Source organism: Microlunatus ginsengisoli (assembly GCF_039537205.1).
Classification (GTDB): Bacteria; Actinomycetota; Actinomycetes; order Propionibacteriales; family Propionibacteriaceae; genus Microlunatus; species Microlunatus ginsengisoli.
Window position 1 is genome coordinate 106559 of record NZ_BAABAB010000003.1, and the last position, 57351, is coordinate 163909.

Here is a 57351-nt window from a genome sequence, read left to right on the forward strand (position 1 = left end):
AGAGTGGCTCCTGGCGCACGTCCAAGGCCACCCGGCAGGGAACCGACTCCGCACCCCGTCCAGCAGCCCAGACGCGACTCCGCACCCCGGACATGCACTCCGCACCCGGCATGCAGGGCGCGGAGTCGCCCTCCGGGGTGCGGAGTGCGGCGCGCCGGAGGCTGATCCGGGGCCGGTCACGCGTCGGCCGCCGATGGGTTGTCCATGGTCGCGCGCCGGGTGAGATCGGCGGCCAGCTCGACCCGGTCGAGCTTGCCGGCGCCGGTCAGCGGAAGGGACGGGCGGACGTACCAGCGGCGGGGCCGGCCGGCACCGAGTCCGGCCGTAGCCAGCCGGGCGGCCGGGAGGTCGTTCTCGTCGGTCAGCACGCTCACGACGACGTGGCCGAGCCGTGGATGCGGCAGGCCGACGACGGCGAGTTCGCCGGACACCGCCGGTCGCAGGACCGCCTCGATGTCGGCGACCAGCACCGTCGCGCCTCCCGTGGTGATCCACTCCGGCCGTCCGTCGACCACAAGCCGGTCCCCGATGAGCCGGCCCCGATCGCCGACGGTGGCGTACCCATCGCGATCGAACCGGAGCGGCCCGCCCTCCCCGCCGGCTGTCCGCCCTCCCCCTTCCGGAAGCCCGCCCTCGTCCGGCAGCCGGCCCTCGTCCGGCAGCCGGCCCTCGTCCGGAAGCACGCCCTCGTCCGGAAACTGTGCGGGTGTTGCATCCGCGGTCGGCGTGTCGCTGCGAGAGCTGCACACTTTCCGGGCGAGGGGGGCTGGGGTGGGAGCGCGGAGTGGGAGGTAGCCCTCGGCGAGATAGGGCGAGCGGACCCAGATCTCGCCGTCGCGGAGATCGACCTCGACGCCCGGGAACGGGCTGAGCGACTCACGGTCGGCCCCCCAGGCGACGAAGGACAGTTCCGCGGCGCCGTAGTAGTGCGCGACCCGGGCACCGGCTCGCTCGGCCAGCGTCCGCAACTCCGGGTCGAGCCCGTCACCGGCGACCACGACCGTACGCCCGCGCAGGTCGGCGTCATCGTCCAGCAGGGCGCGCAGCCGGCTCGGGGTGAGGTGCACATGGGTGGCCTCCGCGAGCGAGTCGACCCGGACCGCGCCGACCGAGGCCGCGTGGGCGGCGGCGAACAGGTTCATCGTGGCGGTCAGCGGGCCCGGGATCCAGATCCGCGAAGCGGCGGACGTCTGCGTCAGTGCCGCCACCGCCGGGAAGGAGTCGGTCCAGGATCGCGCGGTCCGCACGACCACCCTGGCGGCGCCGGACGTACCCGAGGTGGCGAGGGCGAGCCGCTCGCCGGCGGCCGCCACCGCGGCGAAGGCCGCGACCGGGTCCGGCGCGGCCAACACCGCCACCGGCTCCGGCCCGCCCACCGGCTCCGGCCCGCCCATTGGGTCCGCTCCGGTCATCGGCTGCCCCGGAAACTGTGCACGTACGACAGTCTCCGCCGGCGTGTCGCTGCAAGACACGCACACTTTCCGCTCAGGGCGGATGGGCCGGTCAGGAACGAGGATGGGGCGGTCAGTGATTCAGGACACCGGGGTCGGCTCGGAGCGCCGGGCCACCGGGAGCAGGCCCGGGTAGGCGGCGTGGACGCCCTTGGCGACCAGCGCGGCGATCACCGCCTTCAGGAGGTCGCCCGGGATGAAGATCAGCACCGGCAGCGGGGAGAGCCGGGTCACGATCATGAACCCGAGCGCGCCGAAGACATACAGCACGCCGACCCCGCCGAGCAGCGCAGCCACGATCCCCCAGCCCAGCCGGTAACGACCGTCGCGGCAGAAGCGCTCGGTGAACCAGCCGACTGCGTAGGCGGCGATCGGGAAGCCGATCACGAAGCCGGCGCTGAACCCGACGAAGACCGCCAGGCCGCCGCGACCGCCCGACAGCAGCGGCAGCCCGAGCGCAACGAGGGCGACGAACAGCAGAAGAGCGAAGAACCCGCGACGCGCGCCGAGAATGAGTCCCGCCAGCATCACGCCGAGGCTCTGGGCCGTGACCGGGATGCCCTGCCCGATCGGCAGGAAGACCGGGGGTATCAACCCGAGCGCGGCGACGATGCCGGCGAAGACGGCGATCTGGGCGAGGTCGCGAACGGAGCTGCGACGTGTGGACCCGCTCATGGGCGTGGCCTTCCGTTGACGGATGGAGCGCTGCGCAGTCTAGGGAAATCGCCGTGACGTCGACGAAACGTGTCCGCTTAGTGGCGGCCGAGCAGCTCCTCGATCCGGGCCAACCGGGCGGCCAGCGCGGCCTCCGACCCGTGGTCGGTCGGGCTGTAGTAGCGCGCGTCGACCAGCTCGTCCGGCAGATACTGCTGGGCGGCGATGCCGTGCGGATGATCGTGCGCGTATTGGTAGCCCTTGCCGTGGCCGTACGCCTTCGCTCCCGGGTAGTGCGCGTCCCGCAGGTGCGGCGGGACGAGCCCGATCTTCCCCGCGTGTACGTCCGCGAGGGCCGCGTCGATCGCCGTCACAACCGAGTTCGACTTGGGCGCGAGGGCAAGCGCGATCACGGCGTGTGCCAGGTTGATCCGGCCCTCCGGCATGCCGATGAAGGCCACCGCGTCGGCAGCGGCGACCGCCGTGGTCAGCGCGGTCGGATCGGCCAGCCCGATGTCCTCACTGGCCAGGATCACCAGCCGGCGAGCGATGAACCTCGGGTCCTCGCCGGCCGCGATCATCCGGGCCAGATAGTGCAGCGCCGCCTGGACGTCGGAGCCGCGGATCGACTTGATGAACGCGCTGATCACGTCGTAGTGCTGGTCGCCGTCGCGGTCGTAGCGGATCGCCGCCTTGTCGACCGCCGCCTCCACGATGTCGGTGGTGATGGCGGTCGCGTCCAGCGCCGCGGCACCGGCCGCCGACTCCTCCAGATAGGTCAGCGCCCGCCGGGCGTCGCCGCCGGCGAGCCGGAGGATCGCTGCCCTTGCCTCCGGCTCGAGCTCACGGGTGCCGCCGAGCCCGCGGTCCGAACCGAGCGCCCGGTCGATCAGCCCGGAGATGTCGTCGTCGGTCAGCGGCTTGAGCGTGAGCAGCAGCGATCGGGACAGCAGCGGCGAGATGACCGAGAAGCTGGGGTTCTCGGTGGTGGCCGCGATCAGGGTGACCAGCCGGTTCTCCACCGCGGGGAGCAGGACGTCCTGCTGGGTCTTGGAGAAGCGGTGCACCTCGTCCACGAACAGCACGGTCTGCCGGCCGGCGCCGAGGTCGCGGCGGGCCTGGTCCAGCACGGCCCGGACCTCCTTGACCCCGGCCGTCACCGCCGAGATCTCGACGAACCGGGAGTCGGTCTGCCGCGAGACCACGGACGCGATGGTGGTCTTGCCGACCCCGGGCGGCCCCCACAGGAACACCGACATCGGCTCACCGGACGCCAGTCGGCGCAGCGGCGAACCCGGCCCGAGCAGGTGCTGCTGGCCGACGATCTCGTCCAGCGTCTGCGGCCGCATCCGCACCGCGAGCGGCAGGTGCCGGCTCGACTCCCCCGGACGTACGGCGTCGGCGAGGCTGCCGCCGACACCCGGTCCCGCGCTCGTGGTGGGCGCGCCCACCAGCCCGCCGAACAGATCCTCACTCATCGCGCGCACAGCCTACGAGCTATCGCCGACACCGGCCCGCGCTGCTCCTCGCGCCCACTCCTCGGATCCCTTGGAACGCCTCGGATCCCTTGCACGNGAGGCGCTGCAGGGGATCCGAGGTGCCATAGGAGATCCGAGGCGCCACAGGAGATCCGAGATGCCACAGGGGATCCGAGATGCTGCAAGGGGATCCGAGGCGCGACGGGCTCACAACCACAGTCCCAGGGCATATCCGCCCGCGGCCGCGGCGACCGCGATCACCAGCATGCCCAACCCGTTGGCCGCAGCGGCCAGCCAGCGGCGGTCCTCGAGCAGGCGGACGGTCTCCAGGCTTGCCGTGCTGAACGTGGTGTAACCGCCCATCAGGCCGGTGCCCAGCACGAGCTGCCAGCCGTGGGTCAGCACCGAGCCGGCGACCAGCCCGGTGATCAGCCCCAGGATGAACGAGCCGCTGACATTGATGATCATGGTCCCGAGTGGGAACGAGCCGGAGCTGTGGTGCCGGACGGTCCCGTCCAGGACGAACCGCAGCGCCGCACCGACCCCACCGGCGAGGCAGAGCAGCACGATCTCCAACCCGGTCACTTCGAGGTCCTCCGCAGCGCGAGCGCCGGCCGGAGCTGGTGGCGGGCCAGCAAGACCCCGGCTACCGAGGCGAGGCCGCCGATCACCACGGTGCCGACGGCGTACGCGGCCGCCCAGACCGGATGGGCCAGGCCCAGGGTGACGGTGTCGGCGGCCAGCGCGCTGTAGGTGGTGTAGCCGCCCATCACCCCGGTGCCGATACCGAGCCGCGCCCGCCGGCTCCAGCCGACGTCCAGGCTGGTGTCGGCCAGGAACTCCAGCAGCAGGCCGAGCAGAAAGGCCCCGGTGATGTTGATCAAGAAAATACCGACCGGCACGCCGGACTGGGCCGGCACGGCCAGGCTCACTGCGTAGCGCAGACCGGTGCCGATCGCCCCGCCGGCAGCGACCAGCACGATGTTGCCGAACGAGTGATGGGCCGGCCGGGCCCGTGCGGCCGCGCTGTCGTCGCGTTCCGCGTCGCTCTCCACCGGCACCGGAGTCTGCTCGCCGGTCGTCTCGTCGCTCACGCAGGCTCCCACGGCAGCGGACCCTCGACGATCGGGTTCAGCGGCACCACCACCAGCGGCCTGGGCTGCCGGTGCGCGAGGTGCACGGCCACCGAGCCGCCGAAGAACTCGTGCATGCTCGACCGCAACCCGCCGCGGCGGCTGCCGACCACGATCAGCTGCGCGTCCAGCACCTGCGCGAGCCGGCCGAGAGCGTGCGCGATGTCACCGGCCAGCTCGCGGAACTCCACCGCGACCGACTCCTCCCGGCTCCACGTCTCGATCCGCTCGGCCAGCGCGGGGTCGAAGACCGCCCCGTCGAAGTCGATCGCGTCCGGGTCGACCGGTCGGGAGTCGATCGAGCCGTCGGTGCGCTCGTCGACGACGTACGCTCCGGGGTCGACGTGCGCGCAGACCAGCGAGGCGTCGAACGCGCGGGCGAACCGAGCGGCCTCGCGGACCACGCGGTCCGGCTGGTGAGGCGTGACGCCGACGACGATGGTGCGCTCACTCATGGCTGGTACCTTCCTCGATCCGTCCCCGGGTACAGCTTCGCCGACCTGGGCGCGCGCTTCCGGCTCGGGTCATCCCACGGCCCGCCGCGGCCAGCTGAGCCACGTGGCGACCAGCGCGGCAAGCATCCAGAACGCGGGCACCTGCGGTGAGAAGGCCGCCCAGCGCAGGTTCCCGAACGTCTGGGACGAGTTCGGTGGGCTCGTCCTGAGGGGTGGGTTTCATGAGCTCACAGTGCGCGCTCCTCGAGACATGGACAGACGTCTCAGGAGTCATCAGCCATCGCGGCGGTTCGAGGAGATCCTCGGGCGGACACCATCGCCGTGATCAACACTAGGCGGCACACGAGACCTCGACCAGCCGGCCGCTCCTGGCGTCGCTGTGACGCTCGTCACCCTGCCGAGCGAGCGTCATCGAATCGCGCCCGAGCTGGTCGACGGGCGAAGAGAGCGGACGGAGCTCAGGCGCAGTCGCGAGCCTCAGCCATGAGGCTCAGGCATCGATCTGCCGAACGAAGCGGTCGATGGTGCGGGTGCTGGCTCGGCGTTGCGGCTCTCGACGGCCGAGCTGGCCCGCCCGCTCAGCACGACCAGCACGGCCTGCTCGGGCGAGCCCGCCCAGGTTCCAGTCAGTCGAAGGTCGAGAGTCTCGGCCCCGGCGACATCGGCGGCAGCGGCGTCGCCGGGCTCGACCAGCCGCCGTACCGCCAGCGTGTAGTCGGGCGTCACGCAGGCGGTGGCTCCGTCCGAGTCGATGACGTCCAGCGAAGCAGGCTCCGCCACACCATCGGCCGCGGCGCCCGAACCCTGCACCGAGCCGCGGGACGGCAGCTCGGTGCCGTCGGACATGAGCAGCTTGGCCTCGCTGCCGCCCGTCAGCACGGCAGACGCGAGCGCGGCGACGTACGCAGGATCGTGCGGGCCGTCGTACACCCAGCGCGTGCCCAGCACGGAGTGCTGCATGGTGGTGATCGGTTCGACCTCCGCCGCATCCGCCCGGTCGTCGAGTGGCCGGCCCCGATAGGTCAGCGGCACCTGCAGCACGGGCCCGTCACCGAAGCGGACCAGGAACGTCTCGATGCCGACCTCGCCCGCCGGGTCGTCGAACCGGTACGAACCGAGGATGCGCACCCGAGCTGCCGCGTCACCGGCGAACCAGGACTGCCGCGGTACCCACTCGGTCAGCAGGTCGGGCTTCGACGGGGTGAGCTCGGCGTCGTAGATGAGGGCCACGTGGCCCACCGTAGTGACCGCTCAGCCGCGCTGTCGCCGGCCGCGGTTGCCAGTCTGCACAGGAAGCGTGCCATCACGGCGCCAGGACGCGGCGGAGCAGGTCGGTCAGCACCCCGATCACGTCCGGCAGGTCGACGTCGGCGGCGTCCTGCGCCAGCAGCCAGCCGTCCATCGCCTGGCCCATCCCGCTGACCACGCCGATCAGCAACGCCGGCGGCAGGTCCGTCCTGATCGCACCCACCCGCTGGCCGGCCGCCAACGTCTGCTGCATCCACGGCAGCACGGCCTGTTCCAGCTCCCCCGCCGCCTGCCGGAGTGCGCTCCCGGACACCGCCCAGCCGCGCAGCAAGGCGGCGAGTCTCGGCGACGCGGCCAGGTTCGTCATCAGCCGGAGGTAGTAGTCGGCGAGCGTGGCCCAGAACCCATCCGGGTCCTCCGCGGTCGGCACCGGGAAGGGGCCGACGTCGGCGAACAGCTGCTCCAGGCCGGCCCGGGCCACCGAGGCGTACAGGTCCTCCTTGCCGTCGAAGTAGTAGTACATCGACCCCTTGGAGATCCCCGCCGCCTCGATCACCCGGTTCAACGAGGCGTCGTGGAAACCGTGCTCGGCGAACTCGTCCAGCGCCGCGTCGAGGATGGCTTGCTGCTGCTCGGCCGGCAGCCGGGCGAAACGCGGTCGAACCACGACAGACCGACCGTCTCAGGCCGCCGCCGGCTCGGGCAGCTCGATGGCGTCCCGGAAGCTGCGGCCCATCACCAGATCGGCGACCTTCGGCAGCCCCATCATCCGCATGGCCGCGTTCCGGACGAACAGCTGGCGCCGGTTCTTCGGGGCGAACGCCGTGCCGAGACTCATCGCAGCATCCTGCTTGGAGCGGATCAGCGGCGCAAGCATCTCGTGATAGCGCGCGAACGCCGCGCGGTGATCGTTCGACCGGCACAGCTCCGCGGCGAGCACGTACGACTCGACCATGGCCAGGGCGGAGCCCTGCCCGGCCAGGAACGATGGACAGGCCGCCGCGTCGCCGACGAGTCCGACCCGGCCCCGAGACCAGGACGGCAGCCGGATCTGGCTGGCCGCGTCGAAGTAGAAGGTGTCCGCCCGCGACATCTCCGCCAGCATGGCGGGCACCTCCCAGCCGGCACCGGCGAGCCGGTCCCGGAGCAGCGCCTGCTGGGCGGCCGGGTCGTCAGGCGGCAGCGGACCGTCGTGCCGGACGCTGAGCACGAACATCGTCCTGTCCTCGCGGAGCGAGACCCGCACTGCCTGGAACCCGACCTCGGCGTACATCAGTGCGACCAGATCGTCGCGGAAACCATAGCCTCGGCTCTCGTAGGCCGCTATGACGATGCCGAGGTACTTCTCGGCCCCGGCGTCCGGGCCGAAGGCCAGCCGACGCACGCGAGAGTGCAGCCCGTCGGCACCGATCACGAGATCGAACGTCCGCTCGCCGCCGCTCGCGAACACGACCCGCACCTCGTGCTCGTCCTGCTCCAGCCTCGCCACCGTGTCGTCCAGCAACAGGTCGACCCGGTCCTGCAGCGCCGTATAGATCACGGCTGCGAGATCGGTCCGGGCGATGCTGACGTACTTCTCGACCGCGCCCATGATCGCGGACGTCTTCACCGACCCGATCCGGCGTCCGTCCGGACCGACGGCACGGCCCTCGGTGAATGCGTAACCCCGCCGCCGCAGCTCCGGCACGATGCCCATCCGCTCGGCGACATCGAAGCCGGCGCCCCAGAAGTCGACCAGGTAGCCGCCGCGGCGCAGTTCCGGCGCTCGCTCGACCAGGGTCGGCTCGTGCCCGGCCTGCAGCAGCCAGTAGGCCAAGGTCGGCCCCGCGATTCCGGCACCGACGATCAGGATTCGCATGACGCCTCCCGTCCAACTCATCAGACCGATGGTTAGACCATCAGTCTAACCATCGGTCTAGCAATCCGGAAGGGGCGATCTGGTGCGGGCCCGGGGTCGCTGTCGGTGTTTTCGGGCGAGTGTCCTGAAACAGCGGCGACACGCCAGGATCACGTCACCAGATCCGCCCGAGTGTCCGAAAACGTCGGGAGGCGCCGGCGGCGAGACGCGAAGCGGGAGACCCGCTGGCTCAGGCCGGAGCGGGCTTCGCGTCGACGCCGGCCTCCTTGCGCTGCTGCGCGGTGATCGGGGCCGGCGCGTCCGTCAGCGGGTCGACCCCGCCGCCCGACTTCGGGAACGCGATCACCTCACGGATCGAGTCGCTGTCCGAGAGCAGCGCGCAGATCCGGTCCCAGCCGAACGCGATCCCACCGTGCGGCGGGGCGCCGAAGGCGAACGCGTCCAGCAGGAAGCCGAACTTCTCGCCGGCCTCCTCCTTGGACAGCCCCATCACCGCGAACACCCGTTCCTGGATGTCGCGGCGATGGATACGGATCGAGCCGCCGCCGATCTCGTTGCCGTTGCAGACGATGTCGTACGCGTACGCCAGCGCGCTGCCCGGGTCGGAGTCGAACGTGTCCAACGACTCCGGCTTCGGCGAGGTGAACGCGTGGTGCACCGCGGTCCAGGCACCCGAGCCGACCGCCACGTCACCGGCGGCCACGGCGGCCGAGGCCGGCTCGAACAGCGGGGCGTCGACCACCCAGACGAACGACCAGGCGGACTCAGCCTGTCCTGAGCCTGTCGAAGGGATCAGGCCGACCCGACGGCCGATCTCCAGCCGGGTGGCACCGAGCAGCGCCTGGGCGCCGCGCCGCTCGCCGGCGGCGAAGAAGATGCAGTCCCCCGGCTTCGCCCCGACCTGGGCGGCGATCCCCGAACGCTCCAGATCGGAGATGTTCTTGGCCACCGGACCGCCGAGCTCGCCGTCCTCGCCGACCGTCACGTACGCCAGCCCGCGGTGGCCGCGCTGCTTGGCGAACTCCTGCCACGCGTCGAAGGTCCGGCGCGGCTGGGAGCCGCCGCCGGGCATCACCACGGCACCGACGTACGGCGCCTGGAAGACCCGGAACGGGGTGTCGGCGAAGAACGCGGTGACGTCGGTCAGCTCGAGCGCGAAGCGCAGGTCCGGCTTGTCCGTCCCGTAGCGATCCATCGCCTCGGCGTAGGTGATCCGCTGGATCGGCGTCGGCACCTCGACGTCGATCAGCGACCAGATCGCCTCCAGCAGCCGCTCGGTCAGCTCGATGATGTCGTCCTGGTCGACGAAGCTCATCTCGATGTCGAGCTGGGTGAACTCCGGCTGCCGGTCGGCCCGGAAGTCCTCGTCCCGGTAGCAGCGGGCGATCTGGAAGTAGCGCTCCATCCCGGCCACCATCAGCAGCTGCTTGAACAGCTGCGGGCTCTGCGGCAGGGCGTACCAGGATCCGGGCCGCAGCCGGGCCGGCACCAGGAAGTCGCGCGCCCCCTCCGGCGTCGCCCGGGTCATCGTCGGGGTCTCGATCTCGACGAAGTCGCGGCCCAGCAGCACCTCGCGGGCCGCCTGGTTGACCCGGCTGCGCAGCCGGAGCGCGGCGGCCGGGGCGGGCCGGCGCAGGTCCAGGTAGCGGTACTTCAGCCGGACCTCCTCGCCGACCTCGACCCGCTCGTCGATCTGGAACGGCAACGGGGCCGACGGGTTCAGCACGACGATCTCGCTCACCACGACCTCGACCTCGCCGGTCGGCAGTTCGAGGTTCGCGTTGCCCTCCGGGCGCAGCTCGACGGCCCCGGTGACGGCGATGCAGTACTCGTTCCGCAGCCCGTGCGCCCCCGAGGCGGCGAGGATCTCGTCCCGGACGACCGCCTGGACCACGCCGGAGGCGTCGCGCACGTCCAGGAAGGCCACCCCGCCGTGATCGCGCCGGCGGGCGACCCAGCCGGCCAGTGTGACGGTTGTTCCTGCGTGCTCGGCGCGCAACGTTCCGGCGCCGTGGGTGCGGATCACGAGATTCCCTTCGTACGTCTGCTGTCGGCCCACGATCCTAGGCGGCGCCGTGCGGGCAGCGGAAACCGTTTGGCCCGGGAGCCTCTTCACACGACTCGGGTCGGCGGGTGAGGATGGGCCGTGGCTCGGATGCTGGGACGGATCGCGCTGGTCGCGATCGCGGTCGCGCTGGCCTGCGCGGCGGTGCTGATCGAACCGACCCCGGCCTGGGCATGTTCCTGCGCACCGACCACCACCCAGCAGGCAGTCGACCGCGCCGACGCCGTTTTCAAGGGCCGGGTCACCGAGCGAGACCGGACCGGCCACGGCTCCGACGCCCGGATCGAGCTCCGGTTCGAGGTGTCCCGGGTGTTCAAGGGACGCGTGTTCTCCGACCAGGTCGTGCTCAGCCCGCGGGACAGCGCCGGCTGCGGAATCGACGCCGAGGTCGACAGCACCTGGGTGATCTTCGCGACCTCCGGCGTGGAAGGCACCGGCGATCACGCCGTGACCCGGCTGACCACCACCCTGTGCAGCGGCAACCTGCCGGGCGCCACCGCCGCACCGGCCCTGCTCGGCCGCGGCCAGTTCCCCCGCCCGGGCTCCTCCGACACCCAGGAGAAGACCGTCCGCGCCGACGCCCGGGTCGACCGCGCCCTCGCGATCGCCGGCTTCACCGCCCTGGGCCTGATCGTGCTGGGCGGCGTCGCCCTCGTCCTGCTCTGGCGCCCCGGCCGCCCGACCTGACCTCACTCCCCCAGCTCGCGCGACCCGACCCGACCCGGCCCCTGCGACGTTTGCGGACACTCGCGCCCATCTGGCGTGCCGCTGTCGGCGTGTCGTCGACATTTCGGGACACTCGCGCCCATATGTGCCCCGGGTCCCCAGCGGAGCCGGCGCAACTCAAAAAGGCGGGTGGGGGGTGCTGGGGGTGCTGGGGGTGCTGGCGGAAGCGAAGCAGGCGCAACACAGCAAGGTGGGTGGGGGTGCTGGGGGTACGTCAGGGCGTGGTCGGGCGTTCCGAGCGGAGCGGAGCCTGCGGAGCGGAGCGAGGTGGGCGGGACGTACCCCCAGCACCCCCACTCACCGACCCCAGGACCTCCGGACCAAGCGCCCACACGAGTCCGACGGCCTCAGGGAGGCGCACGTCAGGAGGGCCGGAAGGCCGAGCCCTTCGCCATCAGCTCCTCGTCGACCGGAAGCACCCCGCGCTTGACCGCCCGGACCAGCAGGGCGTGGTCGGCCTCGGTCTGGTCGGCGTACAACCGGGCGAAGGTCGCCATCGCCTCGTCGAGCTTCTCCGACGAGCCGACGTACCCCGCGATCATCGACGCCCCGCTGGTCCGGGCGTGACCCTTCGCCAGCAGATGCCCCACGATCCCCGCGTAGTCGGTCAGCGCGGCGGCGTCCATCGAGTCCAGCGGGATGGTGCCCTTCATGTTCCGGAACTGCCGGACGTAGTACTGCCGGTCGTCGAACGTGGTCCAGCCCAGCAGCGGATCGCTCACGGTCTGCAGCGCCTGCTGGTACTCCACCACCCGCTTTCCCTGGTGCGCGTGCCAGGCGGCGTCACCGTGCACGTACTTCGCCAGCACCGAGCGCCGCGCCTGCTTGAGCTGGAGGAAGACGACATCGTCCTCGCTGCTGCCCTCCAGCAGCGCGACGTACGCCCGCAGCCCCACGCTGCCGACTCCGACGACCTTGTGGGCGACGTCGAGCAACGTGTAGCCGCCCAGGGCACGGCGCCAGTGCGGGGCGAGGGTGCTCAGGTAGCTGTCCAGCGCTCGGCCGACGTCGTCGATCTCCGCCTCGGACAGCCGGGTGATCAGCGGCGGCTCCTCCACGATCCGCCGGCTGCCGTCCTCGCTCTCGGTGGTGAACCGCGGCAGCGCGCGGTCGCTCGTCCGGTTGCGGGCCCGCTTGGCGGAGCGTTCGATCTCCTCCCGCAGGCTCTTCTCCGTAGCGGTCTCGTGCAGCCGACCGACGTCGAGCCGGTTGTACGACCGCATCAGCAGGGGCTGCTCGGCCAGGAAGCGCACCTCGGCCCGATAGGCCGCGACGCAGGCGCGGACCGAGTCGGCACACTCGTCCTCGGCCGACCCGTTCTCCCGGCCGGCGACCCAGATGCTGGCTGCCAGCCGGCGCAGGTCCCACTCCCAGCCGCCCGGGTGGGCCTCGTCGAAGTCGTTCAGGTCGATCACGAGCTCACCCTCGGGCGAGGCGTAGAAGCCGAAGTTGCCCAGATGTGCGTCGCCGCAGATGACCGGCATGATCCCGGTCGCCGGCAGGTGAGCGACGTCCTCGGCCATCACGATCGCGGTGCCGCGGAGGAAGCCGTACGGGCTGGTCACCATCCGCGCCACCCGGATCGGGATCAGCGCGGGCACCCGGCCCTCGTGCGAGTCGAGGATGAGCTGGATCGGGTCCGGCCGGCCGATCGGCACCTTCCACTCCGCCAGCGCGGACCGCGGCACCTCGTTGCGGAGCGCCTTGCCCATCGCCTTGCGTTCCTTGCGGGACGTGGGGCGGCGGCGCAGCGACGCGAACGCCTCGCTGTCGGCGCTGGCGAGCACGGTGTGCCCGGCGCGCGCACCGCTGGTCACCGTGGACCCGCTCATGACGATCACCTCCCGACCGGTCGATACCCTAACGTTCCCGCGTCACCGCGCGCGAAAACCCCGCAGCTGTGGTGGACGGAGCTCACCCTGAGAATGTCCCCCCAGTGACTCGGAGCCCCCCGATTTCCGGCTCCACGCGGGCACTCCGGGGACGAAATCAGGGCTGAAGGGCGACGACCGGCCTGAGGTCCTCCTCCGCCGGAGCCCACCGACGCGGGTCGGCGGGCAGCTGCTCGCCGGTCCGGATGTCCTTCACCTCGCCGCTCTCGCCGGAGCCCGGGAACCAGACGTACGGGATCCGGCGCCGGTCGGCGAACCGGATCTGCTTGCCGTACTTGTCCGCCTTCGGCGCCACCTCGCAGGAGATGCCGCGGGCGCGGAGCAGCTCGGCCACCTCGATCGAGTCGGGCCGGGCGTCCTCGGAGTCCACCGCCACCAGGACCACCGTCGGCACCGGCCGGGACGCGCCGATCAGGCCGCGGGACAGCAGCGGGACCAGCAGCCGGGTCACCCCGATCGACAGCCCGACCCCGGGATACGTCGTCCGCCCGTCCGAGGCGAGCGACTCATAGCGCCCGCCCGAGGACACCGAGCCCCAGCCCTCGTACCCCACCAGCTCGGTCTCGTAGACGGTCCCGGTGTAGTAGTCCAGTCCGCGGGCGATCTTGAGGTCGGCGACCAGCCGGCCGGGGACGTACCGCTGCGCGGTGCGGACCACGTCGGCGAGCAGCTCGATCCCCGCGTCCAGCTCCTCCGAGCGCACCCCCAGGGCCCGGACCGCGTCGACGAACGACTCGTCGGCGCTGGCGATCCCGGCCAGTGCGACACAGGCGTCGGCCTGGGCGCGGGACAGCCCGACCTGCTCGACCAGGGTCTGCACGACCCGGTCCGGACCGATCTTGTCGATCTTGTCGACCTGGCGCAGCACCTCCGCCGGGTCGTCGATGTCGAGCCCGCGATAGAACCCCTGGGCGAGCCGGCGGTTGTTCACCCGCATCAGCACCGGCGGGATGCCGAGGTCGACGTGCAGCCGCTCGAGCGCGCCGAGGGTGACCAGCGGCAGCTCCACGTCGTGGTGCGCGGCCAGGGTTCCGGTGTCGACGATGTCGATGTCGGCCTGGGTGAACTCGCGGTACCGGCCCTCCTGGGGTCGCTCGCCCCGCCACACCTTCTGGATCTGGTAGCGGCGGAACGGGAACGCCAGCGCGTGCGCGTTCTCCAGCACATAGCGGGCGAACGGCACGGTCAGGTCGAAGTGCAGGCCCAGCTCGTCGGCGGACCGCTCGTCGGCGTGCAGCCGGCGGACGACGTACACCTCCTTGTCGATCTCGCCCTGCTTGGCCAGCCGGTCCAGCGGCTCGACCGCGCGGGTCTCGATCGAGGCGAACCCATGCAGCTCGAACGTCTCCCGCAAGCGGTCGAGCACGTGCTGCTCGACGATCCGCTGCTCCGGCGTAAACTCCGGGAAACCCGAGAGCGGGCGGGGGCGACTCACAGACTGCTCCTGTCGAGATGCTGCAGATAGGGGTTGGTGGCCAGCTCGCGCGCCATCGTGGTCTGCGGGCCGTGGCCGGGCAGCACGACCGCCGAGGCGGGCAGCGTCGCCACCTTGGCCCGCAGACTGTCCAGCATGTCCGCCGTGCTGCCACCGGGCAAATCGGTTCTGCCGATCGATCCGGCGAACAAGACGTCGCCGGAAAAGACGACCTCCTCGACGTCGTCGTCCAGCGGGTAGTCGGTGCGAAACAGCACCGAGCCCTTGGTGTGCCCCGGGGCATGGTCGACCCGGAACTCCAGACCCGCGATCGGCACCGTGGCGCCGTCGGTCAGCTCGTGCACGTCGTCCGGCTCGGTCATCCGCTCCGGCAGCCCGAGCCGGGCCAGCAGCTGGCGGGTGTCCTCGCTCATCGCCTTCAGCGGATCGACCAGCAGCTCACGGTCGAGGGAGTGGATCCAGGCGCTCGAGGCGTACTCCGCACAGAGCGGCGTGACGCTGAAGGTGTGGTCCAGGTGACCATGGGTGAGCAGCACGGCGACCGGTTTCAGACCGTGCTCGACGATCACCTCGGCCACCGTCGGGGCCGCGTCCATTCCGGGGTCGACGATCACGCACTCCTCGCCGGCGGCGGTCGCCACGAGGTAGCAGTTCGTCTGCCAGGGACCGGCCGGGAACGAGGCTATGAACACGCGGGTGAGCGTATCGGGCAGGATGGGGGGCATGGTTGAGGCCGCAGGGCCGGCAGCGTTCGGTCGGGTGGACAGCGACGGCACCGTCTTCGTGCGTACGCCCGACGGCGAGCGTGCGGTCGGTCAGGTGCCGGACGTACCGCCGGAGGAGGCGCTGGCCTTCTTCGTCAAGCGGTACGAGGCACTCGAGCTCGAAGTGTCGCTGCTGGAGCGCCGGATCGCGTCCGGCGCGCTGTCCCCCGACGACGCCTTGTCGTCGGTCACCAAGGTGCGCGAGTCTCTGGTCGACGCGCACGCGGTGGGCGACCTGACCGGGCTGTCGGCGCGGCTGGACGCGCTCGGTCCGGTGATCGCCAACCAGCGGGCCAACCGGAAGGCCGAACGAGCCAAGCAGAACGAGGAGACGAAGGCGCGCAAGGAGCAGTTCGTCGTCGAAGCGGAGAAGCTCGCCCAGAGCAACGACTGGCGCGGCGGGGTCAACCGGTTCCGTTCGCTGCTGGACGAGTGGAAGGCGCTGCCCCGGCTGGACCGGACGACCGACGACGAGCTGTGGCACCGGTTCTCCAGCGCGCGGACGACGTACACCCGGCGGCGCAAGGCCCACTTCGCCCAGCAGGCCGAGCAGCGCGACGCCGCGCAGAAGGTGAAGGAGAAGCTGGTGGTCGAGGCCGAGGCGCTGGCCGGCTCGACCGACTGGGCGGCGGGTGCAGCGGCCTACCGGGACCTGATGACCCGTTGGAAGGCGGCCGGCTCGGCCCCACGAGACATCGACGAGGCGCTGTGGCGTCGGTTCCGGGCCGCTCAGGACACGTTCTTCGGCGCCCGGCAGGCGGTCCAGGACGAGCAGGACAGCGAGTTCAAGGCCAACCAGGTCGCCAAGGAGGCGCTGCTGGACGAGGCCGAGGGCGCCATCCTGCCGGTCCGCGATCTGGCGGCGGCGCGGGCCGCCTATCGGGACCTGCTGGACCGGTACGGCGCGATCGGCAAGGTGCCCCGGGACGCGATCCGGCCGCTGGACAACCGGCTCCGGGCGATCGAGACCGCGATCCGGGAGGCCGAGGACGAGAAGTGGCGCCGCTCCAACCCCGAGGCGCGAGCCCGCGCCGAGGAGACCGCCGCCAAGCTGCAGGCCCAGATCGACGCCCTGGAGGAGAAGGCGGCCAAGGCCGAAGCCCGCGGCGACGCCAAGGCGGCCCAGCAGGCCCGAGACAGCGCGGCGACCTACCAGGAGTGGCTCACCCAGGCGCAACAGGCGGCCTCCGACTTCAGCTGAGCTGATTGCTCCGCTCGGGCAAGCCCTCGCTCCGCGCTCCGCTGCGCTCCAGGCCGGCTCGTTCGTCGCGTTCGGTGAGACAAAAGCGCGTCTCACCGAACCCTCCTGCACTCCCCGGCGCGCAGCGTCGGCGCCACCCGCGTTAGTGCCCTGAGCCTGTCGAAGGGCCGCATCGAGTACATGCCCTGTTCCGGCCGAGCTCAGCTATTGATGCGGTAGGCGTCGAAGACGCTGGGGACTTGGCGTACGGCGCGGAGCACGTGGTCGAGGTGGGTCGGGTCGGCGGTCTCGAACATGAACCGGGCCTTGCAGATCCGGTCCCGCGACGTGGTCAGCGCGGCCGACAGGATGTTCACGTGCTGGTCGGACAGGGTGCGGGTGATATCGGACAGCAGCCGGTTGCGGTCCAGCGCCTCGACCTGGACGTGCACCAGGAACGAGCTGGCCGCCGTCGGCGCCCAGGACACGTCGACCAGCCGCTCGGGCGACTGGCGCAGGTTGGCGGCGTTCACGCAGTCCACCCGGTGCACCGAGACCCCGGTCGTCCGGGTGACGAAGCCCAGGATCTCGTCGCCGGGCACCGGCGTGCAGCACTTGGCGAGCTTCACGTGGACGTCGGACATGCCCTCGACCTCGATGCCCGCCCCGTTGCCGACCGGTGAGACCCGGCGCCGGCCGGTAACGACCCGGTCCTCGCTGGTCTCGTCGGCGGTCGCGTCCTCGCCGCCCTCGACCGAGACGATCCGGTTCACCACGGCCTGCGCGCCGACGGTGCCCTCGCCGATCGCGGCATACAGCGCGGAGACGTCGGTCAGATTCAAGAAGCCGGCGACCGCGGTCAGGTGCTCGAGGGTGAGCAGCCGCTGCATCGGCAGCCCCGACTTGCGGAGCTGCTTGGCCAGCTGTTCCTTGCCCGCCTCGATCGACTCCTCGCGGCGCTCCCGGGTGAAGTGGTGCCGGATCTTGTTCCGGGCCCGCGGGCTCTTGACGAACGACAACCAGTCCCGGCTCGGGCCGGCGCCGTCGGACTTGGAGGTGAGGATCTCCACCACGTCGCCGTTGACCAGCTCCGACTCCAGCGGCACCAGCCGGCCGTTGACCCGGGCGCCGATGGTCCGGTTGCCGACCTCGGTATGGATCGCGTACGCGAAGTCCACCGGCGTCGCACTCTGCGGCAACGTCATCACGTCGCCCTTGGGGGTGAAGGCGTACACCTCGGTGGAGTTGATCTCGAAGCGCAGCCCGTCGAGGAACTCCCCCGGATCCGCGGTCTCCCGCTGCCAGTCGCGGAGCTGCCGCAGCCAAACCAGGTCGTGCGCCTCGTTGTCCGGCTCGGCGCCGTTGCTCTCCTTGTATTTCCAGTGCGCCGCGACGCCGTACTCCGCCTTGCGGTGCATCTCCACAGTGCGGATCTGCAGCTCGACCGGCTTGCCCTCCGGGCCGAGCACGGTGGTGTGCAAGGACTGGTACATGTTGAACTTCGGCATCGCGATGTAGTCCTTGAACCGGCCCGGGAGCGGGTTCCAGTGGACGTGCACCACGCCGAGCGCGGCATAGCAGTCGCGATCGGTCTCGACCAGGACGCGCAGCCCGACCAGATCGTAGATGTCGGAGAACTCGCGGCCGCGGACCACCATCTTCTGATAGATCGAGTAGTAGTGCTTCGGCCGGCCGGTCACCGTGGCCTTGATCTTGGCCGCCTTGAGGTCGGCCTGGACCTCCTCGATCACCCCGGCCAGGAAGTCGTTCCGGCTGGGCGCCGCCTCGGCCACCAGCCGGACGATCTCGTCGTAGATCTTCGGGTGGATGGTGGCGAAGGACAGGTCCTCCAGCTCCCACTTGATGGTGTTCATGCCGAGCCGGTGAGCCAGCGGGGCGAAGATCTCCAGCGTCTCGTTCGCGATCCGAGACTGCTTGTCAGGCCGCAGGTAGTGCAGCGTCCGCATGTTGTGCAGCCGGTCGGCGAGCTTGATCACCAGCACCCGGATGTCGCGGCTCATCGCGATCACCATCTTGCGGATGGTCTCGGACTTGGCGGTGTCGCCGTACTTGACCTTGTCCAGCTTGGTCACGCCGTCGACCAGCTGGGCGATCTCCTCGCCGAAGTCCTTGCTGAGCTGGGTGAGGGTGTACGAGGTGTCCTCGACCGTGTCGTGCAGCAGCGCCGCGCACAGCGTCGACTCGGTCATGCCCAGCTCGGCCAGGATCGTCGCGACGGCGAGCGGATGGGTGATGTACGCGTCCCCGCTGGCCCGCATCTGGCCGCGGTGGTGCCGTTCGGCGATCTTGTACGCCTTCTCGATCAGCGCGACGTCGGCCTTGGGGTGGTTCGCCCGCAGCACCCGGAACAACGGGTCCAGCACCGGCGTCTGCGGCCGGCTGGTCCCGAGCCGGGCGATCCGGTGACGCATCCCGCGGGGCTGATCCGGCACGACACTGGCCGCGCCGGTACCGGTTCGCGCCGGGCCGTCCGGTGCGGAACCGGTTCGCCCGGGGCCGGTCGAGGCGGTGCCGGTGTGCGCGGACCTGGTCGAGGCGGGACTGGTCGAGGCGGCACTGGTCGAGGCGGGGCCGGCCGCCGGCGGGCTGACCGGCGACGGGCTCGGAGACGGTGTCGGCGGCGGGGCCGAGGCCGCCATCGGGCGGACCACCGCGACCCGGGCACCGGCGGCGGCACGTGCGGCCGCGTTGGCGTGCGCACTGGGCGAGGGACGAGGTTCGGTGGGGGTCGAGGCGGGCTTCGCGGACCGCTCGCCGGGCGTGGCCGAGTCCGCGTCCAACGCGGCACCCGACTCGCTCATGCTCGCCTCCTCGACGCCTCCTCGACGGAAGACACCCTCAGGTCGAGTTCAGTCTAGTGTCGGACGGCGCTCCGGCCGAACCGGCGGGCTCAGCCCTCTTCCGCGGCGTGCCGGACGACGACGACCTGGTCGCCGGTCTCCAGGGTGGCGACGGTCGGGTCGTAGAACCGGCGCAACGTCTTGTTCCGCACCACCGCGACGACGCGCTCCCCGCGTACCTCGTCGGAGGACTTGCCGACCTCGTCCCGGGTGACCTGGCGTTCGCCGACCTCCAGGCCCTCCTTGGACGACAGCAGATCCTCGATCACCACGCCGAGGTTGGGGCTGACCGCCGACAGGCCGAGCAGCCGGCCGACGGCCTCCGAGGAGGTGATCACCGCGTTGGCGCCCGACTGCCGCAGCAGCGGCGCGTTGTCGTCCTCGCGCACGGCCACCACAACGTGTGCGCTCGGGTTGAGCTGGCGCACGGTCAGGGTGACCAGGATCGCCGAGTCGTCCCGGTCGAGGGTGATGACCACCTCGCGGGCCTTGATGATCTCGGCCCGGCGCAGGATCTCCCGCCGGGTGCCGTCACCCTCGATCGCGGCATAGCCCTTGATGTTGGCCTCGGTGATCGATGCCGGCCGGTTGTCGATGATGACGACCTGGGCCGGGTTCGCCCCGTTGTCGACCAGCGTGCCGACCGCGGACCGGCCCTTGGTGCCGTAACCGATGACGACGACGTGGTTCCGCATGTGCTTCCTCCAGCGGTTGTCGCGAAAGATCCGCCGGCCCTCGTTGGCCAGCACCTGCAGGGTCGTGCCGACCAACAAGACCAGGAAGATGACCCGCAGCGGGGCGACGATGATCGAGTTGATCAACCGGGCGTGCGGCGTGACCGGGGTGATGTCGCCGTAGCCGGTGGTCGTGATCGTCACCGTGGAGTAGTAGATGGAGTCCACGAACGAGACCACTCCGTCGGAGCTGTCGGTGTAGGAGTCGCGGTCGATGAACACGATGGCGACCGTGATCGCCAAGATGCCGAGCGCGATCAGGATTCGCTTGCCCAGCTCGCGGGCGGGCGTCGATCGGCGGTCGGGCAGGCTGACCAGAGCCTGGGTGACCCAGCTGCCGCCGCGCGACCCGCCCGAGCGGCGGTGGAACAACCCCTGCGGTTCGCTCACGGCATTTCCTGTTCGCTCGCGCCCGGCGCTGCGAGGCCGATCGTCCGCGCCCCCAGCGCGGAAGACCCACTCGCCCCGCGAAGACCCTGGCTCGCCTCGATCGTGCCTTCCGCTCCGTGACCACGGAAGACCGGCGCGCCTACCCGACGCTCGCTCACGGTCTGACCTGTTCGCTCGCGCCCGGCGCTGGGAAGCCGATCGTCCGCGGCGCACTCACGAGACGTCCTGTTCGTCCGCGGGCGCGGAGGCGGTCAGCAGCGCTCGGACGTCGGTCAGCCCGGCGGCGTGCAGGGTCGCCCGGCCGTCGAGATAGCCCAGTTCCATCAGCACGACCACGGCGACCACCTCGCCGCCCAGTCCGGCGACCAGGTCGGCGGTCGCCCGCGCGGTGCCGCCGGTGGCCAGCACGTCGTCGACCACCAGCACCCGCTGGCCGGGCCGGACGGCGTCGGCGTGCATGGTCAGCGTCTCGGAGCGGTACTCCAGGGTGTAGCTCGCCGCCACCGTCGTGCGGGGCAGCTTGCCCGGCTTGCGGACCGGGGCGAAGCCGACGCCCAGCCGGAGCGCGACCGGCGCGGCGAACAGGAAGCCGCGCGCCTCCATCCCGACGACCAGGTCGATCCCCGCCGGCGCCAGAGCGACCAGACCCTCGATTGCGCCCGCGTAGCCGGCCGGGTCGGCCAGCAGCGGGGTGATGTCCTTGAACGCGATGCCGGGCTTCGGGAAGTCCGGCACGTCCACGATCAGCGCGTCAAGCGCACCCGACCCGGCCGTACCGGTCGGCTGGCGGAGTCCGGCCTGCATGGCACTACTTCTTCCGCTGGCTGCGCGGCTTGTGCTGGGGCTGCGGCCGCCGGGCCGCGCCGTCGCCGGTCGGCCGGGTGACGGTGATCGGCGGCGGGTCGGTCGCCTTCTGCACCGATACCTTCACCGACGGCTCGCCGACTCCCTCCGGCTCGCCGAACCTGTCCGGCTCGCTGCGGTCCTCGTCCTCGTCGGATTCGTCGTCGGGGTCGAGGGTCGCGACCGAGGTCGCGGCCGTCGAGGTGGTCGCCGCCCGCTTGGTCCCCTTGCGGGTGCCCTCGGCGCCACCGGTGCCGATCTTGGACGCCTCCCGGGCCCGGCGGTTCGCCACCCGGTGGGACAGCTTCTGCATGTCGGGCTCGCGCTCCTTCATCTGCACCAGCAGCGGGGTGGCGATGAAGATCGAGGAGTACGCGCCGGAAATCATGCCGACGAACAGCGCCAGCGCCAGGTCCTTCAGCGGCCCCTCGCCGAGGATGAACGCGCCCGCGAACAGCAGCGCCGCCACCGGCAGGACGCCGATGATGGTCGTGTTGATCGAGCGGACCAGCACCTGGTTGACGGCGAGGTTCGCCGCCTCCCCGTACGTCCGGGTCGTGGAGGACTTGATGTCGCGGGTGTTCTCCCGGACCTTGTCGAACACGACCACGGTGTCGTACAGCGAGTAGCCCAGGATGGTCAGCACGCCGATCAGGGTCGCCGGGGTGACGGTGAAGCCGACCAGCGCATAGATGCCGACGGTCAGCACCAGGTCATGGCCCAGCGCGATCAGCGCGGCGGCGGACATCTTGCCGTTGCGGAAGTACGCCCAGATCACCAGCGTGACCAGCACCAGGAAGACGCCGAGCGCGATCAGTGCCTTCTGCGTGATCTGCCCGCCCCAGGAGGCGCCGATCAGGCTGTACGCGACGTTCTCGCTGGTGGTACCCGCCTCCTCGGCGATGGCCGAGCGGACCTTGGGCACCTCCTGGGTCGGATCCAGCGTTCGGGTCTGCACCCGGACCGCGTTGTTGCCGATCGTGTTGATGGTGGAGTCCTGCAGGTTCGGGACGCCGGAGTTCTCGATCGCGGTGCGGAAGTCGTCCACCGTGGTGCTGGTGACCGTGGTGCTGACCTGGAAGTCTGCGCCGCCGGAGAACTCGATCCCCCACTTGAGGCCGAAGATCGCCACCGCGGCGATGGAGATGACCATCAGCGCCGCCGAGACCGTGTACCAGATCCGGCGGTGCCCGATGAAGTCGTAGGAGACCTCGCCGACGTAGAGCCGATGACCGATACCGGACAGCTTGGACATCAGGCCTCCTCTCCGACCGTGGTGCCGGGTCGTGCCGAGGGTCGCGCCAGGCGGGACGCGCCGACGGTGTGGGCGCCACCGGTGCGGGCCGTCTGGACGCCGCCCCGGCGGGTGGCGCGCGAGCCGGGCAGCGCCTTGACCCCGAGGTGGGCCGGGTCCAGCCCGGACCACTTGTGCCCGCCGCCGTAGAACTTGGTCCGGGCGAGCAACGACATCAGCGGCTTGGTGAACATGAAGCAGACCAGCACGTCGATGACGGTGGTCAGGCCGAGGGTGAACGCGAAGCCCTTGACCGAGCCGATGGCCAGGATGAACAAGATGACCGCGGACAGCATCGACACCGCGTCGGCGATCAGCACGGTCTGCCGGGCCCGTCGCCAGCCGGTCTCGACCGCGGTGCGCAGGCTGCGCCCCTCGCGTACCTCGTCGCGGATCCGCTCGAAGTAGATGACGAAGCTGTCCGCGGTGATGCCGATGGCCACGATCGCGCCCGCGATGCCGGGCAGGTTGAGCGCGAAGCCGACCGAGCCGCCGAGCAGCACCATCGCCGCGTAGGTGATGGCGGCCGCGACCGCCAGCGACGCGACGACCACGACGCCCAGACCGCGGTAGTACAAGAAGCAGTAGATGACGACCAGGGCCAGGCCGACGATGCCGGCGATGATGCCGGCCCGCAACTGCTCACCACCGAGCGTCGCGGACACGTTGGAGACCTCGGACACGTCGAAGGCCAGCGGCAGCGCGCCGTACTTCAGCACGTTCGCCAGCTGGGTCGCCGACTGCTGGTTGAAGTTGCCGGAGATCTCGGCCCGGCCACCGGGGATCGCAGAGCTCACCGACGGGGCCGAGATGACCTCGCCGTCGAGCACGATGGCGAATCGGTTCTGCGGGTCGGAACGGCTGGCCAGCTCGCCGGTGGCCTGCTCGAACGCGGCCGCGCCGCCGGAGTTGAACTCCAGGTTCACCACCCAGGCGAGGTTGTTCTGCGGCACGCCGGCCTGGGCCGTGGTCAGCTGGTTGCCTTCGATGATGGTCGGGCCGAGCAGGTACTTCTCGGTCTTCTCCTGGTTGCAGGCGAACAGTGGCTGGTCGGGGACGTCCGGCATCTTGTCGGCCTCGTCGCAGGTGAACGCGGCGAAGTCGCTGGTGTCCTGCTCGCTCGGCTGCCAGCTCATCGCCTTGTCCGGGGGCGTGCCCGAGCCCTGGGTGCTCGGCCGGGCCGGCTGCGGCGTGCCGGGCGCGGTCGGCAGTGCCGGCGCCGGGCGGCCGTTGCCGGTGGCCGTCGCGCTGGGCTCGGCGGCCGCCGACTGGCTCGCGCTGGGCTTGGTGCCCGCGCTCGCGCTGCCGGTCGGCTCGCTGCTGGGGGCGCTCGTCGCCTCCCCGCTGGGCGACGGGTTCGCGCTCGCCGGCGGCGTGACCGGCTGGACGTCGTACACCGCGCGGAACCGCAGCTGCGCGGTCTGGCCGACCAGTCGAACCAGCTCGTCCTGCTGGACGTTGGGCACGCTGACCACGATCTGGTTGTTGCCCGACGTGGTCACCTCGGACTCGCCGACGCCGAGGCTGTCGACCCGGCTCTGGATGATGGTCTTGGCCAGCTGCAGGCTGGTCGGATCGACCTGGCCGGTGCCGCTGGTGTTCTTGGCGGTGAGCGTGATGGTCGTGCCGCCCTGCAGGTCGAGACCCAGCTTCGGCGTCCAGTTGCCGCTGACCGCCATCAGCCCGTAGAGGGCGGCGATGATGGCGCCCAGGATGATCAGGGTCCGGCCCGGGTGTCCGGAAGGTGTTGCCACGGGCGGGTCTTACTCCTTGCTGGAGGGGTCGTTCCCCTGGGACTGGGAGCGACCCGGCGTCACGTCGGTCGCGCTGGGGCCGAGATCCTCGGTGCGGACATCCGTCGCGTGGGTCGGCGGGAGGTCGAGCTCGGAGGCCTCCGGCTCGTAGTGCAGTTCCGGCTCGATGCCTTGCGGGCCGTCCTCGTCCTCCGGTCCGACCACCCGGGACACGGCGGGCTTGAGCAGGGTGAGGTTCACCCCGGGCGAGATCTCGATCACGATCTGCTTCTCCCCGACCGAGACCACGGTCCCGAACAGGCCGCTGCCGGTCATCACCCGCGCTCCGGGGGTGATGGAACTCATCGTCTTCTGCTGCTGCTGCTGCCGCTTCTTCTGCGGTCGCAGGATGAGGAAGTAGAAGGCGACCGCCATCAGCGCGATCAGGGCGAAGGTGGTCAACGATTGTTGTGACATGGCTCCAGCGTCCAGTTGGGTGCGTACGTCGGGCAGACCGACAGCGGACGCGGACGTCCCTGTCGATCCGGGGTAGCGTACCTAGTCTTGCCTATGAGCCCGAATCCTCGAACAGATCTGGCCCGGTGTCGGCGGCCGAACTGCTCCCCGCGGGCGGGGCCAAGCCGAGGTGACGCCACGCGGCGGGGGTCGCTACCCGGCCGCGCGGGGTGCGCATCAGATAGCCCTTGCGGACCAGGAACGGCTCGGCGACCTCCTCGACGGTCTCCCGCTCCTCCCCGACCGACACTGCGATGGTGGACAGCCCCACCGGGCCGCCACCGAAGCGCCGGCAGACCGCGTCCAGTACGGCGCGGTCCAGCCGGTCCAGCCCGATCTCGTCCACCTCGTACAGCTCCAGCGCCCGCGCGGCCACCGCTCGGGTGATCACGCCGTCGGCGCGGACCTGGGCATAGTCGCGGACCCGGCGCAGCAGCCGGTTGGCGATCCGGGGCGTGCCGCGGGAGCGGCGGGCGATCTCGGCGGCACCCTCGGCGCGCAGCCGCGCGCCCAGCAGGCCCGCCGATCGGGTCAGGATGTGCTCCAGCGCAGTGGTGTCGTAGAAGTCCAGCTGCGCGGTGAAGCCGAACCGGTCCCGCAGCGGACCCGGCAGCAGGCCGGCCCTGGTGGTGGCCCCGACCAGGGTGAACGGCGGGATCTCGATCGGGATGGCGGTCGCCCCGGGCCCCTTGCCGACCACCACATCGACCCGGAAGTCCTCCATCGCCAGATAGAGCATCTCCTCCGCCGGTCGCGACATCCGGTGGATCTCGTCGAGGAAGAAGACCTCGCCCTCGACCAGCCCGGACAGGATCGCCGCCAGGTCACCGGCGTGCTGGATGGCGGGACCGCTGGAGATCCGGATCGGCGCGGCCATCTCGGCCGCGATGATCATCGCCAGGGTGGTCTTGCCCAGACCAGGGGGGCCGGACAGCAGCACGTGGTCGGCGGTCGCCTCCCGATGCCGGGCGGCCTCCAGCACCAGCCCCAGCTGGTCGCTCACCCGCGGCTGACCCTCGAACTCGGCCAGGCTGGTGGGCCGCAGCGCAGACTCCGCCGCTCTCTCGTTCGGGTCCGCGTCCGGCCGGATGAGATCCGAGACGCTCGTGGGTTCGCCGGTCATCTCAGAACGCGCCCCGAGTCTGTCGAGCGCACGTGCGCCGAGACTGTCCAGCGCACGTGCCCCTGAGCCTGTCCAGTGCGCGCGCCCTGAGCCTCTCCAGTGCACGCGCCCTGAGCCTCTCCAGTGCACGCGCCCTGAGCCTGTCCAGTGCACGTGCCCTGAGCCTGTCGAAGGGCCAGCGCGCATGGGTGGCTTCTCATGGCCGGGCCAGACTCTGCAGGGCGGCCTTCATCAGGCTCGCAACGGACGTACCCGGGTCGTCGCGGACCAGATGCTCGACCTCGCCGCACGCCGCGTCCGCATCCTTGGCCGACCAGCCGAGACCCTGCAACCCCTGGCTCACCTGGTCGCGCCAGGCCGACCCACCGCCTGTCTTGGCGGCGGTGGCCGGCAGCTCGGCCTGGCCAGCGGCGCCGACGGCGTTGATCTTGTCCTTGAGCTCGATCACCAGCCGCTGGGCCCCCTTGCGGCCGACGCCGGGCACCTTCATCAGGGTCAGCAGGTTCTCGGTGGCGATGGCCTGGCGGAGTTCGTCGGGTCTCAGCACCGCCAGCGCGGCCTGAGCCAGCTTCGGCCCGACCCCGGTAGCGGTCTGCAGCAGCTCGAACAGTTCCCGCTCGTCGGTCGAGGCGAAGCCGTAGAGGGTGAGCGAGTCCTCCCGCACCACCAGGCTGGTCGCGAGCGTGGCCGGCTGACCCACCCGCAGGTCCGCCGCGGTGTCCGGGCTGACCAGGGCGAGCACCCCGAGGCCGCCGAGTTCGATCACGGCCGTGGTCGGGCCGAGCTGGATGACGGTGCCGCTGACCTGCGCGATCACGAGACTCTCCTGGGACGTACGTTGACGGGTGGGACGGTTGGGGAGGCGCCGGACCGGCCGGTGCCGGCCTGGGCGCGGGCTCGGGCCAGCGCGCTGCGCTGCCGGCGCGCCGCCTCGGCTGCGCTGTCGCCCGCCGACTCGTAGCGGGCCGAGGTGCCGCCCCGCCAGACCTGGCAGATGGCCAGCGCCAAGGCGTCCGCGGCGTCGGCGGGCCGGGGCGGTGCGGCCAGCCGCAGGATGCGGGTCACCATCGCGGTCACCTGCGCCTTGTCCGCGCGACCCGAGCCGGTGATCGCGGCCTTGACCTCGCTCGGGGTATGCGTCGCCACCGGGATGCCGCGTCGGGCGGCGACGAGCATTGCCACGCCGGCCGCCTGCGCGGTGCCCATCACAGTCTGGACGTTGTGCTGCGCGAACACCCGCTCGACCGCGACCGTGTCCGGCCGGTGCTCGGCCAGCCAGCCGTCGAGCTCCTCCTCGAGCCGCCGCAGCCGCCGCGCAGTGTCCAGCTCCGTTGGCGTGCGGATCACGTCGACCCCGACGAGGTCCGGCGGCCGGCCCGGCCGCCCGTCGACCACCCCGATCCCGCACCGGGTCAGGCCGGGGTCGATGCCGAGCACACGCATCCTGGGCCCCTCCATCGATCAACCGAACAGATGTTCGCAACCCTAGATCGCCCCACCGACACTGCCCCGCTCCGACACGCGCCCGGCACCGCAGGGCCACCTCCCTCCCGGCATCACGTCGTGGCCCGTCCTCGAGATCGGGGGCGGCTCAGCCCGCGTGCCGCCCGGAGCGGGTGCGGCGGACCAGGGCGACGATCACGCCGGCCATCGCGAGCAGCGCCGCGATCAGCAGCCAGACCCAGCCCGGCACACCGCCGGAACCGGTCGCCGGGGGGGGCGTCGCCGTCTGCGGTGGCGCTGTGGCCGTCGACACCGGGCTCGACTCCGCCGAGCCGGGGGGCGATGCGGCATCGGAGCCCGTGCTGCGTCCCGCGAGCTCGCTCGACTCGGACGCGCTCGGCTGAGGCGCCGCCTCGGACGCGGTCGACCGGGTCGGCGGCGCGGGCGAGGATGCCGGTGCCGACCTCGCCGTACTCGCACTCGCCGCCGTCTTCGAGGCGGCCGTAGTCGCCCGCGACGGCTGGGGCTCCGACTCCGTCGGTGGCCGCGAGCTGGTCGCGCTGGAATCCGGCTCGCCGGTCGGCTCGACCGGGGAGCGGGTCGGCGACGCCGGGCTGCGCGTCGGCGGCTCGGGGCTCCGGGTGGGGACGGCGGGCGTGCGGGACGTCGGGATCGCCGGGCTGCGGGTCGGTACGACAAGGGTGTGGGAACCGCTCGCCGACGGTCGGGCGGTCGGCACCGGGCCTCCCCCGCCGCAGCCGGCGAGCGCGAGGCCGCACAGCAGCCCGACCGCGATCACCGGGCCGACCGCGCTGCTCCGTCCGAGCGCGCGCCGACCGAGCACACGCCGTCCGAGCACGGGCTCGAGTCTCGAACCGACCATTGACGTACCCCTCCGTCGCCGGCGGCGCCGGCCCGCGACCAACGCTGGCGGGTCGGCGCTCGTCCGCGCATCACCCGGCCCGAGTGGCCCGTCGAACGATCAGCCGAAGACCTGGTCGACGAGCGCGTACTCGGCCTCCAGATTGGCCCACTCGTCGGAGTCGGGACCGTCGTAGACCAGGGCGAGCGGGCCGTCGTAGCCCGCGTCGCGCAGCACCTCCAGCGATGACCGGTAGTCCGCCAGGTCCAGCCGGTCGTCCGCTTCGGTCCGGCACTTGGCCTGGCAGGTCTCCGCCCGACCGGCGACCGCGGCCAGCTCCGCGTACTTGGTCGGCCCGGACCAGTTGCCGAGGTCGACCAGGAACCCGATCCGGCCCTCGGTCCGGTCCAGCAGCCCGAGTACGGACGCGGCGTCGGGCAGCAGGGCGTGCCAGTTCTCCGTCACGATCCGTACGTCGGTGTGCCGCTCCGCGAGCCGGCTCAGTCCCCGGGCGCTCGTGTCCAGGGCCCCCGGCGACGGCGGCTGCTTGCCAGCGACGACCCGGGCCCGTGGTGCGCCCAGAGCCGCGGCCACATCCAGCCAGCCGGCGATCCAGTCCTGCTGAGCCGCCGAGACGGCGGGATCAGGGTGGGCGAGATCGCCCTCGTCGATCAGGAAGCACTCCAGCTGGACGCCGGCCCGGTCGAACGCGTCGCGCAACTCGGCGAGGTAGCCGGGCTCGACCGTCGGTAGGTAGAAGTGGCACAGCTGAGCGCTGCGATAGCCGTGTTCGGCCAGTGCCGCGGGCAGCTCCAGCAGCGGAAGCCCGCCCTCCTCGGGGTGCTGGCGCTCGGGCAGGCCGCCCATCGGCATGGATCCGGGCGCCACGAACCGACCCATCGTGCGGAACAGCGACCAGGTGTGCACGGCCTTGACCGGTTTCATCGTTGTCATCGGGTCGATTCTGCCCGGTCGAGTTCGGATCGGACCGCCCGGGCGGTCCTCGATCCCGAGCAGATCCGCCCCGCGGCAGTCGCCGCTCGGGGCCCGACGCGCGCGCAGCCCGACCCGCGCGCAGCCGACGCGCGTGCAGCCGACTTCGCTCGGGTTACCCCTTGTTCGCGTGTCGAGCTTCACGCGCGAACAAGCTCGAACCCGCGCGAAGATGCACCGAGGCGATGCGAACCGAGGCGATAACGCGGAGTCGATGCGAACCGAGGCGATAACGCGGAGTCGATGCGAACCGAGGCGATAACGCGGAGGCGAGGGGCCCGAGCCGATGGCGAGCCGAGACCTGCCGACCCGAGGGGCACTCAGCGGCCGACGGCCTCCAGCACGTCGTCGCTGGCGTCGAAGTTGGCGTACACGTTCTGCACGTCGTCGGAGTCCTCGAGCGCGTCGATGATCTTGAACAGCTTCTCAGCGGTCGGCGCGTCGACGTCTTGGGTGTAGTCCGGCACGAACGAGACCTCGGCCGAGTCGTAGTCGAGCCCGGCGGCCTCGACGGCCTTGCGGACCGCGACCGTGTCGTTCGGGTCGGAGACGATCTCGAAGCTGTCGCCGAGGTCGCTGACCTCCTCCGGGCCGGCGTCCAGGGTGGCCTCCAGCAGATCGTCCTCGGTCAGCGTTCGGCCCGCCTGCTCCTTGGCCACGGTGACCACGCCCTTGCGCGAGAACATCCGCGCCGTCGAGCCGACGTCGGCCATGGTGCCGCCGTTGCGGGTCACGGCGACCCGGACGTCGGACGCCGAGCGGTTCCGGTTGTCGGTCAGGCACTCGATCAGCAGCGCGATGCCCGCGGGGCCGTACGCCTCGTACATCAGCGTCTCGTAGTCCGCACCGCCGGCCTCGGCACCGGAGCCGCGCTTGACCGCGCGGTCGATGTTGTCGTTCGGGACCGAGGTCTTCTTGGCCTTCTGGATCGCGTCGTAGAGGGTCGGGTTCCCCGCCGGGTCACCGCCGCCGACCCGCGCGGCGACCTCGATGTTCTTGATCAGCTTGGCGAACAGCTTGCCGCGGCGGGCGTCGATCACGGCCTTCTTGTGCTTGGTGGTCGCCCACTTGGAATGTCCCGACATGCGCGCCAGCCTACCGACTCCCGGGCGGCGCCAGAGCGGGCTCGGTCCGGGTGAACAGGTGCACATCGAAGCCCGGCCGGTAGCCGAGCGAGGCATAGAGGGCGGGCGCGCCGAACGGGTTCTGGGTGTCCAGCCCCAGCCCCGCCAGGGCGAGACCCTTGGCCTCGAACACGTCCAGCGAGTCCCGCATCAGCGCCGCACCGAGTCCCCGGCCGCGCCACCGCGGCAGGACGCCGAGCTGATCGGTCCAGCCGACCCGGCCGTACGTCGGGTGTGGCGCAGCCGAGTTCAGCACGAACCCGACCACGCGATCCTCGCCGTCCAAGGCCAGCCGGGACCAGGCCGGCCGGAACGTCTCGCTGCCGAGCACCGCCTGCCAGGGCTCGGTCTGCAGCACCCGGGTGCCCCAGTGCTCGGCGAAGGCGGTGTTGAGCACGACCCGGACCTCCTCGGCGCGATCCGCGCTGAACGCGACGAGCGTCGCTCCGGCGATCGCCGGGTTCGGTCCGGGCCCTTCGTCCCGCGGCAGCGGCAGGCTCAACTCGGCGAAGACTCGTTCCCGCTCGAAGCCGGTGCAGCTCAGCAGCGCGTGCACGTCGGGCAGCGGAGCCGTCGAGGCGACGACGGTGATCGGGTCGCCGCCGATCTCCCGCTGCCAGCGGCGGGCGGCGTCGAGCTGCCAGTCCAGCACCCGCCGGCCCAGCCCGCGGCCACGGTAGTCCGGGTGCACCGTGCCGGCGAGGAAGACCCGGCGCGGCGGGTCGTCATACGGTCGGGCGGAGACCCAGCCGAGCGCCACCAGCCTGCCGTCGGCGGTCCGGGCCGCCAGCGTGTCGGTCTGCTCGTCGCCGATCGGGGCCAATTGGTGTCGCCAGCCGTGCAGGATCCGCGGCCCGGCCCGGTCGAACTGCTCCGAGGCGGTCAGCAGCGCCCGGACCCGCACGGCGTCGTCCGCCTGCAGCGGCGCCCACCGCACCTCCCCGACCCCCACCGGCGACCCGCTCAGGACCGCCAGATCCGCGGCGCGGGCTTGCGACCGCCCGCCACCGGCGGGGCCGCCTGCTGCCAGATCCGCGCCCAGCGCGCGGTCGGCGGCTTCGCCACCGCGTCCTCGCCGTGCCGCTGGACCTCCCACCAGGTCGCCTCGTCCTCGGCCACCAGCCCCCGGACCGCCTTCACGATCTTGGGTTGCATCTCCCGCGGCGTCTCGTCGGGGCGGGGCACGATCGGCGGCCCGTACCGGACGCTCACCCGCGGCCGCCCGGGGACCGGCCAGCTGCGGCCGCGCGGCATGGCGGCGTACGTCCCGCGCAGCCCGACCGGGATCACCGGCACCTGATTGTGTACGGCCAGCCAGGCCCCGCCCATCCGGAACCGGCCCATCACGCCGTCCACGGACCGGGTGCCTTCGGGGTAGACGACGATGCTCCAGCCGTCCGCGAGCAGGTCGGCCGGGGTCGAAGACAGGGAGCCGCCCTTGCGTTCGATCGGGAACGTGTTGAACGCGATCGAGGAGCCGCTGGCCCGCCACCAGACGTCGAAGAAGTAGTCCGCGGCCGCCGCTACCGCGGTCTTGCGACGGCGCTCTTTCGGCAGCGTGGTCAGCAGCACCGCGGTGTCCAGGTGCGAGGAGTGGTTGGCCACGAACAGGGCCGGGCCTTGGAGCTCGCGGACGTACTCCAGGCCGTGGACGTCCAACTGGACCTCGCGCCGCACGATCGGTCCGAGACCCGCGACCTGGACGACCTCGCGCAGCGCGTTCGCGGCCGGCGTCCGGGCCCACCCGGTGCGGAACCGGGACCCGTCCCGGCCGGCGGGCGAGCCGCCCGCTGCCGGCTGGGTCAGCTCAGCGGACATCGGAGACCACCGCCGGCGGGGAGTGCAGGAACGTGATGGTCGGGTCGTGCCCGACGCTGGACCCGACGATCTCCAGCGCGTCGGCCAGCGTGGACGCCGCCCGGAAGCCCATCCGCTCGGCGTTGGCCCGATCCGCCCCGACCCAGACGACGTCGCCCAGGTGTTCGCGGGCGGCGGCGATCTCGTACCAGCGGTGCACCGGGTGCACGCCGTGGAAGGCGTGGCTGGTGCGGTACAGGTGCGCGTACCAGGCGTCGGTGGCGAACCTCTGCTCGGCCTCGGACTGGATGGCGTACGGATCGGAGTCGGCGGTCAGCGCCTCACCGAAGAAGTCGACGTAGCTCGGCTGGTGCAGCGGGGAGAAGTCCGCGCTCAGCGGATGGAACGCGATCAGCGCTCCGCCCTCGCGGACCACCGGCATGCCGACGTGCGCGGCCAGCGTGCCCGCCAGCGCCGACCATGCCGCGAGGATGGGGTTGACCACGGAATCGACGCCGTACGGGTTGGCGAACGGCACGCCGACCACGGCTACGTCGGACTGACCGGCGATCTCGACCCGCTGCTGGGCGAGCACCTGGTCGCGGCTCAGTTCCCGGACCGCGATCGGCGCGCCGGCGTTCACCGCGATCGTGCGGTAGCCGCCGCGGACGCCGTCCATCGCGCGGCGCCGCGGGCTGGTCGGGGCGAACCGCAGTCCCTGGCGCAGCACGCCGGCGCGGACCCGGTCTTTGACCCGCCACTCCCACTCGCGCCGGCCGAGGAAGTCGGTCAGTCCGGTGTAGCTGTCGTTGTCCAGCACGGCGTCGACCTCGAACACCTCGACGGCCTCGCCGATCACCGCGCCGATCGCCTCACCGACGGCGATCTGGCCGCGCTCGTCCCGGGTCTGCAGGCCGGTCAGGCCTCGGATCTGGCGGACCGTGCCGGCTGCCGTCAGCCGCTCGGCCGGGCCCGCGGGACCGCCGCTCGGCCCGGCGAGCGCGTTCGGCGGGACGGCGACGTGGACGTAGACCAGCAGGTCCGACTGGGCCACCCGGGCGTTCAGGCTGACCACACCGGCCTCGGTCGCGCCGACCGCGGTATGCGCGTCGAGGTCCTCGGCGTCGTGGTTGGTCAGCAGGTCGTCGGCGAAGAACGACCGGAACACGCGCTCGCCGACCAGGGCCTCCAGTTCCGCCGGGGTCAGCCGCCGGTTCAGCCCGTTCGCGCAGATCAGGGCGACGTCGTCCACCCCGGCCGCCGCAGCCCGGGTCAGCACGGCCTCGATGATCCGGGCGCGGATGTCCGGCGACGGCATCGCCGGGACCGGTGTGGAGTTGTCGTCGAACGCGATCGTCAGCCGCATTCCCGCGCGCAGCCGCTCGCTCAGCGGTGCCGACTCCAGCGGCGCGTCGAGCGCCTCGGCGATCGCCTCGCCGATGTCGGGGACCGGATCGATCGGGTCACCCGGATAGACGACGCGGGTGCCGAGCGGAAAGCGCTCCAGCCGGAAGCCGTCGCCGGAGGGAACCGCCAGCGGCGGCGTACGGTCGTCCACCTCGAGCACGAAACCTGGGCGAGCCATCTGTCCTCTAGCGTCCTGTCATCTCGGGTCTGGCCTGGGTCTTTAGGGGTCTGGGCTATCGGGGTCTGGGCTACTCGGGCAGGATCCAGCGCGGGCTGCTGGACTTGATCTTCCACTCCACGATCGACCACCGGTTGGCGTTGGCCGCCCGCATCAGCGCGATGTCCGGGCTGACCGCGACCGCGTTGCCGACCGCTTGCAGCATCGGCAGGTCGGAGTGGGAGTCGGCGTAGGCGAAGCTCGCGTCCAGGTCGATCCCGTGCAGGCTGGCGTAGTGCCGCAGCCACGCCGGCCGCGACTCCCCGACCAGCGGCGGCCCGGTCAGGAACCCGGTGCACCGACCGTCGTCGTCCACCTCCAGGTCCGCGGCCACGATGGTGTCGAACAGCGGCGCCAGCGGCCGGGTCAGCGGCCGGACCACGCCGGTGATCAGGATCGTGGTGTGGCCGGCCTCGCGGTGCTCGCGGATCCGGCGGACGGCGTCCGGGGACAGCCGGTTCAGCATGTGCGGCGCCAGGCTGGTGTCCACCGCCTCCTCGAACGCCGCCAGGTCCGCGCCCTTGTAGCGGCGGTAGACCGCACGCAGGAAGGTGCCGCGGTCGCGCTGGTCCGCCCGGACGTAGCTCGGCACCTTGCGCAGCACCCGGCCGAACTCGGCCACCCGCTGGACCGGCGGCAGCTCCGGCAGCCGGGTCCACAGGTACTGCTCGATCACGTTGGCCGACATGACGGTGCCGTCCAGGTCGAACACGGCGAGCGCGGTCGCGCCGGCCTTGTCCCGGGACAGGTCCTTCATCGTCGTCGGCCGGTTGCCGCGCTTGCGCCGGATGGCGTCCATCCGGCGCACCGGGGCGGTGATCGAGGGACAGTGCACATCCTCGATGTACGTCGTCCAGTCGTACGCCGCCGAGTCGAACGCGAACGCGTCCACGTCGTCGGCGTCCAGGGCGTTGGTCAGCGCGAGCGTGTTGTCGTCGACGAAGTGCAGCTCGGACTGGGCGTACTCGTTGTAGAGGCCGAGGTAGCGGCGCAGGAAGTCCAGCCGGGTCCGGAACCGGTCCAGGTCGGTGGCGATCTTGCGGGTCCGGTCGGAGCGCGGGGCGTACGACAGGGCCCGGTCGGCGATCTTGTGCGCGCGTTCGGACGTGGACAGCAGCCGCTCCACCGACGAGGCGCCGGGGAACTGCCACTGCGGCAGCCGGGCCGCGCCGCGGGGACCGCCCTCGAACGGGTGCGCGGAGAAGTAGTTGCGGACGTGGTTGTAGAGGCCGCGGAAGGTCAGCGGGTTCCGGGCACCGGAGTTGACGTGATAGAACTCCGGCTCGCCGATCACCGGCTTGGTCGCGCAGACGGCGAGGATGGCGTTCACGACGTAGTCGCACGGCACGATGTCGACCACCGAGTCCGGGCTGGCCGGGAACTCGGGCAGCTCGCCGCGGCCGTACGCCAGGATCAGCGGCTCGGCCATCTTGAAGCCCTCGATCCAGCCCGGATACGGGTGCTTCCACGACGACTCGACGATGGCCGGCCGGACCACCGACACCTCGACGTTGCGGCCGACGTCGGCCACCACCCGCTCGCCGAGCGCCTTGGTGAAGGTGTAGACGTCGGTCCAGCCGAGCGAGCGGGCGCGTTCGGTGCCGGCCTTGACCAGCTCGGCCTGGACCCACTCCAGCCGGCGCCGCTCGGTGTCGGCGGCCGTGGTCAGGAAGCCGGCCGCGCGGTGCTCCCGCTCGGCCTCCTTGCGCAGCTTGGTCAGGTGCTCCGAGGTCCGCGACTCGGTGTCGAGCAGATCCCGCATGGCCAGCCCGGCGGCGGTCTCGGCGTCGTAGTCGATGGTGTGGACGTGCTGCGCCTCCGGGATCGCGCCGCGCCGGCGGCCCGCTGTATAGGCGGTGGAGATGTGCACGTAGTGCGGGATCTTCTCCAGGTTGCCGTGCTCGTCGGAGCACGCCTCGATCATTCGGTCCATCAGCGCCTTGGTGCCGATCACGTTCGTGGTGAACGCCTGGTCGATCGGCGGGTCGAAGCTGACGTCGCCGGCGCAGTGCACCACGATGTCGATGTCGCGGGGCAGCTTCGGCACGTTCGGCAGGTCGCCCTCGATCACGTCGATCCGGGCCCGCAGCAGCTCCTCCGGCCCGCCCGCGGCCTCCCGGACCTGCTTGAAGATGTCCTTCTTGACCACCGCGACCATCCGGTCCCAGGCACTCTGCGACCGCTTCGGCCGGACCAGCACGGCCGGGGTGGTGTCGGGCAGCTCGGTCAGCATCTTCCACAGCAGCTGCTCGCCGATGAACCCGGTGACCCCGGTCATCAGGATCTTCTTGCCGGCCAGCAGGTCCCGCAGCCGGCCGTCCAGCCGCTGCACCGCGTGGTCGCGCCCGTTCTGCCCGTTGGGAGACTCGCCGTCGGACCGCCGGAACGTTTCGGCGGGCGCCGTCATGAGTGGTCCTCGATGACCGCGCTCAGGCCGTGCGCGGCCACCAGCGCCTCCTGCAGGGTGAACTTGCCGACGTAGAGCGCGGTGCCGATGATCGCGCCCTCCACCCCGTCGGGTACGAGCGCGGCCAGGTCCGCGATGTCGGTCAGGCTGGAGATGCCGCCGCTGGCCACCACCGGCGCCTCGGTCCGGGCGCAGACGTCGCGGAGCAGGCCGAGGTTCGGGCCGGACAGCATCCCGTCGGAGTTGACGTCGGTGACCACGTACCGCGCGCAGCCGGCCGCGTCCAGCCGGTCCAGCGTCTCCCACAGGTCGCCGCCCTCGCGGGTCCAGCCGCGGGCCGCCAACCGGCTGCCGCGGACGTCGAGACCGATCGCGATCCGGTCGCCGAACGAGGCGATGATCTCCTCGCACCACTCCGGCCGCTCCAGCGCGGCGGTGCCGATGTTGACCCTGCGGCAGCCGGTCGCGAGCGCGCGCTCCAGGCTCTCGTCGTCGCGGATCCCCCCGGACAGCTCCACGTTCAGGCTGGTGTGCGAGGCGACCTCGGCAATGATCTCGGCGTTGCTCCCCCGCCCGAACGCGGCGTCGAGGTCGACCAGGTGCAGCCACTCGGCGCCGGCGTCGGCCCAGCGCTTCGCCGCCGCCCGCGGGTCCCCGAAGTGCTTCTCGGTGCCTGCCACCCCCTGGACCAGCTGAACGGCCTGACCGTCGGCGATGTCCACCGCCGGCAACAACACCAAGGAACCCACGAGTGGGAACCATAGCCGAAGTCCGCCCGGACCTCCGTTTCCAGCGAGCGGCGGACCGGCGGAAACCGAGCGTGGAATGAGCGGATCGTGGCGTGGAGAGTGAGCGTGCCGCGCTCGTACCTTCCCTGCATCGACGGCGCCACCGGGGTGCCGAACCGAATCGGAGGGAACACCCGATGTCCATCACCACCCGCAGCACCCGCACCGCCCGTCCGCTCGCCCGTCCGCTCGCCCGTCCGCTCGCCCGCCGGGTCGTCACCGGGCTCGCCGTCGCCGGCGCCGCCGCCGCGCTGAGCGTCGCCGGAGCCGGCGCCGCGTCCGCCCAGCAGATCGGGACGTACGCCTTGTCGCCCGGGATGGGCCAGTGCACGCCGACCCAGTACGCGAGCTACCAGGTCCGGGCCGACGGGTCGGCCACCGGGCAGGGCGCGAAGTTCAAGCTGGTCCGCAACGGCGTCGTGGTCGCCAACACCGCGAACCGGGCCACCAACTGGTCGATCGAGCTCCGCTCCGCGTACGGCACCTTCCCCGGCCCGGGCTACTACTCCGTCTGCGCCCAGAACACCGGCACCACCAACACGATCGCCACTCTCCAGCTGCGGACCGACGGCGAGTTCTGAGCCCCGCCGCTGCCCTCGAGCCCGTTCCTGTTGCCCCCGACCGGCGGTCGGCGCCATGATGGCGCCGACCGTTCGGAGGGTGAGGCATGGTGCCGACGATGGCCGACCGGCTCGACCGGGGCCGGGCCCGCGCATTCGTCGGCCGGCGGGTGGAGCTAGCCGGGTTCGCGGCACTGCTGGCCTCGCCGGAGCCGGCCGTCGTGATCGTGCACGGGCCGGCGGGCATCGGCAAGTCCACCCTGATCAGGCAGTTCGCGAGCCTCGCCGAGGACCACGGCGCCGCCTGCTGGAGCATCTCCGGCCGCGACCTGCCGCCGACCGTCGAGGCGTTGGAGGTCCGGCTCGCGCCGGTGCTCGGCGGGCCCGACCCGGCACCGTCGCCGACCCGGCAGGTCGTTCTGATCGACGACTACGAGTTGCTCGCCAGCGTCGATACGGCGCTGCGCGACGCGATCGCGCCCCGGCTGCCCGGCGACATCGTGCTCGTGCTGGCCGGTCAGCACGCCCCGTCGGTCGGCTGGCGAACCGACGAGGGCTGGTCCCCGCTGCTGCACGTGATTGCGCTGGGTGGCCTGGACCGCGCCGACTGCGACGGCTACCTGACCGCCCGCGGTGTGCCCGCCGACCTGGTCGAACCGGTCGTCGCCTTCAGCCACGGCCACCCGTTGGCGCTCGCTCTCGCGGGCGAGCTGACCCGGCAGAAGGGCGCACTGACGGTGCCCGAGTCAGCCGACGTCGTCGCGACGTTGATGGACCGGCTGCTGCACGAGGTCACCTCCGCCGAGCAGCGGGCGGCGATCGAGGCTGCGGCCCAGGTCCGCGCCCTCGACGAGCCGCTGCTGGCGGCGTTGCTGGACCAGCCGGACTGCTACGAGCTGTTCCGCTGGCTGCGGGCCCGACCGTATGTCCAGACCGGCGCGACCGGGCTGGTGCTGCACGACCTGGTCCGCGAGGTGGTCTCCCGCGATCTGCGATGGCGCCATCCGGAGCGTCATGTCGCCCTGCACGAGCGGGCCCGCACCGAGTACCTGGCCCGGCTGGATCATCCCGATCCGGCCGTGCAGGCGCTGGCGCTGCTCGACCTCATCTTCCTGCACCCGGACCTGCGCGGCTTCCTGCAGACCTCCGAGGCGTCGGCGGCCCTGCGGCTGGAGCCGGCGCGGGCCGGCGACGGCGCGGCGATCGAGGCCATGATCGGCCGGCACGAGGGTGCCGACTCGGCCGCCATCGCGCGGCACTGGCTGGCCGAACGGCCGGCCGACTGGTGGTCGGTCCGCGGGCCGGACGGCGCGGTCGAGGGGGCGCTCTGCCTGCTCCCGCTGGAGCGGCTGGGCGCGGACGATGCCGCGCAGGACCCGGCGGTGGCGGCCGCTCGCGCCGAGCTGGCCTCGCACCCGCCGTTGCGCCCGGGCGAGACCGCGACCCTGTTCCGGTTCTGGCTGGCGGCGGAGACCTACCAGTCCGTGTCGGCCGCGCAGAGCATCATCGCCACCCAGTTCGCCCGGCACTTCCTCACCACGCGCGCGCTCGCCGTCACGCTGATCCCGTTCGCCGAGCCGGGTCCGTGGGAGGCGTTCTGCGCCTACGTCGATCAGCGGCGCGCGCCGCGGGCGGACTTCACCGTCGGCGGGCGGACGTACGCCTGCTTCGGCCACGACTGGCGGATCGTGCCGCCCGCGGAGTGGCTGGCCCGGCTGTCCCGGCAGGAGGTCGGGGTCGGCGGCCCGGCCGATCCGCCTCCGTCGCCGGCACCGGCCCCGCCGGTCCTGGTGCTGGACGAGAGCACGTTCGCCGCGGAGGTGCGGCAGGCGCTGCGGAGCTACAGCAGGCCGGACAGGCTGCGGACCAGCCCGCTACTGCGCTGCCGGTTCGTCACCACCCGGCTGACCGGCTCGGAAGGGGTCGCCGAGACGGTCGAGGTGCTCCGCGGCCAGCTCAAGGAAGCCGCGGACAGTCTGGCCGACGTACCGGCCGATCGGCGGCTGCACCGGGTGCTGGTGCGCGCGTACCTCTCCCCGGCGCCGAGCCTGGAGCGCGCGGCCGAGGTGCTCGAGCTGCCGTCCAGCACGTTCCGCCGGCTGCTCGGGACCGCCTGCGGGCGGGTGGCGACCCTGCTCTGGCACCGCGAACTGGACGCCTGAGGCTGCCCGAAACGTTCCCGCGGGAACGTTCTCGGGCCGTCAGTCCGCGCTGGACTGCCGCTCGCCGACGTACGCTCGCAGGTCCGGGGCGGCCGAGCTGAGCCGGTCGACCTCCTCGCCCGCGTCGCAGCGACACAGCGCGAGGGTCAGGCGCCCGCCGCGGCGGGCCACCACCTGCCACACCCCGCCGGCCAGCTCCCAGCGGCGCACGGATGCCAGCGCGCTGGACTCGGGCTCGCTCGGCACCGGCACGCCTCAGCCCGCCGGCCGCTTGGACTTGGGCAGCTTGGCCACCACCAGGTCGTAGGAGGTGTCGATCAGCTCGCGGGCCTGGTCGTCGTCGATGGTGCCGTCGAGGACGAACGTGTTCCAGCCGTGGGCACCGATGTAGGCCATCTTGCGGGCGTGGTCGGGATAGCGCTCCAGCCACAGATCGGCGGCCTCCCGGTCGCCGCACTTGAGCCCGATCGAGCTGACCGGGTCGTCGGAGCCGAGGAAGGCGAAGATCTTGTCCCCGACCTTGGCCACCGCGTCGTGCTCCCACGGCTCGTCGCGCCAGGCGCCCGGCTTGGCCAGGCAGTACGTCCGCCAGTCCGCGGTGCCCGTCATGCCCGCCAGTCTGCCGCGTGCACGGTCATCTCGGCGACCGGCAGCGGCGCGAAGAGGTGCGGGAACTCCGAGCCGCCGCCCGGCTCGACCACGACCGGCACCTCGGTGGCGTCCGGATCGAGCTCGAGCAGCACCAGCTCGGCGTCGGCGAGGTCGGCGTAGTAGCGGCGCCGGGTGTCGGCGACCTGCTCGGCGAAGGAGAGGTGCACGAAGCCCTCCGCGTCGTAGGTCACTCCGCGGCTCGACCACGGATAGACCCCGGTCTGCGTCGCGGCCGCCCACTCCGACCGGAGCGCCCAGTGGAAGATCCGCCGGCCGATCGCCGCCCGCTCGCCGACCAGCCCGAGCCGGACCAGGTCCGCCCGGAGCGTGGTCGCGTCGGTGAAGACCAGCCCGGTCAGGCCGTACCGCTCAGCGGCCTCGACGTTGGCCGCCCCGTCGTCGATGAAGACGGTACGGGCCGGGTCCAGGCCGGCTCGCTCGCAGGCGAGCGCGAAGATGGCCGGGTCCGGCTTGAGCATCGCCTCGTCGCCGCTGACCAGGATGTCGGTGAACCGCCGGAGGATGCCGAACCGCTCGCGGGCGACCGGGAACGTCTCGCCGGACCAGTTGGTGAGCGCGGTCAGCCCGACGCCGGCCCGACCCAGCTCGGCGATCACCGCCGACGTCCCCGGCACCATCCCGGTGAGCGCGTGAGCGAAGTGCTCGCGGTAGGCCCGGATCGCCGCCGCGTCGTCGGGGAACCGCTCGATCAGCTCGGCCTCGGCGTCGGCGAACCGGTGCCCGCCGTCGTTGCGCCGGTTCCAGGCCCGGAAGTCGATCCGCTCCAGGAACGCGGCGACGTCGCCGGCCGGCAGCACCCGCTCGTACGCCCGCTCGGGCTCCCACTGCAGCACCACGCCACCCAGGTCGAAGATCACCGCGTCGAGCATCCCGGCATTCTGCCAACCGCCGCGAGCCTCCCGGACGCACCCCGCCTCGTCGACAGCTGCCTCCCCGGCGCACTCCCCCTGCTCACCGCAACTCGGATCCCCTGTAGCAACTCGGATCCCCTGTGCCGACTCGGATCCCCTGTGGCAACTCGGATCCCGTGCAGCGGATCCGAATCGGCACAAAGGATCCGAGTTCGCCGTGGGTCGGCGGACCACGCCCGTCCCACCGGTCCGCCACGTCCGGCGAATCAGGTTAGGCTGTCCTTAGCACCTACACCTGCTTCAGGGAGAGTCGTGAGCAAACCGCACGAGGAGTACTACCGCGCCGAGGTGGTCGGCGTGCGCCGGCTGACCCCGAACATGATGCGGATCCGGTTCGGCGGCGACGATCTGCGCCGGTTCCGGACGAGTGGGTTCGGCGACGAGCGGATCTGCGTGTTCTTCCCGCGGCCCGGCGATCGGCATACCCCCGAGCCGGTGTACGTCGACGGCCGGCTCGACTACTCCGACGGTCCCGGCCGGCCGCCGTCGCGCAGCTACACGGTGCGGCGTTGGGATGCCGAGAACGCCGAGCTGGAGATCGACTTCGTCGTGCACGAGGGCGGGGTGGCCGCCGGCTGGGCGCTCAGTGCGCAGCTCGGCGACGGCGTGGGGCTGAGCGCCACCGACGGGTGGTACGCCCCGCCGGAGGGAACGCAGTGGCAGCTGCTGCTGGCCGACATGACCGCGCTGCCGGCGCTCGGCCGGATCATCGAGGAGCTGCCGGCCGGAACCCGGGCGCACGCCATCGTCGAGGTGATCTTCCCCGATGACGCGCAGACCTTCGAGACCGCCGGCGACGTCACCGTCGAGTGGATCCACGGCACCGGCCACGGGCACGCGCCGAGCGCGCTGCTGGACGCGCTGAAGGCGTACGACTTCCCCGACGGTCCGGGCTACATCTGGCTGGCGGCCGAGGCGTCGATCTCCCGGGACGTCCGCAAGTACGTCCGGCGCGAGCTGGGCTGGCCGATCGAACGGTTCGAGATCATCGGCTACTGGCGCGTCCGCAAGGAGGAGTGGCTGGCCCGCTGGCGGGAGAAGGAGGCCGAGCTCGAGGCCGTCTACACCCAGGCCCAGGCCGACGGCCTGCGGGGACCCGAGCTCCGCGAGCACTACCTCGAGGCCCTGGAGAAGGCCGGACTGTAGTCCGGCTCGACCCACCCCCTCCCCGATCCCCCGGGTACGGCGCGCGTTTGACGCGAATCTGCCGCTCGAACGCCCCAGAGCCCCTTCTACGGCCCTAAACGGTCATCGAGCGGCGGAAACGCGTCAATGACGCGTGCGCAGGCTCACTTTTCGACAGATCGGAAACCTCCCCCGGGAGGAACCCGGCCCTCCTCAGCTGCAGGACCAGTCAAAAGGTGGCGACCCAGTTCGCGATCAGCCGGGCGCCGGCGTCACCGGACTTTTCCGGGTGGAACTGGGTCGACCAGACCGGGCCGTCCTCGACCGCGGCGACGAAGCGATCGCCGCCGTGCTCGGCCCAGGTGACGCGCCGGGTGTCCGTGTCCGCAAGCTCGCGCACCGCGTAGCTGTGCACGAAGTAGAACCGCTGGTCGGCGACCCCGTCGAACAGCCGGGTCCCAGCGGGCGCGGAGACCGTGTTCCACCCCATGTGCGGCAGCCGCTCGGCCTGCACCTGCTCGACGACGCCGGGCCAGACGCAGCACCCGGACGTACGCTCGCCGTGCTCGATGCCGGCGTCGAACAGGACCTGGTGGCCGACGCAGATGGCGAGCAGCGGACGACCGGCCGCAATCCGCTCGGCGATCACCTCACGACCGCCGACGCCGGTCAGCCCGGCCATGCAGGCCGCGTACGCCCCCACTCCCGGAACCACCAGACCGTCCGCCGCGAGCGCCTTCTCGCGGTCGGCGGTGACGACCACCTCGGCGCCGGTCCGCGCCATCGCGCGCTCGGCCGAGCGAAGGTTCCCCGACCCGTAGTCGAAGACGACGATCCGCATCTACCCGCCCTGAGCCTGTCGAAGGGCGAACGTGCCCTGAGCCTGTCGAAGGGCCACTACAACGCACCCTTCGTGCTCGGAATGCCCTGCACCCGCGGATCCGGCGCGATCGCGTCCCGCAGCGCCCGGGCGACGGCCTTGAACTGGGCCTCGACGATGTGGTGCGCGTCCCGCCCGCTCAGCACCCGCACGTGCAGACACAGGTGAGCGTGGAACGCGAGCGACTCCAGCACGTGCCGGGTCAGCGAGCCGATGTAGGGCACGCCGACGTTCCCGCCGCCGATCAGCGCGTACTCCTGGCCGGCCGGCTCTCCGGTGTGCACGAAGTACGGCCTGCCCGACACGTCGACGACGGCCTGGGCCAGCGCCTCGTCCAGCGGGACCAGCGCGTCGCCGAACCGGCGGATGCCCGCCTTGTCACCGAGCGCCTGCCGGATCGCCTGGCCGAGCACGATCGCGGTGTCCTCGACGGTGTGGTGGGCGTCGATGTGGATGTCACCGATGGACTCGACCGTCAGGTCGATCAGCGAGTGCTTGCTGAACGCGGTCAGCATGTGGTCGTAGAAGCCGACGCCGGTGACGACGTCGGAGCTGCCGGTGCCGTCCAGATCCACCCGGACCTTGACGCTGGACTCCGACGTCTTGCGCTCCAGCTCGGCGACTCGGTTGCTCATCCCACCCCCGCTTCCAGGACCTCCGACAGCGCCCGTTTGAACGCCGCCATCTCCTCCGGCGTGCCCGCGGAGACGCGGAGCCAGCCCTCGGGCCCGACGACCCGAATCAACACGCCCCGGTCCAGCAGACCCTGCCACACCGCCTGCCGGTCGGCGAACCGGCCGAACAGCACGAAGTTGGCGTCGGACGCGGCGACTTGCAGACCCCTGGCGGACAGCCAGGCCGCCAGGTCGTCCCGCGCCGCGCGCAGCCGGTCGACGGCGGCCAGCATCTCGTCCGCGTTGGCCAGCGCGACCCGGGCGACCGCCTGGGTGACGGCGGACAGGTGGTACGGCAGCCGGACGATCCGCAGCGCGTCCACGAAGGCCGGCGCCCCCGCGAGATAGCCCAGCCGGCCGCCGGCGAACGCGAAGGCCTTCGACATGGTCCGGCTGACCGCCAGCCGCGGGAACCGCGGCAGCAGCTCCAACGCGCTCGGTGTGCCGGCATGCGCGAACTCGAAGTACGCCTCGTCCACCACCACCACGCCGGGCGCGGCGTCGGCGATCGCGGCCAGCGTGTCGAGGTCGACCGCGGTCCCGGTCGGGTTGTTCGGGCTGGCGATCAGCACGACGTCCGGTCGCTGGTCGCGGACCGCGTCGACCGCCGCGACCGGATCCAGGGTGAAGTCGTCGCGACGTGGAAACGTCGTCCACGCGGTGTGGGTGTCGCGGGCGTACTCCGGATACATCGAGTACGTCGGCGCGAACGACAGCACCGAACGGCCGGGTCCGCCGAACGCCATCAGCACGTGCAGCATCACCTCGTTGCTGCCGTTGGCGGCCCAGATGTCGTCGCTGGTCAGCCCGTGACCCAGGTACCGTGCCAGATCTGCCCGCAGCTCGACCGCGTCCCGCTCCGGGTAGCGGTTCATGGTCCGCGCCGCCTGGGCGACCGCTGCCGCGATCTCGGCGACCACCTTCTCGCTGGGCGGGTATGGGTTCTCGTTGACGTTCAGCGCATAGGGCACGTCGAGCTGCGGCGCGCCGTACGGCTCCTCCCCCACCAGCTCGGGCCGCACCGGCAACGTGCCCTGAGCCCCCGCATCGGCTGACGTGCCCTGAGCCTGTCGAAGGGCACCCTCCCCAGATGACGTGCCCCGAGCCTGTCTAAGGGCACCACCCTCCGCGTTCATGTCGCAAACCGCCGGCTGACGGCCGCCCCGTGCGCCGGCAGGTCCTCGGCGTCGGCGAAGACCTCGACGTCCCGCGCGATCGACTCCAGCGCCTCGCGGCTGTAGTCGATCACGTGCACCGCCTTGAGGAAGCTCTTCACGTTCAGGCCAGAGCTGTGGCAGGCGCACCCGCCGGTCGGCAGCACGTGGGTGCTCCCCGCCGCGTAGTCGCCCAGCGACACCGGCGACCAGGCGCCGACGAAGATCGCCCCGGCGTTGCGGATCCTGGCGGCGACGCCGGCCGCATCGGCGGTGTGGATCTCCAGGTGCTCGGCCGCGTACGCGTCGACGACCTCGACGCCCTGCTCCAGATCGGCGACCAGCACGATCCCGGACTGTTCGCCCGACAACGACTGGCCGATCCGCTCGCTGTGCTTGGTCTGCGGCACCTGCAGCGCCAGCTCGGCCTGCACCGCCTCGGCGAGTTCCTCGCTGTCGGTGACCAGCACCGCGGCGGCGAGCGGGTCGTGCTCGGCCTGAGAAATCAGATCAGCTGCAACGTGGACGGGATTCGCGCTCGCGTCGGCCAGGATCGCGATCTCGGTCGGACCCGCCTCGGAGTCGATGTTCACCCGGCCCTTGAGCGCCCGCTTGGCGGCGACGACATAGATGTTGCCCGGTCCGGTGACCAGGTCGACCCGGTCGCAGAGCCCGGCGACCCCGTACGCGAACATGGCGATCGCCTGCGCGCCGCCGACGGCGTACACCTCATCGACGCCGAGCAGGTGGCAGACCGCCAGGATGCTCGGGTGCGGCAGCCCGCCGAACTCCTGCTGGGGCGGCGAGGCCAGCGCGATCGACCGGACGCCGGCGGCCTGCGCCGGGACCACGTTCATGATCACGCTGGAGGCCAGCGGGGCGAGCCCACCGGGGACGTACAGCCCGACCCGGTTCACCGGGATCATCCGCTGGGTGACGACCGCGCCGGGTGCGACCTCCACCCGCACCTCGGCCTCCCCCAGCTCGGCGGCGCTGACCGTCCGCCGGCGGGCGATCGACAGCTCGAACGCCTTGCGGAGATCGGGATCCAGCTCGGCGGCGGCCCGCTCCAACGCACTCGCCGGCACCCGGAAGTGCTCGGGCACCACGTGATCGAATCGCTCGGAGTATTCGGCCAGGGCCGCCTCGCCCCGAGCCGCCACGTCGTCGCAGATGGGCAGCACCCGCTCCACCGCGGCGGCGACGTCGAACCCTGCCCGCGGCACCACCGCGGCATAGTCGATCCGCTCGCCCGCTGATCCGCGGAGATCGATCACCGAAAGCACGGGTGCGAGTCTACGAACTCGGACCGACATTCCCCCGGGTCATCTCAGCGCGGCCGCCGCGATGGCCGCGGACGGGGAGGAGACAATGTGCCATGACCGACGTGACCGTGCGCCTGCTCGACGAGTCCGAGTGGGCGGCCTATCGCGCCGTGCGGCTCAGAGCCTTGGAAGAGTCGCCGGAGGCCTTCACCGCGACGTTGGCCGAGGAGAGCGAACGCGACGAGGCGTTCTGGCGCGAGCGGATGACCAGGTCCCACCGGCTGCTGGCCGAGAGACCGGAACCGGTCGGAATCGTCAGCGTCGGCCCCTACGACTCGGATCCGACCTCGGCCGAGTGCTACGGCCTGTACGTCGTCCCCGAGGCCCGGGGGTCCGGAGTCGCCTGGAAACTGGTCGAGGCGGCCGCCCGGCTTGCGACCCGGGAGGGCTACCACCGCCTGTACTACTGGGTCGGCACGGACAATCCCCGGGCGATCGGGTTCGGCTCCAACGCCGGCTTCCGGGTGTCGGGGTACCGCCGGACCGCCCGCACCGCCGACCTCGAGCGCGGTGAGGACGAGATGGCCATGGTGATGTCGCTGGGCGTCGACCTCACCGTGACCCCGAACGCTGCGGCGAGCGGGACGGCCGCCACGCCGTCGGAGTAGTCCACGCTGCTGGCAAGTTGATCTCGTTGTCTAGCGGCGAAACTGGATCATCTGCGTGGTCGACAGCTTCCGCGGCCACCCGGACCTGGAGGTCACCCACGGCGACTGGTTGGACTACGACGGTGCTGCTGACAAAGGTCCGCTGCCGGCGTACGCCCGCTGGCTGGCTTGATGGTCGCCCGCATCCGCGCCGTCGTTGCCGCCGCGCCGCCGTCGACCGAGCTGAGCCAGCGCCTGGTCGCACCAGGCGATGGACATCTCGAGGAAGTCCAGGCCGAACGCTCGGACCAGGGTCGGACCGGTGAGCCCGGTCTCGGCGTCTGGTCCGCCGCGCTCCGCGCCCGGGACGAGGGAGAGCACCGACTCCCGGAGCGCGACCAGGCCGGCGCGACGCCGTTCGAGGAGGTCGCGGGCGACGTCGAGGCCTACCTCGTCGACGAACAGCAGCTTCAGCAGCCCCTCGTCGCGCAGCACGGGCGGCGCGGCCGGCTCCCGCAGCCACGCCTGCAGCGCCTCACGCCCGGCGTCGGTGAGTCGCCAGCGCTGCCGCGACTTCGGACCCTCCGGCGCGCCGTCGGGTTCGATCAGCCCGCGTGCGTGCAGATCGTGCAGCTGCGGGTAGAGCTGCCCGTCACTGACACCCCAGACCAGCCCGGCGGTGCGCTGCGCGGCCTGGCGGATCTCGTAACCGCTCCGTGAGCGGAAGGACAGGAATCCCAGGATCGCCTGCGCGGTTGGGGTCAGTGCTCGATAAACCACTTGCTCAAGATACCTCTGGCAGAGGTATCTTCCAGGAGCCTCTCGTCCGATACCGTTCCAGCCCGGAGTGTCCCGATGTCCGCGTACCGCCTCTTCCTGATCATGTCGGGCGTCAACGCGCTGGCCCTGGACATGGCGTTCACGCTGAACCTCGTCTATCAGGTGAAGGTGGTCGGCCTCGGCCCGCTGCAACTGGTCCTGGTCGGCACGGTGCTCGAGCTGGTGCTGTTCGTGGCGCAGATCCCGACCGGGGTGATCGCCGACCTCTACAGCCGCCGGCTCTCGGTCGTGATCGGGTACGCGCTGATGGCGGCCGGCCTGCTGGTCTGGGGACTGATCCCGACGTACGCGGCCGTGCTGCTGGCCAACGTCATCTGGGCCATCGGCTGGACCTGCGTCGACGGCGCGCAGCAGGCCTGGGCCGCCGACGAGATCGGCGAGGCGTCGGCCGGGAAGGCGTTCGTCCGGGCCGGCCAGCTGGCCCAGGTCGGTGCCCTGATCGGCATCGTGGCCGCGGTCGGCCTGTCCCACTGGGGACTTGCCGTGCCGATCGTGGCCGGCGGAATCGTGACGCTGGGACTGGTCGCGCTGCTGATCGCCCGGATGCCGGAGGACAACTGGACCCGTCCGTCGACCGGCGCCAGCAGCGCCGCGTCCGCCCCGCCGGTCGAACCGGGCGCCCTGCCGGCGCTTCCGGGCACGGCCGTACCCGCCCAGATCGGCGGTGGACCTGCCGGCACCGGCTGGGCCTCCGCCGTCAGCGGCAGCTTCCGGTCCATGCGCGAGCAGATCGTCGCCGGCAGCCAGGAGGTCCGGCGCAGCGCGATGCTCGCCGGTCTGATCGGCGGGACCGTGTTCGCCGGGATGGCCAGCGAGGGCTTCGACCGGCTGTCCCAACCGCACTTCCTGGACGATCTGCACTTCCCCGCCTCGGCGGCGCCCGAACTGTGGTTCGGCGCGTTCGCCATGATCGCCGCGCTCGGTGCGGCGCTGGTCACCGGGATCGTCGGCGCCCGGGTCGACACGGCCCACCCGCGCCACGTGGGGCGGCTGCTCGCCATCGTCGAGGCCGTGATCGCGGCGGGGATGATCGGGTTCGGCCTGACCGGCCACTTCTGGCTCGCGGTCGTGCTCTATCTGGTCGTGGTGATCCTGCGCGAGTCGGTGGAGCCGCTCGTCTCGGTCTGGCTGGTCTCGACCACGACGTCGGCCACCCGGGCGACCGTGTTCTCGATCCAGTCCCAGGCCGACGCCCTTGGCCAGATCGTCGGCGGTCCGCCGATCGGCCTCGTCGCCCAGCGACGCGGCCTCGGTGTCGGCATCTCGGCCGCTGGTGTGTTCATCCTGCCGGCTGTCGTGCTGTTCGCCCTGGCCGCCCGCCGCTCCCCCGTCGCGTCGATGCCGGACGACGACGCGGCCCTACAAGACCGGAGCTGACTTCCCGCAGCGACCGACCCTCTCGCGGAGCGAATATGCGGCGGCAGCGAGGATCGGGTGAAGTACCGTCATCGATCGTGTTCCCAGGCTTCGGCACCGTCGTCAACGTCGCCACCATCGTGGTCGGCTCGGCGATCGGGCTGCTGGTCGGGGCGCGGCTGCCGCAGCGGACTCGGGACACCGTTACGGATGCGCTCGGCCTGGTCACGCTGCTGATCGGCGGCCTGTCGGCGGTCGCGGTGACCTCGGACGCGTTGACGGGCGCGGTCGGGACCGCGGCGCCGGTGCTGATCGTGCTGGGCTCGTTGCTGATCGGCGGTATCGCCGGCTCGCTGGTCGACATCGAGCTCCGGCTGGAGCAGTTCGGCGGCTGGCTGCGCGGCCGCCTGGCTCGGAGGCAGCCCTCGAGTGGTTTGGGGCACCCGTCGACAGGCTCAGGGCACGTGAGCGATCACGCCGCCCGGGAGCGGTTCATCGAGGGCTTCGTCAGCGCATCGCTGGTGTTCTGCGTCGGGCCGCTGACCATCCTCGGCTCGCTCTTCGACGGGATCGGTCTCGGGTCCCAGCAGCTCATCCTCAAGGCGACCCTCGACGGGTTCGCCTCGATCGCGTTCGCCGCCTCGCTGGGCGCCGGGGTGATGGCGGCCGCCGTGGCCGTCGCGATCGTCCAGGGTGCGCTCACCCTGGTCGGGTTCCTGGTCGGGGACGTCCTGCCCGCTCCGGAGCTGGCGGCGATCACCGCGACCGGCGGCCTGCTGCTGCTCGGGGTCGGGCTGCGGCTGCTGCAACTCAAGCCCGTGCCGGTCGGCAACCTGCTGCCGGCCCTGCTGGTCGCTCCCCTGCTCACCGCGCTCGTGGCGGCGTTGCGATGAGCCCCGACGAGGGCGAGCCGGGCAATCCGGGCAAACCGGTCGACAGGCCGGCGGACCCGGCGGACTTTCCCGAACGCCCGGCCGTGCTGCGGGCGGCCATCGGCCTGGGGGTGTACGCCGCCGTCTTCGGGATGTCGTTCGGCGCGGTCTCGATCGGATCGGGTCTGAGCCTGGCCCAGACCATGGTGCTCAGCCTGGTGATGTTCTCCGGCGCGTCCCAGTTCGCCTTCGTCGGCGTGGTGGCCACCGGTGGCGCGCCGGCGGCCGCGATCGCCGCCGCGCTGCTGCTGGGTGTGCGCAACGCGTTCTACGGCGTACCGATCTCGGAGATCCTGGCGCCGCGCGGCCTGGCGCGGCTGTGGACAGCGCACTTCGTCATCGACGAGACGACGGCGATGGCGCTCGGGCAGGCCACCCCGCGCGCCCGCCGGTACGCCTTCTGGGCGACCGGGCTGGTCCTCTGTGCGCTCTGGCAGGTCGGCTCGCTGACCGGCGCCGTGATCGGCGCGGCGATCGATCCGAGCGCGTTCGGGCTCGACGCGGCGGCCCCCGCGGTCTTCCTGGCACTGCTGTGGCCCAACCTGAAGCGGACCGAGAACAAGATCGTCGCCCTCGGCGGGGTGGTCGTGGCGCTCGCCCTCGTCCCGGTGGCGCCGGCCGGAATCCCGGTGGTCGCGGCCGCGGTGGTCGCGGTGGTCGCCGGCTTCCGCGGCGGATCCGCGCCGGCCCGAGCGACCGGCCCGGAGCCGGACACAGATACGGAACCGGAGCCGGACAGCGACACGGAAGGAGAGCCCGTATGACACTCTGTACGACCGAGAGGCTGCGCTCGTGACCGTGCTCTGGATCGCGCTGATCGTCGCCTCGCTGGGTTCGTACGGCCTCAAGCTCGCCGGCGTCTCGCTGCCGGAGTCGGTGCTGAACCACCCCCGGGTCCAGCGGGTCGCCGGCTTCCTGCCGATCGCGATGCTCGCCGCGCTCGTCGCGGTGCAGCTCTTCGACCACGGCGGCCGGTACGGGCTGGACTGGCGCGTGCTGGCCGGGGTCGGCGCCGGGGTGATCGCGCTGCTGCTGCACCGCGGGGTCCTGGTCGTCTTCCTGGTCGCGGTCACCGTCACCGCGCTGCTCCGGCTGCTGACCTGATGGCTAGGGTCTGGGACGTACAGCGCCGACCGAGAGGACTGCTGTGGCGAAGCAGGCCGGGGGAACGCCCGCCGTCAAGGCCCTGATCGCGGCCGGAGTGGACTTCACCCTGCACCCGTACGCCCACGCCGAGGGCGAGACCAGCTTCGGCGACGAGGCCGTCCGGCGGCTCGGCCTCGACCCCGAGCGGGTCTTCAAGACCCTGGTCGCCGACCTCGGCGGCGAGCTCGTGGTCGGCATCGTGCCGGTGGCTCGCCAGCTCGACCTGAAGGCCCTGGCGGCGGCGCTCGGCGCCAAGAAGGCGTCGATGGCCGATCCGGCCGTAGCGGCCCGATCCAGCGGGTACGTCCTCGGCGGCATCTCTCCGATCGGCCAGAAGACCCGCCTGCGCACCGTGCTGGACGCCCACGCCGACGGCTTCCCCACGATCTACGTCTCGGCCGGCAAGCGTGGGCTCCAGGTCGAGCTCGCCCCTGCCGACCTGCGCGAGGTCACCGGGGCCACCGCCGCGGGCATCGCGACCGCCTGAGCCGGCGGGGGGCAGCAGAACCGAGGCGGGTAGCCGAGTCGAGGCGGGTAGCCGCAGATCGGATCAGCCGGGCGGGGCGACCCGCCGCGGCTTCCGGAACAACGGCCGCGGCTCCTCGTCGTCGCGGCCGAGCGAGGCGCCGAGCAGCACGACCATGACGGCGGCGAACGGCCAGACCAGCACCGCCACCCGCGCCCGGACGGTCAGCTCGATCGGCACGCTCGCGCCGTCCTGGGCATCGGCCAGCCGGGGCGGGAACGGTCCGGGGCCCAGCTCCCAGCCCACCCACCAGCACAGCAGTGCCGCCGCCGCACTCGCCACGATCACCAGCGGCACCACCGGCCAGCCGATCCGCCGGAACACCCGCCAGGCGGCGAACCCGATGCCCAGCCCGACGACGAAGCCGATCAGGCTGAACCACGCATCGCCGGCGACGTACTGGGTCAGACCCTGCTGGGACGTGCTGGCGCCGCCGTTGGCACCGACGACGAACACCGGCAGGTCGACCACCGCCCACCAGACGACGCCGGCGAGCGCGCCCAGGCCACACGCCGCGAGTAGGAAGAGCACCGCCCGCAGCACGACGGCCGCTCGGCCGGTCCCGCGCGAGCCGGCGGACGCGTCGGAGGGGTCGGGTGAGCTCAGGACGCGAGACACGAGGGCCCGAGCAGCGCCTTGAGATCGGCCATCAAGGGTTGCGACGGCGTCACGCGAAGCTGGTCGTCGAGCTTCATCACCGTCGTCTTGCCCTGCGACAGCAGTTTGAGCCGGACCTCGGTGACCCCGCGATGGGCCGACAGCACCTCCCGGAGCCGGGCGACCACCGGCGGGGTGCAGCGGGTGGCCGGGAGGGAGATGACCACGGGCCCGCCGTTCGCGGCGTCGGTGGTGTCCGGCAGGCTCAGCTCGGAGGCGTTGATGCTGACCGCGTCCTCGTCCACCTTCAGCCGGCCGCGCACCTTCACCACCGTGTCCGGGGCGAGCACGGTGGCGACCTGCTCGTACGCCTTCGGGAACAGCAGCACCTCGACCGACGCCTCGAGGTCCTCGACGCTGATCACGGCCCAGATGTCGCCCCGCTTGGTGGTCTTGCGGGTGACCTGGGTGATCATCCCCGCGATCGTCACCTGACCGTCCCGGGGACCGTCGTCGGAGAGCAGCGAGCCGATCGAGATGTCCCGTTCGGCGGCCAGGATGTGCTCCAGGCCCTGCAGCGGATGGTCGGAGACGTAGAGCCCGAGCATCTCCCGCTCGAAGGCGAGCTTGGTCCGCTTGTCCCACTCGGGCAGGTCCGGCACCGGGCTCAGCATCCGGTCGCCGATCGCCGCATCGCCGCCGAACAGGTCGTCCTGGCCGATGGCCTCGTTCCGCTTGATGTCGATGATCTCGTCGACGTTGCGGTCGAAGACCGCCAGCAGGCTCCGCCGGGTGTCGCCGAGGGAGTCGAACGCGCCGGCCTTGACCAGCGACTCGATCACCCGCTTGTTGCAGACCACCAGCGGCACGGCGTCCAGGAAACCGTGGAAGTTGACGGCCTTGCCGAGGTCGGTGCGGGCGGCGACGATGCCGTCCACCACGTTCCGGCCGACGTTGCGGACCGCGGTCAGGCCGAACCGGACGTCGGTGCCGACCGCAGTGAAGTTGGCCTCGGACTCGTTCACATCCGGCGGCAGCACCGCAATCCCCATCCGGCGGCACTCGGCCAGATAGATGGCGATCTTGTCCTTGTCGTCGGCGACGCTGGTCAGCAGTGCGGCCATGAACTCGGCCGGATAGTTGGCCTTCAGGAACGCGGTCCAATAGCTGACCAGGCCGTACGCCGCGGTGTGCGCCTTGTTGAACGCGTAGTCGGAGAACGGCAGCAGGACGTCCCAGAGCGCGGTGACCGCCGCCTGGGAGTAGCCGCGCTCGAGCATCCCGGCCGAGAACGTCTCGAACTGGGCGTCCAGCTCGGCCTTCTTCTTCTTGCCCATCGCACGGCGGAGCAGGTCGGCGGCGCCGAGGGTGTAGCCGGCGACCTTCTGGGCGATCGCCATCACCTGTTCCTGATAGACGATCAGGCCGTACGTCTCCCCCAGGATCTCCGCCAGCGGCTCCGCGAGCTCGGGGTGGATCGCGCCCACCGGCTGCCGGCCGTTCTTGCGCAGCGCGTAGTTGGTGTGGCTGTCGGCGCCCATCGGTCCGGGGCGATAGAGCGCGAGCACGGCGGAGATGTCGGCGAAGCTGTCCGGCCGCATCAGCCGGAGCAGCGAGCGCATCGGCCCGCCGTCGAGCTGGAAGACGCCGAGCGTGTCGCCGTGGGTGAGCAGCTCGTACGTCTTCGGATCGGTGAGCGGGAGATCCTCCAGCACCAGCTCGATGCCGCGGTTGCGCTTCAGGTTCTCCAGCGCGTCGTCGAGCACGGTCAGGTTGCGCAGGCCCAGGAAGTCCATCTTGATCAGCCCGAGCGACTCGCACGTCGGGTAGTCGAGCTGGGTGATGATGGCGCCGTCCTGCTCGCGCTTCATGATCGGGATGATGTCGATCAGCGGGTGCGACGACATGATGACGCCGGCGGCGTGCACACCCCACTGCCGCTTCAGCCCTTCCAACCCGATCGCGGTGTCCACCACGGTCTTGACGTCGGCGTCGGAGTCGTAGAGCGCGCGGAACTCGCCGCCCTCGTTGTAGCGCTTGTGCTCCGGGTCGAACAGCCCGGTCAGCGGCACGTCCTTGCCCATCACCGGCGGCGGCATCGCCTTGGTGAGCTTCTCCCCGACGGCGAACGGGTAGCCGAGCACCCGGGAGGCGTCCTTGACGGCCTGCTTGGCCTTGATCGTGCCGTAGGTGACGATCTGGCTGACCCGGTCGTCGCCGTACTTCTCGGTGACGTAGCGGATCACCTCGCCCCGCCGGCGCTCGTCGAAGTCGATGTCGAAGTCCGGCATCGAGACCCGGTCGGGGTTGAGGAACCGCTCGAAGATCAGCCCGTGCTCGAGCGGGTCGAGGTCGGTGATCCGCATGGCGTACGCGGCCATCGACCCGGCGCCGGAGCCGCGGCCAGGGCCGACCCGGATCCCGTTCTCCTTGGCCCAGTTGATGAAGTCGGCGACCACCAGGAAGTAGCCGGCGAAGCCCATCGAGACGATGACCTCGGACTCGAAGTTCGCCTGCGCGCGGACGTTGTCGGGAATCCCGTTCGGGAACCGGCGCGCCAGACCGGTCTCGACCTCCTTGACGAACCAGGACTGCTCGTTCTCCCCCGCCGGGCACGGATAGCGCGGCATGTACGTCCCCACGCCCTCGGCGAAGGAGATGTCGCAGCGCTCGGCAATGGCGAGGGTGTTGTCGCAGGCCTCGGGCAACTCAGCCCACAGGGCCCGCATCTCCGCCGGCGACTTCAGGTAGTAGCCGTCGCCGTCGAACTTGAACCGGTTCGCGTCGGCCATCGTCGAGCCGGACTGGACGCAGAGCAGCACCTCATGCGCGGCCGCGTCCGCCCGCGCCGCGTAGTGCAGGTCGTTGGTGGCGACCAGCGGCAGGTGCAGGTCCTTGGCGATCTTCAACAGGTCGTCGCGGACCCGGTTCTCGATGTGCAGACCGTGGTCCATCAGCTCGACGTAGTAGTTGCCCGCGCCGAAGATGTCCCGGAACTCAGCGGCACTCGCGATCGCCTCGTCGTACTTCCCGAGCCGGAGATAGGTCTGCACCTCGCCGGACGGGCAGCCGGTGGTCGCCAGCAGGCCCTTGGCGTACGTGTTCAGCAGCTCGCGGTCGGCCCGCGGCTTGTAGAAGTAGCCCTCCAGGCTGGAGCGCGAGCCGAGCCGGAACAGGTTGTGCATGCCCTCGGTCGACTCCGACCAGACGGTCATGTGGGTATAGGCGCCACCACCGGACACGTCGTCGCCCGCCGAGTCGGCCGAGTCGCCCCAGCGGACCCGCTTGCGCTCGGAGCGGTGGGTCTTCGGCGTGACGTACGCCTCCAGGCCGATGATCGGCTTGACCCCGGTCGCCTTGGAGGCCTTGTAGAACTCGTACGCCCCGAACAGGTTGCCGTGGTCGGTCATCGCGATGGCGGGCATGCCCATCTCGGCGCAGCCGTTGAACAGGTCGCCCACCCGGGCCGCACCGTCGAGCATCGAGTACTCGGAGTGGACGTGCAGGTGGACGAACGAGTCGGTCCCGGCCGAAGCCGCTCCTCCGCCGCCAGCACCCTCCACCATGACGAGCACGACCTCCTGCGACACGAGACAGCCAACTTCCGCGCGCCGCGCGAGGCGCGGGCCACGAAAACCTACACCCGGCGGCGTTGCCGGTCCGGTGCTGGGGGAAGTCAGCAGACGCCAAGGCTAGTCCTGCCCACCGACATTTCCCGCGACCGACGCGCGCACCTGCTCGCGGGCGGGGGGGCGATCAGGTCAGCCGGGAGCCGGGCGGCGTCACGCCGACCGGCGCTGGCCGCCTCACTTCTCGCAGGCGATGCCGTCCTTGTCGCGATCGAGCTTCTTGTTGGCGTTGTAGAGCGCCTTGCTGGTCTTCGCCTTGGATGCCTTCTTGGTGACCTTGCCGTGCGACCGGACGACGTCCTTGGTACCCGAGGACTTCTTCACGCCGTGCTTGTACGCCTTGTTCAGGGCCGTGCAGTTCTTGAACTTCTTCGCCTTGGTCGCTGCCGCGGCGGTGGCCGGAGCGACGGCCGATCCGGCGGGCGCGACCGCGCCGACGCCGAGACCGAGGCCGGCGGTGACGAGGGCTGCAGCCGCGCCGGCGAGGGCGCGCTTGATGGTGAGCATGTCTGGTCCTGAGGAGTTGGATCCGCGAGCAGTGCCCGCGATGTCGATAGGTGGAGCCCTCACGGTCGCAGCCACCCCGAACACAATCCGGATCCCTCGGGGAACGTCACCGGATCGTTAGCTGGCTCCCGTCCACGCGAGGCGCCCCGTCGGACACCCCCTCCGAGCGCACCCGCCAGCGCCCGATCCGCAGCCGCGCCTGACCGGAAGACCCCGCCGCGGCGGGAAAATCGGGCCCGGAACGGGTGGATGGACCCCGAAAACCCCGCCGCGGGCGGGTTCTTCCCCGACCAGAGCACTCCCCCAGCAACCTCGCTCGCCTTGCCCCCAGTTCGCTCGACGTCCTTCACGCGCGAAGTAGGTCGAAGCCGCGCGAGGTTGCCTGCCGGGCCGCGTCAGCTGAGGTGAGCTGACCTCGACTCCGGAGGGTGGGCTTCAATCGAGCGCGTCCAGGAAGCCGGCCAGTGCCCGGTTGAACGCGTCCGGGTTGTCCTGGTTGGCGTTGTGACCGGCATCGGGGACGACGTACGAGGTCAGGTTCGGCAGCCCGCGCTCGGCCAGCACGCGCGCATGTCGGGCGACTGCGCCCGCGTCGTCGTGGTCGCCGTGGACCCAGAGCACGGGGATCGCAGGAAACGGGCCGAAACCCTCCCGGCTCACGGCACTGACGACGGCGTGCCAGATCCGCAGGAACGTGTCCTTGTCCATGCCGGCCAGGCAGTCCGCCATGTACGCCTGGACCGGTTCGGTCAGAGCCGCCCGGCGCGCGGCCAGTCGCCGGAAGTTGTCCCAGGGCCACAGCCGGAGCATGGCGGGGGTGGAGCGCAACACGGCGAGCTCGGATCGCGACGCCGGCAGGCTGGTGGCGATCCCGCCGATCACGACGAGTCCGCGGAA

At 71.6% G+C, this 57351-nt stretch carries 53 protein-coding genes and 1 riboswitch (1 of these 54 running past the window's edge); of the genes, 11 read left to right on the forward strand and 42 right to left on the reverse strand.

Annotated features, from left to right (window positions below; translation table 11 throughout):
- Nucleotides 1–176 precede the first annotated feature (176 nt).
- From ABD747_RS01785 to aspS, 10 genes are all read right to left on the reverse strand, one after another.
- Nucleotides 177–1412, reverse strand: coding sequence for an AMP-binding protein (locus tag ABD747_RS01785; RefSeq protein WP_344801358.1), 1236 nt, complete (start codon nt 1410–1412; stop codon nt 177–179).
- A 120-nt stretch (nt 1413–1532) separates the two neighbouring features.
- Nucleotides 1533–2126 (reverse strand): biotin transporter BioY, encoded by a 594-nt coding sequence (locus ABD747_RS01790; RefSeq protein WP_344801359.1) that lies wholly within the window; start codon nt 2124–2126, stop codon nt 1533–1535.
- A 77-nt stretch (nt 2127–2203) separates the two neighbouring features.
- Complete coding sequence (locus tag ABD747_RS01795; RefSeq protein ID WP_344801361.1) at nt 2204–3583, reverse strand: replication-associated recombination protein A; 1380 nt, start codon at nt 3581–3583, stop codon at nt 2204–2206.
- Between the two features lie 207 nt (nt 3584–3790).
- The gene (gene crcB, locus ABD747_RS01800) at nt 3791–4168 is read right to left on the reverse strand and encodes a fluoride efflux transporter CrcB (RefSeq protein ID WP_344801363.1); all 378 of its coding nucleotides are present in this window, start codon (nt 4166–4168) and stop codon (nt 3791–3793) included.
- Nucleotides 4165–4677 (reverse strand): fluoride efflux transporter FluC, encoded by a 513-nt coding sequence (locus ABD747_RS01805; RefSeq protein ID WP_344801364.1) that lies wholly within the window; start codon nt 4675–4677, stop codon nt 4165–4167. Before ABD747_RS01805 ends, crcB begins: the two co-directional genes overlap by 4 nt.
- Nucleotides 4674–5171 (reverse strand): universal stress protein, encoded by a 498-nt coding sequence (locus ABD747_RS01810; protein WP_344801365.1) that lies wholly within the window; start codon nt 5169–5171, stop codon nt 4674–4676. The genes ABD747_RS01805 and ABD747_RS01810 overlap by 4 nt, the downstream gene beginning before the upstream one ends.
- A 257-nt stretch (nt 5172–5428) precedes the next feature.
- Nucleotides 5429–5501: riboswitch (Fluoride riboswitch) on the reverse strand.
- 147 nt (nt 5502–5648) lie between these two features.
- Complete coding sequence (locus ABD747_RS01815; RefSeq protein WP_344801366.1) at nt 5649–6401, reverse strand: CG0192-related protein; 753 nt, start codon at nt 6399–6401, stop codon at nt 5649–5651.
- 73 nt (nt 6402–6474) lie between these two features.
- Nucleotides 6475–7086, reverse strand: a complete 612-nt coding sequence (locus ABD747_RS01820) for a TetR/AcrR family transcriptional regulator (RefSeq protein ID WP_344801367.1) — start codon at nt 7084–7086, stop codon at nt 6475–6477.
- Between the two features lie 15 nt (nt 7087–7101).
- Nucleotides 7102–8298: an FAD-binding domain gene (locus ABD747_RS01825; RefSeq protein WP_344801368.1), complete on the reverse strand. Its 1197-nt coding sequence runs from the start codon at nt 8296–8298 to the stop codon at nt 7102–7104.
- A gap of 208 nt (nt 8299–8506) precedes the next feature.
- A complete protein-coding gene (aspS, locus tag ABD747_RS01830) occupies nt 8507–10303 on the reverse strand; it encodes an aspartate--tRNA ligase (RefSeq protein ID WP_344801414.1) in 1797 nt (598 codons plus the stop codon).
- Between the two features lie 129 nt (nt 10304–10432).
- Between aspS and ABD747_RS01835 the strand changes: the two genes are divergently transcribed.
- Nucleotides 10433–11029, forward strand: a complete 597-nt coding sequence (locus tag ABD747_RS01835; RefSeq protein ID WP_344801415.1) for a hypothetical protein — start codon at nt 10433–10435, stop codon at nt 11027–11029.
- A 401-nt stretch (nt 11030–11430) separates the two neighbouring features.
- On the opposite strand, the gene ABD747_RS01840 is transcribed toward ABD747_RS01835, so the two are convergent.
- The 3 genes from ABD747_RS01840 to ABD747_RS01850 all read right to left on the reverse strand — a co-directional run bounded on the left by ABD747_RS01840 (nt 11431) and on the right by ABD747_RS01850 (nt 15087).
- A complete protein-coding gene (locus ABD747_RS01840) occupies nt 11431–12900 on the reverse strand; it encodes a DUF2252 domain-containing protein (RefSeq protein WP_344801369.1) in 1470 nt (489 codons plus the stop codon).
- 157 nt (nt 12901–13057) lie between these two features.
- Complete coding sequence (hisS, locus tag ABD747_RS01845) at nt 13058–14395, reverse strand: histidine--tRNA ligase (protein ID WP_344801371.1); 1338 nt, start codon at nt 14393–14395, stop codon at nt 13058–13060.
- Complete coding sequence (locus ABD747_RS01850; protein ID WP_344801373.1) at nt 14392–15087, reverse strand: MBL fold metallo-hydrolase; 696 nt, start codon at nt 15085–15087, stop codon at nt 14392–14394. The genes hisS and ABD747_RS01850 overlap by 4 nt, the downstream gene beginning before the upstream one ends.
- A gap of 31 nt (nt 15088–15118) precedes the next feature.
- Here ABD747_RS01850 and ABD747_RS01855 point away from each other — a divergent pair, with 31 nt between their 5' ends.
- Nucleotides 15119–16360 (forward strand): DUF349 domain-containing protein, encoded by a 1242-nt coding sequence (locus tag ABD747_RS01855; protein ID WP_425562463.1) that lies wholly within the window; start codon nt 15119–15121, stop codon nt 16358–16360.
- A 200-nt stretch (nt 16361–16560) separates the two neighbouring features.
- Here ABD747_RS01855 and ABD747_RS01860 read toward each other — a convergent pair whose 3' ends face one another.
- From ABD747_RS01860 to priA, 17 genes are all read right to left on the reverse strand, one after another.
- The gene (locus ABD747_RS01860; protein WP_344801416.1) at nt 16561–18771 is read right to left on the reverse strand and encodes a RelA/SpoT family protein; all 2211 of its coding nucleotides are present in this window, start codon (nt 18769–18771) and stop codon (nt 16561–16563) included.
- 479 nt (nt 18772–19250) lie between these two features.
- Nucleotides 19251–20306: a potassium channel family protein gene (locus ABD747_RS01865; RefSeq protein WP_344801417.1), complete on the reverse strand. Its 1056-nt coding sequence runs from the start codon at nt 20304–20306 to the stop codon at nt 19251–19253.
- A gap of 231 nt (nt 20307–20537) precedes the next feature.
- Nucleotides 20538–21128: an adenine phosphoribosyltransferase gene (locus ABD747_RS01870; protein ID WP_344801376.1), complete on the reverse strand. Its 591-nt coding sequence runs from the start codon at nt 21126–21128 to the stop codon at nt 20538–20540.
- 4 nt (nt 21129–21132) lie between these two features.
- Complete coding sequence (gene secF, locus ABD747_RS01875; RefSeq protein ID WP_344801377.1) at nt 21133–22422, reverse strand: protein translocase subunit SecF; 1290 nt, start codon at nt 22420–22422, stop codon at nt 21133–21135.
- Complete coding sequence (gene secD / locus ABD747_RS01880) at nt 22422–24179, reverse strand: protein translocase subunit SecD (RefSeq protein ID WP_425562465.1); 1758 nt, start codon at nt 24177–24179, stop codon at nt 22422–22424. The genes secF and secD overlap by 1 nt, the downstream gene beginning before the upstream one ends.
- Nucleotides 24180–24224: 45 nt before the next feature.
- Nucleotides 24225–24671 carry a preprotein translocase subunit YajC gene (gene yajC, locus ABD747_RS01885; protein WP_344801379.1) on the reverse strand — a complete coding sequence of 149 codons (447 nt, stop codon included), beginning with the start codon at nt 24669–24671 and terminating at the stop codon, nt 24225–24227.
- A gap of 91 nt (nt 24672–24762) precedes the next feature.
- Entirely contained in the window at nt 24763–25833 is a 1071-nt protein-coding gene (gene ruvB / locus ABD747_RS01890; protein ID WP_344801380.1) for a Holliday junction branch migration DNA helicase RuvB, read from the reverse strand.
- Between the two features lie 196 nt (nt 25834–26029).
- Nucleotides 26030–26650, reverse strand: a complete 621-nt coding sequence (ruvA, locus tag ABD747_RS01895) for a Holliday junction branch migration protein RuvA (protein ID WP_344801381.1) — start codon at nt 26648–26650, stop codon at nt 26030–26032.
- Nucleotides 26647–27276, reverse strand: a complete 630-nt coding sequence (gene ruvC / locus ABD747_RS01900) for a crossover junction endodeoxyribonuclease RuvC (protein ID WP_344801382.1) — start codon at nt 27274–27276, stop codon at nt 26647–26649. The genes ruvA and ruvC overlap by 4 nt, the downstream gene beginning before the upstream one ends.
- Nucleotides 27277–27424: 148 nt before the next feature.
- Nucleotides 27425–28135, reverse strand: a complete 711-nt coding sequence (locus ABD747_RS01905) for a hypothetical protein (protein ID WP_344801383.1) — start codon at nt 28133–28135, stop codon at nt 27425–27427.
- Nucleotides 28136–28258: 123 nt separating this feature from the next.
- The gene (locus ABD747_RS01910) at nt 28259–29092 is read right to left on the reverse strand and encodes a sugar phosphate isomerase/epimerase family protein (RefSeq protein WP_344801384.1); all 834 of its coding nucleotides are present in this window, start codon (nt 29090–29092) and stop codon (nt 28259–28261) included.
- 359 nt (nt 29093–29451) lie between these two features.
- Complete coding sequence (locus ABD747_RS01915; protein ID WP_344801385.1) at nt 29452–30216, reverse strand: YebC/PmpR family DNA-binding transcriptional regulator; 765 nt, start codon at nt 30214–30216, stop codon at nt 29452–29454.
- Nucleotides 30217–30226: 10 nt separating this feature from the next.
- A complete protein-coding gene (locus tag ABD747_RS01920) occupies nt 30227–31207 on the reverse strand; it encodes a GNAT family N-acetyltransferase (protein ID WP_344801386.1) in 981 nt (326 codons plus the stop codon).
- Nucleotides 31208–31218: 11 nt separating this feature from the next.
- The gene (locus ABD747_RS01925) at nt 31219–32073 is read right to left on the reverse strand and encodes a lysophospholipid acyltransferase family protein (protein WP_344801387.1); all 855 of its coding nucleotides are present in this window, start codon (nt 32071–32073) and stop codon (nt 31219–31221) included.
- Complete coding sequence (locus ABD747_RS01930; RefSeq protein ID WP_344801388.1) at nt 32063–33637, reverse strand: lactate racemase domain-containing protein; 1575 nt, start codon at nt 33635–33637, stop codon at nt 32063–32065. Before ABD747_RS01930 ends, ABD747_RS01925 begins: the two co-directional genes overlap by 11 nt.
- A 70-nt stretch (nt 33638–33707) precedes the next feature.
- Nucleotides 33708–36083, reverse strand: coding sequence for an HAD-IB family hydrolase (locus ABD747_RS01935; RefSeq protein WP_344801389.1), 2376 nt, complete (start codon nt 36081–36083; stop codon nt 33708–33710).
- Nucleotides 36080–36832 (reverse strand): bifunctional 1-(5-phosphoribosyl)-5-((5-phosphoribosylamino)methylideneamino)imidazole-4-carboxamide isomerase/phosphoribosylanthranilate isomerase PriA, encoded by a 753-nt coding sequence (gene priA / locus ABD747_RS01940; RefSeq protein ID WP_344801390.1) that lies wholly within the window; start codon nt 36830–36832, stop codon nt 36080–36082. Before priA ends, ABD747_RS01935 begins: the two co-directional genes overlap by 4 nt.
- A gap of 176 nt (nt 36833–37008) precedes the next feature.
- Between priA and ABD747_RS01945 the strand changes: the two genes are divergently transcribed.
- Both ABD747_RS01945 and ABD747_RS01950 read left to right on the forward strand, forming a co-directional pair.
- Nucleotides 37009–37452: a hypothetical protein gene (locus ABD747_RS01945; protein ID WP_344801391.1), complete on the forward strand. Its 444-nt coding sequence runs from the start codon at nt 37009–37011 to the stop codon at nt 37450–37452.
- 86 nt (nt 37453–37538) lie between these two features.
- Nucleotides 37539–39593 carry an AAA family ATPase gene (locus ABD747_RS01950; protein ID WP_344801392.1) on the forward strand — a complete coding sequence of 685 codons (2055 nt, stop codon included), beginning with the start codon at nt 37539–37541 and terminating at the stop codon, nt 39591–39593.
- Between the two features lie 39 nt (nt 39594–39632).
- Here the strand turns inward: ABD747_RS01950 and ABD747_RS01955 are convergent, their stop codons facing one another.
- From ABD747_RS01955 to ABD747_RS01965, 3 genes are read right to left on the reverse strand one after another with little or no spacing between them, the layout of a single operon-like run.
- Entirely contained in the window at nt 39633–39839 is a 207-nt protein-coding gene (locus tag ABD747_RS01955) for a hypothetical protein (protein ID WP_344801393.1), read from the reverse strand.
- 9 nt (nt 39840–39848) lie between these two features.
- On the reverse strand, nt 39849–40202 hold the full coding sequence (locus tag ABD747_RS01960; protein WP_344801394.1) for an MmcQ/YjbR family DNA-binding protein: 354 nt from the start codon (nt 40200–40202) through the stop codon (nt 39849–39851).
- Nucleotides 40199–41134 carry an HAD-IA family hydrolase gene (locus ABD747_RS01965; protein WP_344801395.1) on the reverse strand — a complete coding sequence of 312 codons (936 nt, stop codon included), beginning with the start codon at nt 41132–41134 and terminating at the stop codon, nt 40199–40201. The genes ABD747_RS01960 and ABD747_RS01965 overlap by 4 nt, the downstream gene beginning before the upstream one ends.
- Before the next feature lie 294 nt (nt 41135–41428).
- On the opposite strand from ABD747_RS01965, the gene ABD747_RS01970 reads away from it, so the two are divergent.
- Nucleotides 41429–42322, forward strand: a complete 894-nt coding sequence (locus ABD747_RS01970; RefSeq protein WP_344801396.1) for a siderophore-interacting protein — start codon at nt 41429–41431, stop codon at nt 42320–42322.
- 208 nt (nt 42323–42530) lie between these two features.
- Here the strand turns inward: ABD747_RS01970 and hisH are convergent, their stop codons facing one another.
- The 4 genes from hisH to hisD all read right to left on the reverse strand — a co-directional run bounded on the left by hisH (nt 42531) and on the right by hisD (nt 46295).
- The gene (gene hisH, locus ABD747_RS01975) at nt 42531–43142 is read right to left on the reverse strand and encodes an imidazole glycerol phosphate synthase subunit HisH (RefSeq protein ID WP_344801397.1); all 612 of its coding nucleotides are present in this window, start codon (nt 43140–43142) and stop codon (nt 42531–42533) included.
- Between the two features lie 56 nt (nt 43143–43198).
- Nucleotides 43199–43816 carry an imidazoleglycerol-phosphate dehydratase HisB gene (gene hisB, locus ABD747_RS01980; protein ID WP_344801398.1) on the reverse strand — a complete coding sequence of 206 codons (618 nt, stop codon included), beginning with the start codon at nt 43814–43816 and terminating at the stop codon, nt 43199–43201.
- Nucleotides 43813–44883: a histidinol-phosphate transaminase gene (locus ABD747_RS01985; protein WP_344801399.1), complete on the reverse strand. Its 1071-nt coding sequence runs from the start codon at nt 44881–44883 to the stop codon at nt 43813–43815. The genes hisB and ABD747_RS01985 overlap by 4 nt, the downstream gene beginning before the upstream one ends.
- Before the next feature lie 104 nt (nt 44884–44987).
- The gene (gene hisD / locus ABD747_RS01990) at nt 44988–46295 is read right to left on the reverse strand and encodes a histidinol dehydrogenase (RefSeq protein WP_425562464.1); all 1308 of its coding nucleotides are present in this window, start codon (nt 46293–46295) and stop codon (nt 44988–44990) included.
- 92 nt (nt 46296–46387) lie between these two features.
- Here hisD and ABD747_RS01995 point away from each other — a divergent pair, with 92 nt between their 5' ends.
- Nucleotides 46388–46942: a GNAT family N-acetyltransferase gene (locus ABD747_RS01995; RefSeq protein ID WP_344801400.1), complete on the forward strand. Its 555-nt coding sequence runs from the start codon at nt 46388–46390 to the stop codon at nt 46940–46942.
- Between the two features lie 114 nt (nt 46943–47056).
- Here the strand turns inward: ABD747_RS01995 and ABD747_RS02000 are convergent, their stop codons facing one another.
- Nucleotides 47057–47701 (reverse strand): PadR family transcriptional regulator, encoded by a 645-nt coding sequence (locus ABD747_RS02000; protein ID WP_344801401.1) that lies wholly within the window; start codon nt 47699–47701, stop codon nt 47057–47059.
- Between the two features lie 75 nt (nt 47702–47776).
- On the opposite strand from ABD747_RS02000, the gene ABD747_RS02005 reads away from it, so the two are divergent.
- From ABD747_RS02005 to ybaK, 5 genes are all read left to right on the forward strand, one after another.
- Nucleotides 47777–49138, forward strand: coding sequence for an MFS transporter (locus ABD747_RS02005; RefSeq protein ID WP_344801402.1), 1362 nt, complete (start codon nt 47777–47779; stop codon nt 49136–49138).
- 77 nt (nt 49139–49215) lie between these two features.
- Nucleotides 49216–50010, forward strand: coding sequence for a DUF554 domain-containing protein (locus ABD747_RS02010; protein ID WP_344801403.1), 795 nt, complete (start codon nt 49216–49218; stop codon nt 50008–50010).
- On the forward strand, nt 50007–50813 hold the full coding sequence (locus ABD747_RS02015) for an AzlC family ABC transporter permease (RefSeq protein WP_344801404.1): 807 nt from the start codon (nt 50007–50009) through the stop codon (nt 50811–50813). Before ABD747_RS02010 ends, ABD747_RS02015 begins: the two co-directional genes overlap by 4 nt.
- Before the next feature lie 28 nt (nt 50814–50841).
- Nucleotides 50842–51153, forward strand: coding sequence for an AzlD domain-containing protein (locus ABD747_RS02020; RefSeq protein WP_344801405.1), 312 nt, complete (start codon nt 50842–50844; stop codon nt 51151–51153).
- A gap of 43 nt (nt 51154–51196) precedes the next feature.
- Entirely contained in the window at nt 51197–51682 is a 486-nt protein-coding gene (ybaK, locus tag ABD747_RS02025; protein ID WP_344801406.1) for a Cys-tRNA(Pro) deacylase, read from the forward strand.
- A 63-nt stretch (nt 51683–51745) separates the two neighbouring features.
- Here ybaK and ABD747_RS02030 read toward each other — a convergent pair whose 3' ends face one another.
- The 4 genes from ABD747_RS02030 to ABD747_RS02045 all read right to left on the reverse strand — a co-directional run.
- Nucleotides 51746–52339 carry a hypothetical protein gene (locus ABD747_RS02030; protein WP_344801407.1) on the reverse strand — a complete coding sequence of 198 codons (594 nt, stop codon included), beginning with the start codon at nt 52337–52339 and terminating at the stop codon, nt 51746–51748.
- Nucleotides 52324–55884 (reverse strand): DNA polymerase III subunit alpha, encoded by a 3561-nt coding sequence (gene dnaE / locus ABD747_RS02035; protein ID WP_344801419.1) that lies wholly within the window; start codon nt 55882–55884, stop codon nt 52324–52326. The genes ABD747_RS02030 and dnaE overlap by 16 nt, the downstream gene beginning before the upstream one ends.
- Nucleotides 55885–56124: 240 nt before the next feature.
- Nucleotides 56125–56454, reverse strand: a complete 330-nt coding sequence (locus tag ABD747_RS02040) for an excalibur calcium-binding domain-containing protein (RefSeq protein ID WP_344801408.1) — start codon at nt 56452–56454, stop codon at nt 56125–56127.
- Nucleotides 56455–56889: 435 nt separating this feature from the next.
- Nucleotides 56890–57351, reverse strand: partial view of an alpha/beta fold hydrolase gene (locus ABD747_RS02045; RefSeq protein ID WP_344801409.1) — the 3' portion only. 381 nt of this gene lie beyond the right edge of the window; 462 of the gene's 843 nt are visible here — the last part of the coding sequence; the start codon falls outside the window, past its right edge; it ends in the stop codon at nt 56890–56892.

Coding starts and splice junctions, on each gene's coding strand:
- ABD747_RS01785 (WP_344801358.1), bottom strand. CDS start 1,412: ATGACCGGAGCGGACCCAATGGGCGGGCCGGAGCCGGTGGGCGGGCCG.
- ABD747_RS01790 (WP_344801359.1), bottom strand. CDS start 2,126: ATGAGCGGGTCCACACGTCGCAGCTCCGTTCGCGACCTCGCCCAGATC.
- ABD747_RS01795 (WP_344801361.1), bottom strand. CDS start 3,583: ATGAGTGAGGATCTGTTCGGCGGGCTGGTGGGCGCGCCCACCACGAGC.
- ABD747_RS01810 (WP_344801365.1), bottom strand. CDS start 5,171: ATGAGTGAGCGCACCATCGTCGTCGGCGTCACGCCTCACCAGCCGGAC.
- ABD747_RS01825 (WP_344801368.1), bottom strand. CDS start 8,298: ATGAGTTGGACGGGAGGCGTCATGCGAATCCTGATCGTCGGTGCCGGA.
- ABD747_RS01835 (WP_344801415.1), top strand. CDS start 10,433: ATGCTGGGACGGATCGCGCTGGTCGCGATCGCGGTCGCGCTGGCCTGC.
- ABD747_RS01840 (WP_344801369.1), bottom strand. CDS start 12,900: ATGAGCGGGTCCACGGTGACCAGCGGTGCGCGCGCCGGGCACACCGTG.
- ABD747_RS01855 (WP_425562463.1), top strand. CDS start 15,119: ATGGTTGAGGCCGCAGGGCCGGCAGCGTTCGGTCGGGTGGACAGCGAC.
- ABD747_RS01860 (WP_344801416.1), bottom strand. CDS start 18,771: ATGCGTCACCGGATCGCCCGGCTCGGGACCAGCCGGCCGCAGACGCCG.
- ABD747_RS01870 (WP_344801376.1), bottom strand. CDS start 21,128: ATGCAGGCCGGACTCCGCCAGCCGACCGGTACGGCCGGGTCGGGTGCG.
- secF (WP_344801377.1), bottom strand. CDS start 22,422: ATGTCCAAGCTGTCCGGTATCGGTCATCGGCTCTACGTCGGCGAGGTC.
- yajC (WP_344801379.1), bottom strand. CDS start 24,671: ATGTCACAACAATCGTTGACCACCTTCGCCCTGATCGCGCTGATGGCG.
- ruvB (WP_344801380.1), bottom strand. CDS start 25,833: ATGACCGGCGAACCCACGAGCGTCTCGGATCTCATCCGGCCGGACGCG.
- ruvC (WP_344801382.1), bottom strand. CDS start 27,276: ATGCGTGTGCTCGGCATCGACCCCGGCCTGACCCGGTGCGGGATCGGG.
- ABD747_RS01910 (WP_344801384.1), bottom strand. CDS start 29,092: ATGACAACGATGAAACCGGTCAAGGCCGTGCACACCTGGTCGCTGTTC.
- ABD747_RS01915 (WP_344801385.1), bottom strand. CDS start 30,216: ATGTCGGGACATTCCAAGTGGGCGACCACCAAGCACAAGAAGGCCGTG.
- ABD747_RS01925 (WP_344801387.1), bottom strand. CDS start 32,073: ATGTCCGCTGAGCTGACCCAGCCGGCAGCGGGCGGCTCGCCCGCCGGC.
- ABD747_RS01930 (WP_344801388.1), bottom strand. CDS start 33,637: ATGGCTCGCCCAGGTTTCGTGCTCGAGGTGGACGACCGTACGCCGCCG.
- ABD747_RS01935 (WP_344801389.1), bottom strand. CDS start 36,083: ATGACGGCGCCCGCCGAAACGTTCCGGCGGTCCGACGGCGAGTCTCCC.
- ABD747_RS01945 (WP_344801391.1), top strand. CDS start 37,009: ATGTCCATCACCACCCGCAGCACCCGCACCGCCCGTCCGCTCGCCCGT.
- ABD747_RS01950 (WP_344801392.1), top strand. CDS start 37,539: ATGGTGCCGACGATGGCCGACCGGCTCGACCGGGGCCGGGCCCGCGCA.
- ABD747_RS01960 (WP_344801394.1), bottom strand. CDS start 40,202: ATGACGGGCACCGCGGACTGGCGGACGTACTGCCTGGCCAAGCCGGGC.
- ABD747_RS01965 (WP_344801395.1), bottom strand. CDS start 41,134: ATGCTCGACGCGGTGATCTTCGACCTGGGTGGCGTGGTGCTGCAGTGG.
- hisH (WP_344801397.1), bottom strand. CDS start 43,142: ATGCGGATCGTCGTCTTCGACTACGGGTCGGGGAACCTTCGCTCGGCC.
- hisB (WP_344801398.1), bottom strand. CDS start 43,816: ATGAGCAACCGAGTCGCCGAGCTGGAGCGCAAGACGTCGGAGTCCAGC.
- ABD747_RS01995 (WP_344801400.1), top strand. CDS start 46,388: ATGACCGACGTGACCGTGCGCCTGCTCGACGAGTCCGAGTGGGCGGCC.
- ABD747_RS02005 (WP_344801402.1), top strand. CDS start 47,777: ATGTCCGCGTACCGCCTCTTCCTGATCATGTCGGGCGTCAACGCGCTG.
- ABD747_RS02015 (WP_344801404.1), top strand. CDS start 50,007: ATGAGCCCCGACGAGGGCGAGCCGGGCAATCCGGGCAAACCGGTCGAC.
- dnaE (WP_344801419.1), bottom strand. CDS start 55,884: ATGGTGGAGGGTGCTGGCGGCGGAGGAGCGGCTTCGGCCGGGACCGAC.
- ABD747_RS02040 (WP_344801408.1), bottom strand. CDS start 56,454: ATGCTCACCATCAAGCGCGCCCTCGCCGGCGCGGCTGCAGCCCTCGTC.